Origin of the sequence: Xanthomonas sp. Leaf148 (genome assembly GCF_001423585.1) — a bacterium.
Taxonomy (GTDB): Bacteria; Pseudomonadota; Gammaproteobacteria; order Xanthomonadales; family Xanthomonadaceae; genus Xanthomonas.
In genome coordinates this window covers 747,068-804,216 of the sequence record NZ_LMOP01000008.1, presented here as the reverse complement: position 1 = coordinate 804,216, position 57,149 = coordinate 747,068, and the positions used below count along the sequence as shown (strand labels likewise).

General features: G+C 63.6%; 52 protein-coding genes and 1 other RNA gene (2 of these 53 running past the window's edge). 30 read left to right on the top strand and 23 right to left on the bottom strand.

The genetic code is table 11. From position 1 onward, the window contains the following. Together ASF90_RS08175 and ASF90_RS08170 are read left to right on the top strand one after the other, a co-directional pair. Positions 1-312 carry the 3' portion of a DegV family protein gene (locus ASF90_RS08175; protein ID WP_055848263.1) on the top strand. Its footprint begins 633 nt before the window's first position, so 312 of the gene's 945 nt are visible here — the last part of the coding sequence; its start codon lies off the left edge, out of view; the stop codon is at positions 310-312. An 86-nt stretch (positions 313-398) separates the two neighbouring features. Next, a complete protein-coding gene (locus ASF90_RS08170) occupies positions 399-737 on the top strand; it encodes a hypothetical protein (RefSeq protein ID WP_055848259.1) in 339 nt (112 codons plus the stop codon). Between the two features lie 348 nt (positions 738-1,085). Here the strand turns inward: ASF90_RS08170 and fghA are convergent, their stop codons facing one another. From fghA to ASF90_RS08145, 5 genes are all read right to left on the bottom strand, one after another. Beyond that, a complete protein-coding gene (gene fghA, locus ASF90_RS08165; protein WP_055848256.1) occupies positions 1,086-1,916 on the bottom strand; it encodes an S-formylglutathione hydrolase in 831 nt (276 codons plus the stop codon). 58 nt (positions 1,917-1,974) lie between these two features. Next, a complete protein-coding gene (gfa, locus tag ASF90_RS08160; protein WP_055850259.1) occupies positions 1,975-2,550 on the bottom strand; it encodes an S-(hydroxymethyl)glutathione synthase in 576 nt (191 codons plus the stop codon). Positions 2,551-2,617: 67 nt separating this feature from the next. Further along, entirely contained in the window at positions 2,618-3,727 is a 1,110-nt protein-coding gene (locus ASF90_RS08155; protein WP_055848253.1) for an S-(hydroxymethyl)glutathione dehydrogenase/class III alcohol dehydrogenase, read from the bottom strand. Positions 3,728-3,791: 64 nt separating this feature from the next. Continuing rightward, positions 3,792-4,067 carry a metal/formaldehyde-sensitive transcriptional repressor gene (locus tag ASF90_RS21810; RefSeq protein ID WP_046963271.1) on the bottom strand — a complete coding sequence of 92 codons (276 nt, stop codon included), beginning with the start codon at positions 4,065-4,067 and terminating at the stop codon, positions 3,792-3,794. A gap of 219 nt (positions 4,068-4,286) precedes the next feature. Then, positions 4,287-5,201 (bottom strand): LysR family transcriptional regulator, encoded by a 915-nt coding sequence (locus ASF90_RS08145; protein WP_055848248.1) that lies wholly within the window; start codon positions 5,199-5,201, stop codon positions 4,287-4,289. Positions 5,202-5,308: 107 nt separating this feature from the next. On the opposite strand from ASF90_RS08145, the gene ASF90_RS08140 reads away from it, so the two are divergent. Next, on the top strand, positions 5,309-6,481 hold the full coding sequence (locus ASF90_RS08140) for a TDT family transporter (RefSeq protein WP_055848245.1): 1,173 nt from the start codon (positions 5,309-5,311) through the stop codon (positions 6,479-6,481). 305 nt (positions 6,482-6,786) lie between these two features. On the opposite strand, the gene ASF90_RS08130 is transcribed toward ASF90_RS08140, so the two are convergent. Beyond that, positions 6,787-7,887: a glycosyltransferase gene (locus tag ASF90_RS08130; RefSeq protein ID WP_055850256.1), complete on the bottom strand. Its 1,101-nt coding sequence runs from the start codon at positions 7,885-7,887 to the stop codon at positions 6,787-6,789. Positions 7,888-8,024: 137 nt separating this feature from the next. Here ASF90_RS08130 and ASF90_RS08125 point away from each other — a divergent pair, with 137 nt between their 5' ends. Together ASF90_RS08125 and ASF90_RS08120 are read left to right on the top strand one after the other, a co-directional pair. Next, entirely contained in the window at positions 8,025-8,744 is a 720-nt protein-coding gene (locus ASF90_RS08125) for a response regulator transcription factor (RefSeq protein WP_115560191.1), read from the top strand. Next, entirely contained in the window at positions 8,741-10,213 is a 1,473-nt protein-coding gene (locus ASF90_RS08120; protein WP_055848237.1) for an ATP-binding protein, read from the top strand. The genes ASF90_RS08125 and ASF90_RS08120 overlap by 4 nt, the downstream gene beginning before the upstream one ends. A 294-nt stretch (positions 10,214-10,507) precedes the next feature. On the opposite strand, the gene ASF90_RS08115 is transcribed toward ASF90_RS08120, so the two are convergent. Then, a complete protein-coding gene (locus tag ASF90_RS08115; protein WP_055848234.1) occupies positions 10,508-11,872 on the bottom strand; it encodes a glutamate--cysteine ligase in 1,365 nt (454 codons plus the stop codon). Positions 11,873-12,198: 326 nt separating this feature from the next. Then, positions 12,199-12,822 (bottom strand): ribosome biogenesis GTP-binding protein YihA/YsxC, encoded by a 624-nt coding sequence (gene yihA / locus ASF90_RS08110; protein ID WP_055848231.1) that lies wholly within the window; start codon positions 12,820-12,822, stop codon positions 12,199-12,201. Between the two features lie 143 nt (positions 12,823-12,965). Here yihA and ASF90_RS08105 point away from each other — a divergent pair, with 143 nt between their 5' ends. The 9 genes from ASF90_RS08105 (at position 12,966) to ASF90_RS08065 (ending at position 23,550) form a co-directional block, all read left to right on the top strand. After that, entirely contained in the window at positions 12,966-13,763 is a 798-nt protein-coding gene (locus ASF90_RS08105; protein WP_055848228.1) for a c-type cytochrome, read from the top strand. 95 nt (positions 13,764-13,858) lie between these two features. Further along, positions 13,859-14,509 (top strand): thiol:disulfide interchange protein DsbA/DsbL, encoded by a 651-nt coding sequence (locus ASF90_RS08100; protein ID WP_055848225.1) that lies wholly within the window; start codon positions 13,859-13,861, stop codon positions 14,507-14,509. Between the two features lie 91 nt (positions 14,510-14,600). Then, on the top strand, positions 14,601-15,413 hold the full coding sequence (locus ASF90_RS08095; RefSeq protein ID WP_055848222.1) for a thiol:disulfide interchange protein DsbA/DsbL: 813 nt from the start codon (positions 14,601-14,603) through the stop codon (positions 15,411-15,413). Between the two features lie 49 nt (positions 15,414-15,462). Next, the gene (locus tag ASF90_RS08090; RefSeq protein ID WP_055848219.1) at positions 15,463-16,200 is read left to right on the top strand and encodes an endonuclease/exonuclease/phosphatase family protein; all 738 of its coding nucleotides are present in this window, start codon (positions 15,463-15,465) and stop codon (positions 16,198-16,200) included. Between the two features lie 134 nt (positions 16,201-16,334). Further along, positions 16,335-18,314, top strand: coding sequence for a choline BCCT transporter BetT (gene betT, locus ASF90_RS08085; RefSeq protein ID WP_055848216.1), 1,980 nt, complete (start codon positions 16,335-16,337; stop codon positions 18,312-18,314). Between the two features lie 38 nt (positions 18,315-18,352). Then, on the top strand, positions 18,353-19,825 hold the full coding sequence (gene betB / locus ASF90_RS08080; RefSeq protein WP_055848213.1) for a betaine-aldehyde dehydrogenase: 1,473 nt from the start codon (positions 18,353-18,355) through the stop codon (positions 19,823-19,825). Positions 19,826-19,973: 148 nt separating this feature from the next. Further along, on the top strand, positions 19,974-21,644 hold the full coding sequence (gene betA, locus ASF90_RS08075) for a choline dehydrogenase (protein WP_055850255.1): 1,671 nt from the start codon (positions 19,974-19,976) through the stop codon (positions 21,642-21,644). A gap of 192 nt (positions 21,645-21,836) precedes the next feature. After that, entirely contained in the window at positions 21,837-22,289 is a 453-nt protein-coding gene (locus ASF90_RS08070) for a MarR family winged helix-turn-helix transcriptional regulator (RefSeq protein ID WP_055848211.1), read from the top strand. A 58-nt stretch (positions 22,290-22,347) separates the two neighbouring features. After that, positions 22,348-23,550, top strand: coding sequence for an FAD-dependent monooxygenase (locus ASF90_RS08065; protein WP_055848208.1), 1,203 nt, complete (start codon positions 22,348-22,350; stop codon positions 23,548-23,550). Positions 23,551-23,754: 204 nt separating this feature from the next. Here ASF90_RS08065 and ASF90_RS08060 read toward each other — a convergent pair whose 3' ends face one another. Then, positions 23,755-26,634: a TonB-dependent receptor gene (locus tag ASF90_RS08060; RefSeq protein ID WP_055848204.1), complete on the bottom strand. Its 2,880-nt coding sequence runs from the start codon at positions 26,632-26,634 to the stop codon at positions 23,755-23,757. Positions 26,635-26,905: 271 nt separating this feature from the next. On the opposite strand from ASF90_RS08060, the gene ASF90_RS08055 reads away from it, so the two are divergent. Further along, on the top strand, positions 26,906-28,879 hold the full coding sequence (locus tag ASF90_RS08055; protein WP_055848200.1) for a transglycosylase SLT domain-containing protein: 1,974 nt from the start codon (positions 26,906-26,908) through the stop codon (positions 28,877-28,879). A gap of 301 nt (positions 28,880-29,180) precedes the next feature. On the opposite strand, the gene ASF90_RS08050 is transcribed toward ASF90_RS08055, so the two are convergent. The 5 genes from ASF90_RS08050 to pssA form a co-directional block, all read right to left on the bottom strand. Continuing rightward, positions 29,181-30,323, bottom strand: coding sequence for a pectate lyase (locus ASF90_RS08050; RefSeq protein ID WP_055848197.1), 1,143 nt, complete (start codon positions 30,321-30,323; stop codon positions 29,181-29,183). A 242-nt stretch (positions 30,324-30,565) separates the two neighbouring features. Next, positions 30,566-31,699 carry a pectate lyase gene (locus ASF90_RS08045; protein WP_055848193.1) on the bottom strand — a complete coding sequence of 378 codons (1,134 nt, stop codon included), beginning with the start codon at positions 31,697-31,699 and terminating at the stop codon, positions 30,566-30,568. A gap of 852 nt (positions 31,700-32,551) precedes the next feature. Continuing rightward, positions 32,552-33,034: a ribosomal protein S18-alanine N-acetyltransferase gene (gene rimI / locus ASF90_RS08040; RefSeq protein WP_055848190.1), complete on the bottom strand. Its 483-nt coding sequence runs from the start codon at positions 33,032-33,034 to the stop codon at positions 32,552-32,554. Next, complete coding sequence (locus tag ASF90_RS08035) at positions 33,031-33,495, bottom strand: hypothetical protein (protein ID WP_055848187.1); 465 nt, start codon at positions 33,493-33,495, stop codon at positions 33,031-33,033. Before ASF90_RS08035 ends, rimI begins: the two co-directional genes overlap by 4 nt. A 10-nt stretch (positions 33,496-33,505) precedes the next feature. Then, positions 33,506-34,279, bottom strand: coding sequence for a CDP-diacylglycerol--serine O-phosphatidyltransferase (gene pssA / locus ASF90_RS08030; RefSeq protein ID WP_055848184.1), 774 nt, complete (start codon positions 34,277-34,279; stop codon positions 33,506-33,508). A 122-nt stretch (positions 34,280-34,401) separates the two neighbouring features. Here pssA and ASF90_RS08025 point away from each other — a divergent pair, with 122 nt between their 5' ends. The 3 genes from ASF90_RS08025 to ASF90_RS08015 all read left to right on the top strand — a co-directional run bounded on the left by ASF90_RS08025 (position 34,402) and on the right by ASF90_RS08015 (position 37,370). Next, positions 34,402-34,803 carry a DUF4124 domain-containing protein gene (locus ASF90_RS08025; RefSeq protein ID WP_055848181.1) on the top strand — a complete coding sequence of 134 codons (402 nt, stop codon included), beginning with the start codon at positions 34,402-34,404 and terminating at the stop codon, positions 34,801-34,803. Positions 34,804-35,066: 263 nt separating this feature from the next. Beyond that, entirely contained in the window at positions 35,067-36,761 is a 1,695-nt protein-coding gene (locus ASF90_RS08020) for a proline--tRNA ligase (protein ID WP_055848178.1), read from the top strand. A 144-nt stretch (positions 36,762-36,905) separates the two neighbouring features. Then, positions 36,906-37,370: an H-NS family nucleoid-associated regulatory protein gene (locus ASF90_RS08015; RefSeq protein ID WP_055848175.1), complete on the top strand. Its 465-nt coding sequence runs from the start codon at positions 36,906-36,908 to the stop codon at positions 37,368-37,370. Positions 37,371-37,429: 59 nt separating this feature from the next. On the opposite strand, the gene ASF90_RS08010 is transcribed toward ASF90_RS08015, so the two are convergent. Beyond that, positions 37,430-38,689, bottom strand: a complete 1,260-nt coding sequence (locus tag ASF90_RS08010) for a threonine/serine exporter family protein (protein WP_055848172.1) — start codon at positions 38,687-38,689, stop codon at positions 37,430-37,432. A gap of 166 nt (positions 38,690-38,855) precedes the next feature. On the opposite strand from ASF90_RS08010, the gene ASF90_RS08005 reads away from it, so the two are divergent. The 4 genes from ASF90_RS08005 (at position 38,856) to ASF90_RS07990 (ending at position 42,463) form a co-directional block, all read left to right on the top strand. After that, positions 38,856-39,968: an ABC transporter permease gene (locus ASF90_RS08005; protein ID WP_055848169.1), complete on the top strand. Its 1,113-nt coding sequence runs from the start codon at positions 38,856-38,858 to the stop codon at positions 39,966-39,968. 85 nt (positions 39,969-40,053) lie between these two features. Continuing rightward, positions 40,054-40,893, top strand: coding sequence for an ABC transporter ATP-binding protein (locus ASF90_RS08000; RefSeq protein ID WP_055850252.1), 840 nt, complete (start codon positions 40,054-40,056; stop codon positions 40,891-40,893). A 2-nt stretch (positions 40,894-40,895) separates the two neighbouring features. Next, entirely contained in the window at positions 40,896-41,822 is a 927-nt protein-coding gene (locus tag ASF90_RS07995; protein ID WP_055848166.1) for an MlaD family protein, read from the top strand. After that, positions 41,819-42,463: an ABC-type transport auxiliary lipoprotein family protein gene (locus tag ASF90_RS07990; protein ID WP_055848162.1), complete on the top strand. Its 645-nt coding sequence runs from the start codon at positions 41,819-41,821 to the stop codon at positions 42,461-42,463. The genes ASF90_RS07995 and ASF90_RS07990 overlap by 4 nt, the downstream gene beginning before the upstream one ends. 22 nt (positions 42,464-42,485) lie before the next feature. On the opposite strand, the gene ASF90_RS21805 is transcribed toward ASF90_RS07990, so the two are convergent. Then, a non-coding RNA gene (locus tag ASF90_RS21805) (sX9 sRNA) lies at positions 42,486-42,560 on the bottom strand. 451 nt (positions 42,561-43,011) lie between these two features. After that, a complete protein-coding gene (locus ASF90_RS07985; RefSeq protein ID WP_055848161.1) occupies positions 43,012-43,611 on the bottom strand; it encodes an alpha-ketoglutarate-dependent dioxygenase AlkB in 600 nt (199 codons plus the stop codon). A 125-nt stretch (positions 43,612-43,736) separates the two neighbouring features. On the opposite strand from ASF90_RS07985, the gene ASF90_RS07980 reads away from it, so the two are divergent. Continuing rightward, the gene (locus ASF90_RS07980) at positions 43,737-45,386 is read left to right on the top strand and encodes an electron transfer flavoprotein-ubiquinone oxidoreductase (protein WP_055848157.1); all 1,650 of its coding nucleotides are present in this window, start codon (positions 43,737-43,739) and stop codon (positions 45,384-45,386) included. A gap of 30 nt (positions 45,387-45,416) precedes the next feature. Here the strand turns inward: ASF90_RS07980 and ASF90_RS07975 are convergent, their stop codons facing one another. Beyond that, positions 45,417-46,049, bottom strand: a complete 633-nt coding sequence (locus ASF90_RS07975; protein WP_055848154.1) for a CoA transferase subunit B — start codon at positions 46,047-46,049, stop codon at positions 45,417-45,419. Next, a complete protein-coding gene (locus ASF90_RS07970) occupies positions 46,049-46,780 on the bottom strand; it encodes a CoA transferase subunit A (protein WP_055848151.1) in 732 nt (243 codons plus the stop codon). Before ASF90_RS07970 ends, ASF90_RS07975 begins: the two co-directional genes overlap by 1 nt. A gap of 134 nt (positions 46,781-46,914) precedes the next feature. On the opposite strand from ASF90_RS07970, the gene ASF90_RS07965 reads away from it, so the two are divergent. Together ASF90_RS07965 and ASF90_RS07960 are read left to right on the top strand one after the other, a co-directional pair. Then, positions 46,915-48,261, top strand: coding sequence for a phosphomannomutase/phosphoglucomutase (locus tag ASF90_RS07965; RefSeq protein ID WP_055848149.1), 1,347 nt, complete (start codon positions 46,915-46,917; stop codon positions 48,259-48,261). 46 nt (positions 48,262-48,307) lie between these two features. Beyond that, positions 48,308-49,711 (top strand): mannose-1-phosphate guanylyltransferase/mannose-6-phosphate isomerase, encoded by a 1,404-nt coding sequence (locus ASF90_RS07960; protein WP_055848146.1) that lies wholly within the window; start codon positions 48,308-48,310, stop codon positions 49,709-49,711. 103 nt (positions 49,712-49,814) lie between these two features. Here the strand turns inward: ASF90_RS07960 and rfbD are convergent, their stop codons facing one another. From rfbD to rfbB, 4 genes are read right to left on the bottom strand one after another with little or no spacing between them, the layout of a single operon-like run. After that, a complete protein-coding gene (gene rfbD / locus ASF90_RS07955) occupies positions 49,815-50,723 on the bottom strand; it encodes a dTDP-4-dehydrorhamnose reductase (protein ID WP_055848144.1) in 909 nt (302 codons plus the stop codon). Next, complete coding sequence (gene rfbC / locus ASF90_RS07950; RefSeq protein ID WP_055848141.1) at positions 50,720-51,280, bottom strand: dTDP-4-dehydrorhamnose 3,5-epimerase; 561 nt, start codon at positions 51,278-51,280, stop codon at positions 50,720-50,722. Before rfbC ends, rfbD begins: the two co-directional genes overlap by 4 nt. Then, on the bottom strand, positions 51,277-52,164 hold the full coding sequence (gene rfbA / locus ASF90_RS07945; protein WP_055848139.1) for a glucose-1-phosphate thymidylyltransferase RfbA: 888 nt from the start codon (positions 52,162-52,164) through the stop codon (positions 51,277-51,279). The genes rfbC and rfbA overlap by 4 nt, the downstream gene beginning before the upstream one ends. Before the next feature lie 29 nt (positions 52,165-52,193). Next, on the bottom strand, positions 52,194-53,261 hold the full coding sequence (gene rfbB / locus ASF90_RS07940; protein ID WP_055848135.1) for a dTDP-glucose 4,6-dehydratase: 1,068 nt from the start codon (positions 53,259-53,261) through the stop codon (positions 52,194-52,196). Positions 53,262-53,488: 227 nt separating this feature from the next. On the opposite strand from rfbB, the gene ASF90_RS07935 reads away from it, so the two are divergent. The 5 genes in view from ASF90_RS07935 to ASF90_RS07925 are tightly spaced (at most 39 nt apart) and all read left to right on the top strand, a layout consistent with a single transcriptional unit that may run on beyond the window. After that, a complete protein-coding gene (locus tag ASF90_RS07935; protein WP_055848133.1) occupies positions 53,489-54,235 on the top strand; it encodes an electron transfer flavoprotein subunit beta/FixA family protein in 747 nt (248 codons plus the stop codon). Next, entirely contained in the window at positions 54,235-55,179 is a 945-nt protein-coding gene (locus tag ASF90_RS07930; protein ID WP_055848130.1) for an electron transfer flavoprotein subunit alpha/FixB family protein, read from the top strand. The genes ASF90_RS07935 and ASF90_RS07930 overlap by 1 nt, the downstream gene beginning before the upstream one ends. Before the next feature lie 39 nt (positions 55,180-55,218). Continuing rightward, positions 55,219-56,232, top strand: coding sequence for a glycosyltransferase family 2 protein (locus ASF90_RS21795; protein ID WP_153066579.1), 1,014 nt, complete (start codon positions 55,219-55,221; stop codon positions 56,230-56,232). Beyond that, positions 56,229-56,804 (top strand): hypothetical protein, encoded by a 576-nt coding sequence (locus ASF90_RS21790; RefSeq protein ID WP_153066580.1) that lies wholly within the window; start codon positions 56,229-56,231, stop codon positions 56,802-56,804. The genes ASF90_RS21795 and ASF90_RS21790 overlap by 4 nt, the downstream gene beginning before the upstream one ends. Next, positions 56,801-57,149, top strand: partial view of a WbqC family protein gene (locus tag ASF90_RS07925; RefSeq protein ID WP_055848127.1) — the beginning only. 359 nt of this gene lie beyond the right edge of the window; only the first 349 of its 708 coding nucleotides appear in the window; the start codon lies at positions 56,801-56,803; the stop codon falls past the right edge of the window. Before ASF90_RS21790 ends, ASF90_RS07925 begins: the two co-directional genes overlap by 4 nt.

Sequence of the window (57,149 nt, the reverse complement as noted above, 5' to 3'; positions counted from 1 at the left end):
CTGCGCGCGTATCGCGGCGTCACCGAACCGGTGGCCAAGCTTAAGGGCTTCGAGCCGTCGGCCGAGAAGCTGTTCGGCTTCACCGTGCGCAAGCTCCGCGAGGGCCTGATGACACCCACCGTGTGCGTGGGCTATGGCGGCGAGCTGGCCGAGCTGCATGCCCTGCCCGGCTATGCCGCGTTGCAAGCCGCCTGCCAGAGCCATGGCGTGGAATTGTTCGAAAGCGTGATGAGCCTGACCGGCATGGTCAACGTGGGCAAGGGCGCGCTAGCGGTGGCCTTCGCAGCCGAACCGCACAGTTTTTCTGCCTGAGGCAAGCGCGTCACGACGCATGGCCTTCGACGGCGTTCTCACCCGCCCTCGGCTAGTGTGCCGCCGTCATTCAACGGAGTGTGTCCATGCCTGTCAGCTACTCGATCAGCCTGCCCGACCCCAAGCTCGCCCGCGGCAGCGCGCCGTCGGTGAGCTTCACCGCCAACGGCGCCGAGGCCTTCGCCGAACAGTTGCAGGCCGCACTGCGCGACCCGGCCTGGTTCGATCGCTGGCGCCAGCTGCAGGCCGACCCGGACGAGGTGGACCCCAGCCTGGGCATCACCGATCCGTCGGCCACCGTCACCGGCAAGCAGGACGATTTGCGCATCGACCTGGTCGCCACCACCAGCATCCCCGGCGATCTGTTCAAGCAGCGCATGCAGGCCCTGGCCGGCCATCACTGGGAAATGCGCGACGTGCGTTGACGGCGTACATCGGATAGGCAGACACGCTGCGCAGCAACTGCGCTACTAGGTACAGTCAGAGGCATCGTGCCGCTTAAAGCCCCTCTCCCACAAGGAGAGGGGTTGGGGTGAGGGTACGGCGCGAAGCCACGCATGCAATCACTCTCTGCACCAAGCTGCGGCCCGTACCCTCATCCGCCCCTGCGGGGCACCTTCTCCCAGCGGGAGAATGGACATCGGGTCGCCGCTTGATGCGTGGCACCAGAACGCACAACACAGCAACGCCACGCCACGCGCACCACCGTGCGTCGCCCTATCGCACACGCACCACTACTCACTCAGCCAACTACTACTTACGCAACGAAACACTCACCCACGCAATGCCGCAGCATGATGCGCAATATGCTCGCCGATAAAGCTGGCGATGAAGTAATAGCTATGGTCGTACCCCGGCTGCATCCGCACGGTCACCGGATACGCCGCAGCCTTGGCAGCGTCTTCGAATAACCCGGTTTTCAGCTGGTTTTCCAGGAACTCGTCCGCCCCGCCCTGATCGATCAACAGCGGCAAACGCTCCTGCGCCTGTGCGATCAGCGCGGTGGCGTCATACGCCTTCCAGCTGTCGCGATCGTCGCCCAGATAGTGCCCAAACGCCTTCTCGCCCCACGGCACCTGGCTGGGTGCCACGATCGGCGAAAACGCCGACACGCTGCGATAGCGGCCCGGATTCTTCAACGCGATGGTCAATGCGCCATGGCCGCCCATCGAGTGGCCGCTGATCGCACGCGCACCGGTGGTGGCGAATGTCGCTTCGATCAACGCCAGCAATTCGTTCACCACATAGTCGTACATGCGGTAATGCGCTGCCCACGGCTGCTGCGTGGCATCGACATAGAAACCGGCGCCCTTGCCGATGTCGTAGCCCTCCGCGTCGGCCACATCGTCGCCACGCGGGCTGGTGTCCGGTGCCACGACGATCACGCCGTATTCGGCCGCATAGCGCTGCGCGCCGGCCTTGCCGATGAAGTTCTGTTCGGTGCAGGTCAGGCCACTGAGCCAGTACAGCACCGGCAACGGACCCTCGGCGGCCTGCGGCGGCAGATACACCCCTACCGTCATGCTGCAATCCAAGGCCTGCGATTGATGCCGGTACACGTCCTGCCAACCGCCAAAGCAGGCGCGATGTTCGATACGTTCCATGGAATTCCTTCGTAAAGAAGACCGCGCAGCCGGCATCACCGGCTGCGCGGCGGGTGGGTCAGTGCAGCAGACCCTTCTGACGCGCCACCTGGGCCGACAACGCGTCCATCAACCCCGGCGACAGGCAATCGTACGGCTGCAAGCCCAGCTCGGTCAGCCGCGCGCGCACGCCTTCCATCTGCTCCGGCGGCGTACCGGTTTCGATGATGGACGACACGAACGCCGCAAAGCCCGGCGGCGACCAGCCCGACTGCTGCGACAGTTCGGTGTGGATGAAATCCAGACCGTAGAACGCGTGATCCTTTTTCTCGATGCGGCCGATCATGTGCACACCGCAGCCGGTGCACGCATGCCGCTGGATCGTTGCACTTTCATCGACGATCTTGAGCTTCTCCGCATGTGCGGTCACCGTGATCTTGTCGCGCGGCGCCACCGCGATCACGGAAAAGGTCGCCCCTTCCGGCTTCCAGCATTTACTGCAGCCGCAAGCGTGGTTGTGCGCGGTCTGCGCCGCCACGTCCACGGTTACCTTGTCGCTGGCGCAATGGCATTGCAGGGTTCCGCCTGCAAAGCCGCCGGCCGCCCCACGCGCTACTCCACTGTCCACCGAAGGATGAATCGACACGGTAGTCATCATGCCCCTCCCGGGTATCGGGTACTGCGTGCGCGGAAGCGGCCGCGCGCCGATCCTGGCCGTACGGTCAGAAATGAATCACGGTGCGGATCGACTTGCCTTCGTGCATCAGATGGAAGGCCTCGTTGATCTCTTCCAGCGGCATGGTGTGGGTGATGAACGGGTCCAGATCGATCTCGCCCTTCATCGATTGCTCCACCATACCCGGCAATTGCGTACGTCCCTTGACACCACCGAAGGCCGAGCCGCGCCACACGCGGCCGGTCACCAGCTGGAACGGACGGGTACTGATTTCCTGGCCTGCACCGGCCACGCCGATGATGACGCTCTCGCCCCAGCCCTTGTGGCAGCACTCCAGCGCCGAACGCATCACGTTGACGTTGCCGATGCACTCGAAGCTGAAATCCACGCCGCCGTCGGTCAACTCGACGATGACTTCCTGGATCGGCTTGTCGTAGTCCTTCGGATTGATGCAATCGGTGGCGCCCATGCTGCGCGCCAGGTCGAACTTGCCCGGGTTGGTATCGATGGCCAGGATGCGCCCGGCCTTGGCCTGCACCGCGCCCTGGATCACCGCAAGACCAATGCCGCCCAGCCCGAACACCGCCACGCTTTCGCCCGGCTTGACCTTGGCGGTGTTGTGCACCGCGCCGATGCCGGTGGTGACGCCGCAGCCGAGCAGGCAGACCTTTTCCAGCGGCGCTTCGGGATTGACCACCGCCAGCGAGATTTCCGGCACCACGGTGTATTCGCTGAAGGTGCTGCAGCCCATGTAGTGGAAGATCGGCTCGCCGTTGTAGGAGAAGCGCGTGGTGCCGTCCGGCATCAAGCCCTTGCCCTGAGTGGCACGCACGGCCTGACACAGGTTGGTCTTGCCGGACAGACAGAATTTGCACTTGCGGCATTCGGCCGTGTACAGCGGGATCACGTGGTCGCCGACCTTGACGCTGGTCACGCCTTCGCCGATCTGCTCGACGATGCCGCCGCCTTCGTGGCCCAGCACCGACGGGAAGATACCTTCCGGGTCATCGCCGGACAGCGTGAAGGCATCGGTATGGCACACGCCGGTGTGGGTGATGCGGACCAGCACTTCGCCGGCCTTCGGCGGTGCGACGTCGATCTCGACGATTTCCAGCGGCTTGCCGGGTCCGAATGCGACTGCTGCACGGGATTTCATTGGGATAGCGCTCCTGACGAGGATGTTCGAGGACGGGCGCGGCATGCGCCGGCCCGGTGGGAGTTCATTTGAGGTAAGACCGGACCAGGCCGAGCAAGTCCTGTACCCGCTCGGCGCGTTGTGCATCGGACGCAGCGGCATGCCCGAAGTCTTCACGGATATGCGCTTCAAGCACCTGCGACATCAGCCCATTCACTGCCCCCCGGATCGCGGCGATCTGCTGTAGCACTGGGGCGCAGTCTGCGCCCGACTGCAACGCACGCTCAAGTGCATCGCACTGCCCACGCAATCGCCGTACTCGCGCCAACGCGCGTTTCTTTTCCAGCGGCGAATGCGGCATGCCGGCCCTCGACCCAAGATACTGGGGGGCAGTATAGGCATCTGTATGGAAAAAGCGATGCCGAGGGCTGTTGAGCAGTCGACACACACACTGCACGCAACAGAAGGTGACCGCGCTCACATCATCGCCGCGCTGCCTTCGCGTCACATCCAGGCGTTGCTGCGCGCATCACCCTGCTGCATTGCCGCACGCGATTGCGCAGCAGCGCATGGCCGATGCCTAACGGTGCGCAGGCTCGCCCCGCTCCAGCTTGAACTGCAGGCAGGCGTCGTGAAAGCGCTGCAGATTCGGCGAAAAAAACTTGTCGCGATGCGCGATCAGAAAGAACCGCCGGGTCAGTCGCGGCAGCCCGCCACTCAGCGGCTTCAACTTCTTCGTTGCGATCAGCTCATCCACCACCCAGCGCGACAGGCAACTGACGCCCAAGCCCTGCACCACCATGTTCTTGATCGCTTCGGAGCTGCCGATCTGGCGGGTATCGGACAACGCATGCAGATGCCGCAGTAGCAACTGCTCGACCTCTTCACGCGTGCCCGAGCCTGGCTCGCGCAACAGCCAGTCGGCGTCGCGCAGGTCGGCCAGCGCGACCTTGGGCTGCTTGGCCAACGCATGTCGGCGACCGACCACGACCAGCAGTTCGTCCAGCAACCAGGGCTCCGCACGCAGCTCCGGCAAATGACAGGGCCCTTCGATCAACCCCATGTCCAACTCGAAGTTGGCCACCTTGCGCGCGATCGCGCTGCTATTGGCACTTTCCATATCCACGCGCAGCGCTGGCGCCTGCTTGCCTAGCGCATGCAGCACCAGCGGCAACACATGATTGCCGATCGTCGTACTGCAACCGATTTTCAAGCGACCTGTAGCGGCAGCGGTGCCTGGTTCGAAGCCCGCTTCGATCTCGTGTGCGCCATCGAGCAGCTTGCGCGCCTGCGGCAGCAGCGCGGTGCCGACATCGTTGAGCACCAGGCGTTTGCCGACGCGATCGAATAACTGCGTGCCCAATGCATGCTCCAGCTCATTGAGCGCCGCGCTGGTGGCCGACTGCGACAACGCCACCACCAGTCCGGCACTGGTGGTGCTGCCATGCTGGGCAATGGCGCAAAAGATCTGAAGTTGCCGCAGCGTCAGACGCACAATCTACCTGCCTTACAAGTATTGATTAGCGATATTACCCGTTTTACAGCTATAGACTGGCGCTCGACACTGTCGCCACTGCCTTCCCCATTGCGTCACATGCCGCCATGTCTACCGTCACTGCACTCCCAGTCACCCAGTGGCTGCGCCCCTTCAAGGCACTGTCCGGCCCGCGTGAGGTCATCCGTCAATTCACCCCGAGCTGGTTCGCGGTCACCATGGGCACCGGCATTTTTGCCCTGGCGCTCGGGCAACTGCCATGGCCTGTTCCAGGCTTGGCGGCGATCGGCGCGCGCCTGTGGATGTGCAACGTTGCGCTGTTTGTCGTCTTCGCACTGCTGTATGCCGCGCGTTGGGTGCTGTTCTTCGATGAAGCCAGACGGATCTTCGGGCACGCCAGCGCGTCGATGTTCCTGGGCACCATCCCGATGGGCCTGGCGACCATCGTCAACGGCCTGTTGCTATACGGCATGCCACGTTGGGGCAGCGCCGTGCTGCCGCTAGCCGAGGCCCTGTGGTGGGCGGATGTGGCGATGGCCGTGGCTTGCGGAGTGGGCGTGCCGTATCTGATGTTCACCCGGCAGCAGCACCGCATCGAGCAGATGACCGCGGTGTGGCTATTGCCGGTGGTGGCGGCCGAAGTGGCGGCGGCCAGCGGCGGGCTGCTGGCTCCGCACCTTGCCGATGCAGGCAGCCGGTTCGCGGTGTTGATTGCCAGCTATGCGTTGTGGGCGTATTCGGTGCCGGTGGCGATGAGCATCCTGGTCATCCTGCTGCTGCGCATGGCCTTGCATCAGCTGCCGCCGGCCAGCATGGCGGCATCGAGCTGGTTGTCGCTTGGCCCAATCGCGACCGGTGCGCTGGGCATGCTGGTGATGGGCGCCGACGCCCCGGCGATCTTCGCTGCACACGGGCTGGCCGAGCTCGGGCAGATCGCGGCGGGCATCGGCGTGATCGGCGGCGTGCTGTTCTGGGGCCTCGGCGCCTGGTGGCTGCTGCTGTCGGTGCTGATCACCGCACGCTATTTCCGTGCCGAGGTGCCGTTCAATCTGGGCTGGTGGGGTTTCACCTTTCCACTTGGCGTCTACGCCGTGGCCACCTTGAAACTTGGCGCGCTAGTGCAGCTGATGTTCTTCAATCTGCTCGGCGTCGCCCTGGTGGCCGTGCTTGGTGTGGTCTGGGCAGTCGTCGCGGCCAGGACGCTGGCAGGCGCATATCGCGGCAATCTATTTGTGTCGCCCTGCATTGCGGAGCTGCACAGCGAAACGACCGCGCCGTGAGTGGTGCAATAGGAGTGATTGATCGATTCGTTGCCATTGGATTTCGGCATCGCTGCGCTGTATTTAGCCAGCGACTAATCGGTCGTACATTGCATCCATTCGACATCGTGACTGTGAGTACCAAGCAAGCCTGGCAGCGTGCAGGCGCGATCGAATAGCGGGGTCAACTGCGCAGCATCAGTAACGCTGCAACCTTCCGATGGCAGCGTCCGCTTGAACCCACGCACGAGGAAGATGCGCATGCCGTTGATGAGCAACGGCATGCAGTCGTAACGACCACAAGCGCTGACAAGCGCGCCAATCCCTCAACGATCGACCACTACCGGCGCAATGCCGACAGCATGTTGCGGCGCATGCTCCGGCAGCGACGCCAGTACCGCGCTGCGGAAGCGCGCTGCAAAGGCGGCATCGTTGGCCTGATAAAACGCACGCGCATTGGCCGACAGCGTGTCCAGCGCGGCCTGCGGCATGGCGAGCGCGGTTTCCACCGCCTGCGCGATGCCCGCTGCGTCCACGTAGTAATACGACGCCAGGCGTCGCTGGCGCACGTCGCCCACCGGAATCAATACGCCATGTTCCGGTTTGACCAGCTCGTTCATCGGCTCGCCATCGGTGGCCAAGGTCACCGCCCCCACGCTCAGCGCTTCCATCAGGTAGTGGCCGAAGCCTTCGGCCTCGGAGGGACAGATGTGGAAGAGATGCGCGTTCTGCAGCCGACGTAACTCGGCATCGTCGAGATAACCGACCCTGTGATCGATGTTCGGCGCCACCACTGGTTTACCGGCGGTCCGCGGGTTTTGCACCACTGTCAGCAGCGGCCACTCCGGATGCTGCTTCCAGGTCTCCAGCAGCACGCGGGTGCCCTTGGCGGTGCTGCGCCCGGCCAGATGGAAAAACGCACGCTGGCGCGGCACCTGCGCATCGTGGCGATCCGGGCTGGTAAAGCCGATGAAACGCGTGGTGCAGCCCAGGCTCTGGAAAATCCGCTCGGCATGGTGGGTCTTGCACAGCACCGCGTCGAATTTCGGCAGCAACGGCAGCCACTTGGGCAGCAGCCATTCCGGATTGGGCACCAGCAGGTTGATCTGCCCCAGCGGCAGGCAGCGCGCATACACACGCTCGGAAAAGATCTGCAGCGGCACCCGCCCGAACAGCGCGCGACTGGCCCATAGCCGCACTTCGCGCCCGGTGTCCTGCAACCGCTGGCTGGTGAACCCCAGCTCCTGCACGGGCACGCCGCCGGCGCGCAAGGTCTGCGCCATCAGTACCATGTCGCGGGTCAGGCCCACGCCGTTGTCGCGGCTGATCACCCGCATCATCGGAAACGCCTTGTCATGCACGCACCCGCCATCGGGATGGCGCAGTGTCGAAGCGATGGTGTCCTGCGTGATGTCCCGTCCCGTCATGTTGCCTTGCACGTGTGCCAATAGTTGACAAATTTGATGTTTATGATGTGAGTTCCAGCCTTGCACCTGCGAGCACCATGTATCCGGTAGCCACCACCCTGCGCGGGCCGACCTCCGCGCCACCGACGATGATTCCCATGGACATGCAACAACCCCGCGTTCTTGTGGTCGACGACGACCCGGACCTGCGCAAGCTGATCGGCGAGTTCCTCGGCGCGCATGGCTACCAGGTGGACGTTGCCGAAAACGTGGCGGACATGCGCACGCGCATGGCGCAACGCCGCCCGGACCTCATCGTACTCGACGTGATGATGCCGGGAGAAGATGGGCTGAGCGCAGCCCGAGCCCTGGCCAGCGAACGCGGTTCGCCGGCGGTCATCATGCTCAGTGCGCTGGGCAACGACACCGACCGCATCATCGGCCTGGAAGTGGGCGCCGACGACTATCTGGCCAAACCCTGCAACCCGCGCGAACTGCTGGCGCGGGTGCGCGCCTTGCTGCGCCGCAGCCAAGCCAGCAACGAGCAGGCCGACCAGCGCGGAAATGTCTACGAATTCGCCGGCTGGCGCCTGGACGTGGTGCGCCGCGACTTGCGCGACCCCACCGGCATCTTCATCAATCTCTCCGACGGCGAATTCGCGCTGTTGCGCACCTTCGTCGAGCACCCGCAGCGCGTGCTCAGCCGCGACCAGTTGCTGGACTATGCGCGCGGCCGCGATACCGACGTCTACGACCGTGCCATCGACAGCCAGATCAGCCGCCTGCGCCGCAAGATCAACGAGCGCGTCCATACCGAACTGATTCGTACCGTACGCAATGAAGGCTACATGCTGCTGCCGGGCGTCTCGCGTCTGTGAGTAAACCGGCACGTCGCGGGCTGTCGATCTTTGCCCGCACGTTCGTCCTGCTGGCGGTGGCGCTGCTCACCGCCCAGGCCATCGGCATCGCCCTGCTGGTGATGCGCACCCCCGTCTACGAGCCGCCGGTGCACCCGCCGGAAGTGGTGGCGCTGCTGTCCACGCGCATGCCCGCCGGCACCCAGACCCTCAAGGTGCACGACAGCGTGCAGGTGCCAACGGCGCCGCCTGGCCAGGTGCGCGACGCCTTCGCAGAAATGCTGCTGGCCCACTGGCTGGATGTCGACGCGCAACGCGTGCGGTTCTATCGCAGTGCCGACGACCGCGAAAGCCCGCAGCTTGCCGCGGACCGACCGCGACGGCAGCACGCGGCCAGTGCCGCGGACAGCGACGGTATCCGACGGATGTCGCCGGAATGGGCGTCCGGCCGCCCAGCTGGCGACCCGCCGTTCGGCAATGGGCTGCGCATGGACCAGGCGCCGGACGATTGGGAAAGCGAACGCCTCACCCCCGGCGTGCCGCTGCTGGATGGCTTCACCGCCGCCCTGCAGCAGCCCGATGGCCGCTGGCGCACGGTGGAGTCACCGCGACGGCGGCTGTCGGCTGAGTTCAAGACCCATATCGTGCTGCTGTTCCTGGCCGGCCTGCTCGCCAATGTGCCGCTGGCATGGTGGTTCTCGCGCGCACTGTCGGCGCCGATCAAGCGCTTTGCCGAAGCCGCCGACCGGCTGGGCCGCAATCCCCACGCCGCCGCCTTGCAACGCAGCGGCCCGCCGGAGATCGTCCGCGCCGCCGATTCGTTCAATGCGATGCAGGGGCGTCTGAACCGGCTGATCAACGAACGTACCCACATGGTGGCGGCCATCGCGCACGACCTGCGCACACCGCTGGCGCGGCTGTCGTTTCGACTGGACGGCCTGCAACCGCCACTGCGCGAAAAGGCGCTGGCCGATATCGACGAAATGAAGGCGATGATTTCCGCGGCGCTGGATTTCATCCAGAACGATCGCCATCGCGGCGAACGCGCGCCGCTGGATCTGCGCCTGCTGGTAGAGAGCGTGGTCGACAACGCCACCGATATCGGCGCCGACGCGGTGCTGCTGCCCGGCCCGACCATCACCCTGGACGGCGACCCGCTGGCATTGCGCCGCGCGCTGATGAATCTTCTCGAAAACGCCCTGAAATACGGCAAGTGCGCGCGCCTGCAGCTCACCCGCGATGGCGAAGATGGTGTGTTGTGGATCGACGACGACGGCCCCGGCATCGACCCCACCCAGCGCGAACAACTGTTGCTGCCGTTCGTGCGTGGCGAGTCTTCGCGTAACCGTGGTACCGGCGGCATCGGCCTGGGCTTGTCGGTGGCGCATAGCATCGTGCTGGCGCATGGCGGCGACCTGCGCCTGGACAATCGCGCCCATGGCGGGCTGCGCGTAACGGTGCGCCTGCCGTGCATGCCGGAGCGGCGCTGAGCGCAGACCGGAACCGACGGGGACAAGGGATCAGCGCGCACGACCAGCAGTGGCCTCATCGCGCGCATCACGGGGCAACGTATTCCGCTGGCGACCAGGCTGTCGCGCCGAGCCAGGGGCGGTAACGCGCTCGTCGGTCACCCACGCGGAGAATGCGCGCGACCGTGCGCATCAGGGCCCCAAGGTGCAATCAGCACGCAACCAGGGCTTCACTGCTGACAGCTAACCGCTCACGCACTGACCCACAGCAACACGCGCCGCATCACGGCGCGTAGTCGACCGCACATCACTCAATCAGTACGCAAACTCACGGAATACACGGTCGATATCGCCGTTCCATGCGCCGTGATACAGCGCCAGCTTGCGCTCGGCGGCAGTGACGCCGCTTTCGGCAATCTCGGCGATCACGTCGACAAAGCCGGTTTCGTCCTGGCCATCGCCATTCAAGCGCGCGCGTCGGCGCAGGCCTTCGCGGGCGATGTTGACTGCCTCCACCGCCAGGTCGCGCACGGTACCGTTGCGGAACGGCAGGCCCAGCGCGTGCTTGGGCACGCCGTCGCGCAAGGCGTGGCGTTCGGTCGGGCTGAAATCCTTGACCAGGTCCCAGGCCGCATCGAGCGCGGTCTGGTCGTACAACAGGCCCACCCAGAACGCCGACAACGCGCACAGGCGATTCCACGGGCCGGCATCGGCGCCACGCATTTCCAGATATTTCTTCAGGCGCACTTCCGGAAACGCGGTGGTCATGTGGTCCGACCAATCGCGCAGCGTCGGCAACGCACCCGGCAACGCCGGCAGCTTGCCTTGCATGAAATCGCGGAAGCTCTGCCCGCTGGCATCGACATAGACGCCGTTGCGATACGAAAAATACATCGGCACATCGAGCAGATAATCGACGTACCGCTCGTAGCTAAAGCCGTCTTCGAACACGAAATCCAGCATACCGGTGCGATCGGCGTCGGTATCGGTCCAGATGTGCGAGCGATAGCTCAGGTAGCCGTTGGGCTTGCCCTCGGTGAACGGCGAATCGGCGAACAAGGCGGTGGCGATCGGCTGCAATGCCAGCGACACGCGGAACTTCTGCACCATGTCCGCTTCGGTGGCGTAATCCAGATTGACCTGCACCGTGCAGGTGCGCGTCATCATGTCCAGGCCGAGCGAGCCGACCTTGGGCATGTAGTTCTTCATGATCTGGTAGCGGCCCTTGGGCATCCACGGCATCTGGTCGCGACGCCACTTGGGCTGGAAGCCCATGCCCAGGAACCCAAGCTGCAACTCGCCGGCCACCTGTGCCACTTCGTCCAGATGGGTGCCGGTTTCCACGCAGGTGTCGTGCAGGGTTTCCACCGCCGCGCCGGACAGTTCCAGCTGTCCGGCCGGCTCCAGCGTCACCGAGGCGCCGTCGCGCAGCAGCGCGATGGTGTGGCCGTTTTCCTGCACCGGCTCCCAGCCGAAACGGGTCAACCCGGTCAGCAGGGCTTGGATGCCACGCGCGCCTTCGAAGGTGGGCGCGCGCAGGTCATCGAGCTGGAAGCCGAACTTCTCGTGCTCGGTCCCGATCCGCCAGTCCACACTGGGCTTCTCGCCGGAGGCCAGCACCTGGACCAGTTCCGCGCGTTCGGTAATCGGCGTTTCGGCAACGTGGCTGGGACTCGACAAGGGCAGGCTCGCAAACGTGAAGGGGTGGGACGATGTGGGGATACTTCCCAGCCACCGCAAGGCCCGCACTATACCCGCAGGGCATGCAAGTATTGCCGCCATCGGCCGGGCCTGAGATTTCCATCCATGCGCATGCCGCAGGATGAGCCGCAGTGCGCATCACCGCAGTCCACCGCTCCGCCTATGCGCCAGCCGGCCGCAACCGGTACACCGGTCGACCCTGGCTGCCGACAGGCCCGTGCCGACCGGCGCACACGAAGACGGCGAGCACTGGCTCGCCGTCTTGCATTGCATCAAAGGGCCGCGGCCGTGGCGGCCGCCAGGCATCACTCGGCCGCGGGCGTTTCCACACCCAGGCCCAGCCAACCGCCGACGATGCCGCGCAGTTCGTCCACACCCTGGCGCGATTCGCCGGAGTAGGTCTGGACGGTCACGCTGTCGCCGAAGCGCGAGGTCACTTCCTTCTTCACCTTCTGCAGGGTCTGCATCTGCTGGCCACGGCCGAGCTTGTCGGCCTTGGTCAGCAAGCCGTGCGCAGGCAGGCCGCGTTCGGCGGCGTAGCCCAGCATCTGCAGGTCGTAATCCTTGAGCGGATGGCGGATGTCCATCACCACCACCAGGCCGCGCAGCGCCTCGCGGGTGCGGAAATAGCGGTCGATGAAGGCCTGCCAGTGCGCCTGCAGGTCCTGCGGCACCTTGGCGTAGCCGTAACCGGGCAGATCCACCAGATAGCGCTCAGGCTGGATTTGGAAGAACACCAGCTGCTGGGTGCGACCGGGGGTCTTGGACACGCGGGCGAGCGCGTTCTGGCGGGTCAGCGCATTGAGTGCGCTGGATTTTCCGGCGTTGGAGCGGCCGGCGAAGGCCACCTCGTAACCGCCATCGTCGGGCAATTGCCGGGCGTTATGGGCGGACAGGTGGTAGCGGGCTTGTTCGATAAGGAGCGACATCTCACTAGGATCGCACGTTCGGGCCCGGCGGTTTTGCTGCACTGTTCGTTGACCCTGGCGCAAAGGCGTGTCGATAATCCAAGCATGCCTGCCACTGCCAGCACCCAACGCGCGCGGGCCGGGTCCATACGGAGCTTTAGCTGATGCGCCATGCTCGTGTGCTAGTCCTCACCGCCCTCGCCGTGCCGGTCATTGCCGCCGTGGCGTTTGCGCAATCGGCGGTCACGCCGATCCCCGATCCACCGCCCGTGCGCGTTGCGCCGCTGGAGGTGGATCTGGCCAAGACCACCTGGGGCGATGCCAAGGCCGGGCAGACAAAGGCGGCCGCCTGCGCCGCCTGCCACGGCCCCGACGGCAATCCGGCGGTAGCCATGTACCCGCGCATCGCCGGGCAAACCGAGCGCTACGTTGCGCATCAGGTGGCCCTGATCGCCAGCGGCGAGCGCAATAGCGGGATGTCGGCGGTGATGGTGCCGTTCGTCAAGGACCTCACCGCGCAGGACATGCGCGACCTGGGCGCCTACTTCGCGACCCAGAAGGCGTCCGCCGGGGTCGCCGACGACGCAGTGATCGCCGAGGGCCCGTATCAGGGCATGAAGTTCTACGAGGTCGGCGAAAAGCTCTACCGCGGTGGCGACATCGCGCGCGGCGTGCCGGCCTGCATGGCGTGCCACGGCCCGTCCGGTGGCGGCAATCCGGGCCCGGCGTACCCGCGCCTGGGTGGCCAGCATGCCGACTACGTGGCGCGGCGCCTGAAGGACTACCAGGCCGGCACCACCCAGGAGCGTAATCCGGCGCTGTTCAATATCATGGCGCAGGTGGCACGCCCGCTGAGCGAGCAGGAGATCCAGGCGCTGTCCAGCTATCTGCAAGGTCTGCACGACCGCGCCGACGATGCCGCCGCTGCACAGACGCCTGCCGGGACACCGGCGCGCTCATGAGCTGAGGCGCCCACCTGCTCCACCGTGTCACGACGCCGGTCCCGCGACCGGCGTCGTCGTTTCCCGCCCCCTCTTGAGATCCCCACGGAGCCTGCATGAATCTGCTTTCCCGCCTGTCCCTGCTGTTGTTGATCCTGGTGCCACTGGCGGCCTGCGCCGCCGACAAGACGGCGCCGCCGGTCGAAGGCGAGGACTACACCCTGATCGACGGCGGCCAGCCGTATGCGCCGCTGGCCGGCAAGGTCGAAGTGGTGGAAGTGTTCGGCTACACCTGCCCGCATTGCGCGCACTTTGAGCCGACGCTGGAAGCCTGGGCGGCCAAGCAACCGTCCTACGTGCGCTTCACCCCGGTGCCGGCAGCCTTTGGCGGGTTCTGGGACGCGTTTGCGCGTGCCTACTTCGCCGCCGACATCCTCGGCGTAGCCAAGCGCAGCCACCGCGCCATGTTCGACGCCATCCACGAAAAGCAGAGCGTGCCTTCCCAGAATGTGGCACCGGAAGAACTGGCGGCGTTCTACGCCGACTACGGCGTGCCGCAGCAGCGCTTCGTCGAGACCTACAAGAGCCAGGCGGTGGACGCCAAGCTGGATGCCGCGCGCGACTTCGCCAAGCGCAGCAAGCTGCCCGGTACCCCGGCCATCATCGTCAACGGGCGCTATCTGATCGGCGCGCGCAATTACCCGGACATGCTGCGCGTGGCCGACTACCTCATCGCCCGCGAGCACGCCGCAGCTGCCAAGCGCTGAACCGCGTAACCGCCACCGACGGCGGCCCGTGGCATCATGCGCCCCGCGGCCGTCCGGCCCTTTCCTCGCCCCACGCTGGAGATCCAATCCGATGAAGACCCGCTTCGCCCTGACGCTGATGGCGCTGCTGCCGATCCTGGTCGCCTGCAAGGCCCAGGACGGCTCGTCCGACACCGCACCTGCCGCCGCAACGCCGGCTGCCGAGACGGCGTCTGCACCTGCCGCTGCCCCGGCTGCCGATCCGGCCGCCCCGCCTGCGGTTGGCGAAAGCGCCACCACGCCGCCCGCCGCCGCGCCCAGCGCCGCTCCGCGCGCACCGAACGGCCCCGAGCCGGTCGCCGGCACCGACTATGTGGACATCCAGGCAGCCCAGCCGTACCAGCAGGCTGCCGGCAAGATCGAAGTGGCCGAGGTGTTCGGCTATGTCTGCCCGGCCTGCAACGCGTTCCAGCCGCTGATCGGGCCGTGGAAGGCCGGCCTGCCGTCGGACGTGCATTTCGTCTACGTCCCGGCGATGTTCGGTGGCCCGTGGGATGACTATGCGCGCGCGTTCTACGCCGCCGAGACGCTGGGCGTGCAGGAAAAGACCCACGAAGCGCTGTACAAGGCCATCCACGTCGACCAGACCCTCAAGGGCGAGCGCGGCAAGGATTCGGTGCAGGACATCGCCGCGTTCTACGCCAAGTACGGCGTGGACCAGAAGACCTTCATCGACACCATGAGCAGCTTCGGCGTCTCGGCCAAGACCAACCGCGCCAAGCAGTTCGCTACCCGTAGCCAGATCACCGGCACGCCGTCGCTGATCGTCAACGGCAAGTACCTGGTCAAGGGCAAGAGCTTCCCGGACATGCTGCGCATCGCCGATCACCTGATCGCGCGCGAACGCGCCACGCTGGCCAAGTGATCGGGGCGACCGCCGCATCGTGAACGCTTCGGACTCGCGCACCCTGCGGGTGCTGACCGCCAATATCCAGGCCGGTTCCAGCACCCGCCGTTACAGCGACTACGTCACCCGCAGCTGGTCGCACGCGTTACCGCTGGGGGCCAAACGCACCAGCCTGGACAGCATCGCCAAGCTGGCCGGCGACCGCGACATCGTCGGCCTGCAGGAGGCCGACCCAGGCAGCCTGCGCTCGGGCTTCACCAACCAGACCCACTATCTGGCCGAGCGTGCCGGCTTCCACTACTGGAGCCACCAGCCCAACCGCCGCATGGGTGGGGTGGCGTCCAGTGCCAACGGCTTGCTGAGCAAGCTGGAACCGCTGGAAGTCCAGGACCACGCCCTGCCCGGCCGCATCGGCGGGCGCGGCATCCTGCTGGCCAAGTTCGGGCAAGGCCGCGATGGATTGGCCGTGGCAGTGGCGCATCTGTCGCTGGGCGCCAATTCGCGCATGGCCCAGTTGGCCTTCATCGCCGAGCTGCTGTCCGAGCATCCCAACGCGATGCTGATGGGCGACTTCAACTGCGTGGCCGACCGGCCGGAGATGCAGGCGTTGTATCGGCATACGCGATTGCAGCCGCCGAGCTGCGTGGTGCACACCTTCCCAAGCTGGCGCCCGGACCGGGCAATCGACCATATCCTGGTCAGCGACAGTCTGGTGATCGAGCACACCGAAGCGATTCCTGCCGCGTTCTCCGATCATCTGGCAGTGGGCATGGACATCCGCGTTCCGCTGCAGTTGCTGCGCTAGCGCACGCAAAGTGCCGACGGGTTCGCACTGGCGAACTCGACCGACGACACCCCCTAGACACCGCCTGTGCGATAACGCAGGCGGTTTTTCGTTGGGAGCACGTCACGTGATACGCATCCTATGAGTGCGTTGGTATGAGTGCAGTCGAACCGCAGCCGTTGCCGGTGCGCACCTTGCGGCCGGTGTTTTTGTTGGCGGCGACGGTGGTGTGCACATTCGCCTTGCTGGTTGCGCTGTTTCCGCTGGACGCAGGGCGCGTGCTGCTGGATGCGCAGACCTGGGCCTCGCGCAATGTCGGTTGGTACTACCTGCTGGCGATGACGCTGTATCTGGTGTTCGTGCTGGGCACTGCGCTCTCCAGTTACGGCAACATCAAGCTCGGCGCCGATCACGATGAACCGGAATTCAGCTATCTCTCCTGGGCCGGCATGTTGTTCGCGGCCGGTATCAGCATCACGCTGTTCTTTTTCTGCGTCTCCGAACCGCTGACCCATTATCTGCAGCCGCCCCAAGGCGGCACCGGCAGCGGTGAAGCGTCCGCACGTCAGGCCATGCAATTGCTGTTTCTGCATTGGGGCCTGCACGGCTGGGGCGTGTTCGCGCTGGCGGCCATGGCGCTGGCGTATTTCGCCTTTCGCCACAACCTGCCGCTCGCATTGCGCTCGGCGCTGTATCCACTGATCGGCAAGCGCATCAACGGGCCGATCGGCTACACCGTGGATGCGCTGGGCATCGTCGCGACGGTGTTCGGCATTGGCGCAGACATGGGCTTTGGCGTGCTGCATCTCAATGCCGGGCTGAGCACCTTGTTCGATGTGCCGCACACGCATTGGGTGCAGGTCGCGCTGATCGTGGCGATGATGGGCGCGGCGATTGTGGTGGCAGTGTCCGGCGTCGAAAAAGGCGTGCGCTGGATGTCGGACATCAACATGCTGCTGGCAATCGCGCTGCTGTTGTTCATGCTGTTTGCCGGCCCCACGCAATACCTGCTCAATGCCTTGATGCAGAACCTGGGCGACTACCTGGGCAGCGTGGTCGGCAAGAGTTTCGACGTCTATGCCTATGGCGGCCGTGCCGACTGGTTGGGCAACTGGACGGTGTTCTACTGGGCGTGGTGGATCGGCTGGGCACCCTTCGTCGGCTTGTTCATCGCGCGCATCTCGCGCGGCCGCACCATTCGTGAATTCGTGCTGGGCGTGTTGCTGATCCCGCTGGGATTCACCCTGGCGTGGTTGTCGATCTTCGGCAATAGCGCGCTGGATCAGTTGCTGCACCATGGCCAGGGCGCATTGGCGCAACAGGCCATCGATGCGCCGCAGACGGTGCTGTACTCGCTGCTGCAAAACTACCCGTGGAGCCGTACCGTAATCACGGTGACGGTGGCGATCAGCTTTGTGTTCTTTGTCACCTCTGCCGACTCCGGCACCGTGGTGCTGTCCACGCTGTCCTCGCACGGCGGCGAGCCGCACGACGACGGCCCGCGCTGGCTGCGCGTGTTCTGGGGCGTGCTCACCGCCGTGGTCACTGCAGGTTTATTGCTGGCCGGTAGCATGGACGCGCTGAAATCGGCAGTGGTATTGGCATCGCTGCCGTTTTCTGCGGTGTTGCTGCTGATGGCCTGGGGTCTGTCGCGCGCGCTGAGCGAAGAATCGCAGCGCAAACGTGCGCAGCTCTACAGCCCCAGCCCGCTCATCGGGCAATCGCGTCATCACGGTGGCTGGCGGCAGCGCCTGGGCCAGGCGATGCACTTCCCGGCGCGCGATGAGGTCTACCGCTTCATGCACGACCAGGTGCGCCCGGCGATCGAAGCGGTGGCCGCACAGTTGCAGGAAGAAGGCTGGAAGGTCAGCAGCCGCGTCGACGACGGCGACATGGAAATCAGCGTCGATCACGGAGAACAACAAGGCTTCCGCTACCAGGTGGTGATGCGCGGATATCTCACTCCGTCGTTTGTGGCGCAGCGTTTCCGCAACCAGCGCTATTACCGCGCCGAAGTCTATCTGTACGAAGGCAGTCAGGACTACGACCTGGTCGGCTACAGCCGCGAACAAATCATCAACGACATCATCGATCAATACGAGCGTCACCTGCAGTTTTTGCACCTCACACGCTGAGTTGCGTCGCTGCGGCGACCGTCCCAAGGAGGTTTGTCATGCCACGTTTCCCCGACCAGCTGCTGTACATCGGCGGCCGATATGTTCCCGCCCGCGGCGGCCACACGTTCGAAGTGATCAACCCTGCCACCGGCGAAGTGCTGGCCAATGTGCACAACGCTGGCGCCGACGATCTGGACGCCGCGGTCGATAGCGCCAAGGCCGGCCAACGCGTGTGGGCGGCGCTGACGACAGTGGAGCGCTCGCGCATCCTGCTGCGCGCGGTGGCATTGCTGCGCGAGCGCAACGACGCGCTGGCCGAGCTGGAGACGCTCAACACCGGCAAGCCGCTGAGCGAAACGCGCAGCGTGGACGTCGTCACCGGCGCCGACGTGCTGGAATACTACGCCGGCGTATCGCAGGCGCTGCAAGGCGTGCAGGTGCCGTTGCGCGAAGGCAGCTTCTTCTACACGCGGCATGAGCCGCTGGGCGTGGTCGGCGCGATCGGTGCGTGGAATTACCCGATCCAGATCGCACTGTGGAAGGCCGCGCCCGCGCTGGCGGCTGGCAATGCAATGATCTTCAAACCCAGCGAGGTAACGCCGCTTACCGCACTCAAGCTGGCCGAAATCTTCACTGAAGCCGGCCTGCCCGATGGCGTGTTCAATGTGCTGCCCGGCGACGGCGCCAACGTGGGCACCGCACTCACCGAACACCCGCAGATCGAAAAGATCAGCTTCACCGGCGGCACCGCCACCGGGCGCAAGGTAATGGCCAGCGCATCGAGTTCGTCACTGAAAGACGTGACCATGGAGTTGGGCGGCAAATCGCCGTTGATCGTGTGCGCCGATGCCGATCTGGATCTGGCCGCCGACATCGCGATGATGGCCAACTTCTACAGCTCCGGGCAGGTGTGTACCAACGGCACCCGCGTATTCGTGCCGCGTGCGCTGCGTACCGCCTTCGAAGCGCGGCTATTGGCACGCGTGCAACGCATCCATATCGGCGACCCGCTCGATACGAACACGACGTTTGGTCCGATGGTCAGCGCCGCGCACATGCAGCGCGTGCTGGACTACATCGACCAGGGCAAGGCCGAAGGTGCGCGCCTGCTCTGCGGCGGCGAGCGGCTACGCGACGGTGCACTGGCGCAAGGCTACTACGTGGCACCGACGATCTTCAGCGATTGCACCGACGTGATGGCGATCGTGCGCGAGGAAATCTTCGGGCCGGTACTGAGCCTGCTCACCTACGACGACGAAGACGAAGCGGTGACCCGTGCCAATGCCACCACGTACGGGTTGGCCGCCGGTGTGGTCACGCCCGATCTGGCGCGTGCGCACCGGCTGATCCATCGTCTAGAAGCGGGCATCTGCTGGATCAATACCTGGGGCGAGTCGCCTGCACCCATGCCGGTGGGCGGTTACAAGCAGTCCGGCGTGGGGCGCGAAAATGGACTGGCGACCCTGCAGGCGTATACGCGCACCAAGTCGATACAGGTCGAGCTGGAACGCTACGCATCGGTGTTTTAAGCGGCCCACGCCGCAACGCACGCAATCGATGGATGCATGCGTTGCGCCCAACACACGCGCTGCGTGCACCGGCACGTTGCCGCGCACAGAACAACGACTGCGCAGTGCCTTGACTGCCGCTGCACCGCACACGCATCAGGAGACCACCATGCAACGCGAATACGACTACATCATCATCGGCGCCGGCTCGGCAGGCAACGTGCTGGCTGCCCGTCTGACCGAAGACCCCGGCGTGACGGTGCTCTTGCTCGAAGCGGGCGGGCCGGATTATCGGCTGGATTTCCGCACCCAGATGCCGGCCGCACTCGCGTTTCCGCTGCAGGGCCGCCGCTACAACTGGGCCTATGAAACCGAGCCGGAGTCGCACATGGACAACCGGCGCATGGAATGCGGGCGCGGCAAAGGCCTGGGCGGTTCGTCGCTGATCAATGGCATGTGCTACATCCGCGGCAACGCGCTCGACTTCGACCACTGGGCCAAACGCCCGGGTCTGGAAGACTGGAGCTACCGCGACGTGTTGCCCTACTTCCGCAAGGCCGAGACGCGCGACATCGGCGCCAACGATTATCACGGCGGCGAAGGCCCGGTCAGCGTGGCCACGCCGAAGAACGACAACAACGTGCTGTTCCACGCGATGGTCGATGCCGGCGTGCAGGCAGGCTATCCGCGTACCGACGATCTCAATGGCTACCAGCAGGAAGGCTTCGGTCCGATGGATCGCACCGTGACGCCACAGGGCCGTCGTGCGAGCACGGCGCGCGGGTATCTGGACATGGCAAAGCCGCGCGATGGCCTGCACATCGTCACCCACGCCACCACCGATCGCATCCTGTTTGCCGGCAAGCGCGCGATCGGCGTGCATTACCTGGTCGGCAACAGCAGCGAGGGCATCGATGCGCATGCACGCCGCGAAGTGCTGGTCTGTGCCGGCGCCATCGCCTCACCGCAGCTGTTGCAGCGCTCCGGCGTCGGCGCACCGGATCTGCTGCGCGCACTCGACGTCCAGCTGGTCCACGACCTGCCCGGCGTCGGCCAGAATCTGCAGGATCATCTGGAGGTCTATATCCAGTACGCCTGCACCAAACCGGTGTCGTTGTATCCGGCGCTGCAATGGTGGAACCAACCCGCGATTGGCGCCGAGTGGCTGTTTGCCGGCACCGGCACCGGCGCCAGCAATCAGTTCGAAGCCGGCGGCTTTATCCGCACGCGCGATGAGTTCGACTGGCCCAACATCCAGTACCACTTCCTGCCGGTGGCGATCAATTACAACGGCAGCAATGCGGTGAAGGAACATGGGTTTCAGGCGCATGTCGGCTCGATGCGCACGCCCAGCCGCGGGCATGTGCACGCCAAGTCGCGCGACCCGCGCCAGCATCCGTCCATCCTCTTCAACTACCAGTCCACCGATCAGGACTGGCAGGAATTTCGCGATGCGATCCGCATCACCCGCGAGATCATCGCGCAGCCCGCGCTGGACCCTTACCGCGGACGCGAGATCAGCCCCAGCGCCGATTGCAAGACCGACGCCGAGCTGGACGCGTTCGTGCGCTCACGTGCAGAGACCGCGTATCACCCGTCGTGCTCGTGTGCGATGGGCACCGATGACATGGCCGTGGTGGATGGACAAGGCCGCGTGCATGGCATGGAAGGCCTGCGCGTCATCGATGCCTCGATCATGCCGCGCATCATCACCGGCAACCTCAACGCGACCACGATCATGATCGCCGAGAAGATCGCCGACCGCATGCGGGGACGTGCGCCATTGGCGCGCAGCACGGCCGATTACTACATCGCCGGCGACGCGCCGGTGCGTCGATAACGATCGGCCACGAGTGAAGGCTGCGGATGCACAGGTGCGTTCTGACGCATCGCGCATCCGCAGCCCATCGCAAGCATTGCGCCATCGTCGAAACAGGCGCCTTGCCATGACGGACAAGCCACGCTGCCCCACCCCGCGACAGCCCCAGTCACGCGGTGCCATCGCCCCACACGCGTGGGATATGCTTCGAGCATGAACTCGGACATCCACCCGGAAGCCGCCATCGCGCCCGGCTATCTGGCCAACCATGCCGCGCGCGTCTTCAATCGCAGTGTCGACGCGCGCCTGCGCGAACACGGGCTGACGCTTGCGTTGATTGCGCCGTTGCTGCTGCTGTCGTGGAAAGGCCCGATGCTGCAGCGGGACCTGGTGCGCCACTCCGCAGTGAAGCAGCCTGCGATGGTGGCGCTGCTGGACAAGCTTGAAGCGATGGCGCTGATTGCGCGCGAGGCGTTGTCCAGCGACAAACGCGCCGCCACTGTTCGGCTGACCGATGCCGGTCAAGACGCCGCTGCCACCGGGCGCACCGCGCTGCTTCACTTCAATGCCGTCGGCGTCTCGGGCTTTTCCAGCGAGGAAGCCGCGCTGCTGACCGTTCTGCTTGGCCGACTGATCGGCAATCTGGAAACCGCCGCAAGCGAATAGCATCACGCATGATATTTAAGTATCATGCGTGATATACATTCACTGCAGGAGCGGCACCATGTCCCGTCGGATTCTCATCAGTGGCGCAAGCGTCGCCGGGACCACTGCGGCATGGTGGCTCGATGCTTACGGAGTCGAGGTCGACGTCGTCGAACGCGCGCCGGCGTTTCGTAATGGCGGCCAGAACGTCGACGTGCGCGGCAATGCGCGCGAGGTGCTGCGCCGCATGGGACTGGAGGCGTGTGCATTCGAACGTAGCACCAAGGAACTCGGCACCGATTGGGTGAGCGAAAACAATCGCGTCATTGCGCGCTTCAAGGCAGACGAGTCCGACACCGACGGCGGGCCCACTGCCGATCTGGAAATCCGTCGCGGCGACCTCGCGCGCATCCTGTATGACGCCACCCGCGAGCGCGTGCCCTATCGCTTCGGCGACAGCATTTGCGACCTCGCCCAGGACCCAAACGGCGTCGACGTCACCTTCCACAGCGGCCACTCCGCACGTTACGACGCTGTCATCGTCGCCGAAGGCGTTGGTGCGCACACGCGTGAGCTGGTGTTTCCCGGCGAGAACGTGCCGTACTGGATGGACATGACAATTGCGTACTTCAGCATCCCCCGACTCCCGCACGACAGTGCCTATGCCAGGCAATACAACACGGTGGGTGGGCGCGGCGCGACGTTGAAGCCTGCCCTGGACGGCAAGCTGGGCGCCTATCTCGGCCTGCAGAAGCGGCCCGAGGGCGAGAACGCATGGAGCCCGGAGCGGCAACGGCACTACATGCAAGCGCAATTTGCCAACGACGGCTGGGAATTCCCGCGCATTCTCGAGGCGATGAAGGATGTCGACGATTTCTACTTCGAGGTGCTGCGACAGGTGCGCATGCCGCGCTGGTCCGCTGGCCGGGTAGTGTTGACCGGCGATGCCGCGTGGTGCCCCACATCGCTATCGGGCATCGGCACGACGCTGGCGATGGTGGGCAGCTATGTACTGGCGGGCGAACTTGCCCAGGCCAGCGCACCGACGCAAGCGTTTACGCACTACGAACGGATCATGCGCCCGTTCGTCAAAGAGGGGCAGAACGTTCCCAAGATCGTCCCTCGCCTGCTCTGGCCGCACTCCACTGTCGGGCTGACGCTGTTGCGCGGCGCGATGCGCTTGGCAGGCACCCCGCTTGTCCGACGCGTCATCAACAACAGTTTTGCGCGCGATTCCAACAGCATCGCCTTGCCAGACTATCGGCAGCTAGAGCCGCGCTGAAACAGTCGTTGTCGCCAATCGACGACAACGACTGCACGATAACCCGCCCGCGCTGCAGTGCCCCGCTGCGATACGCCGGCAACCGGCACCTGCGCATCACCTGCCATAACCACGCGCGGTGCGACGACCACTCATCTGCGTCGCCGCGATCACCCAATCAGCCTGCGTGGTTCTCACTGAAGAACCACGCAGCGTCCGGCCGCCCTAGAACTTCAAATCCACACGCGCATACCAGAAGCGCCCACCGGGAATGTCGTAAGTGGACGCGTCATAGCCGTTGAGTGAGCACGACAGGCAGAGCGGAGGATCCTTGTCGAACACGTTGTTCAAGCCAGCCGTGAGTTGCAGCCCCTTGAGCCAATCGACGCGATACCCCACCTGCGCATCGTGATAGGTGATCGCGTCCAGACGATTGGTGCCCACGGCAGGATTGGAGCACACCGCAAATTCCACCGCATCGCCGCACTGCTCGGTGAGCTTGGAGATGTGGCGCGCCGTCCACGATGCGGTCCAGTGACCCAGCGACCAATCCAGCACGGCATTGCTGGTCCACTCGGGAATCGCACTGTCGACGACTTCGATGCCCGGCCCCTGCGGCTGCCGCTGTCCAGCCGCACCCAGCGCTTCGTAACGACCCACGAAGGTGTTTTGCCACGACAACTTGAAGCGGCCAAGCGCGCTTTCCGGCAGCGTCCAGAACAGATCCACATCCCAACCATCGGTCTTGATCGAACCCAGATTGGTCAGCCGGTTGTTGAAGGCATTGATGCCGCCGGTGGACGCGCGGCCGATGCCGTCGCAGTACAGCGCATCCAGCGTGTCCACACACAGATCCAGCTGCGTCTGCGCATTGATGGCCTGGATCGCGCCGTCGACATGATGGCGATAGAACGTCACTTCCATGTCCAGCCGGTCGGACCAGCTGGCGTTGCTGGCAAAGCCCGGGCTGAAGACAAAGCCGGCACTGAAGCTGCGCGAGCGCTCCGGGTCCAGCTGCTCGTTGCCGCCGGTGGTGACCGAGATCTGCTGGTTGGCCTGCTGGTAACCACCCGGCACGCCGAGTGCGGCGCAGTTGGCCGCACTGCCGCGCGGGGCGGTGCCGCCCAGGCCGATCGAGCACGGATCGGATAACTGCAAATCGGCGCGCGCGGCCGAACCGAACAGCTCGCCGATGGTCGGTGCACGGAAGCCTTCGGCGTAGCTGGTCCGCAACACCAACTCGTCGGTGACCTGCCAACGCAGGCCGTACTTGGGCGTGAATTCGCCGCCGAAGGTGGAGTAATCCGAATAGCGCCCGGCGATATTCAGATCGAGTTTGTCGCCCAACGACGAGTTGGCGAAGATCGGGATATTGAGTTCGAGATACGCCTCGTTGACGTCGTAGCTACCGGAAGTCGGCAACGACGGCACGCCGTTGTAGCGGCCGGCCACGGTGAGCGGATCGGGCTGATATGAGCCCTCGTACTTGCGGTATTCGTAGCCGCTGGCAAACGACACCGCGCCGCCCGGCAGCTGGAACAATTCGCTGCTGAGGTTGGCGGTGAACAGGCTCAACTCGTTCTGGCTGCGGTCGCGCACCACCGGCTGGATCCAGCGCAACATGTCCGGCGTGATGCTGCCCGCACCGCTAAAGATATCCAGCGGCACGCAGCCAGCCACCGCCGCGCATGCGGCCGGATCGCCCAACGCCAGATTGATGTTGAACAGGTTGTAGCTGCCGTAGTTGGTCTGCTCGGCCTTGTTCTTGCTGTACATGCCGTTGACGTCCCAATACCAGGTGCGCGCGGCCGCTTCGAAGGTGCCCACCAACCCGGTGCCGAAGTACTGCGTATCCACCTGCTGCTCGTAGCGACGCGGCCCGCCTTCCACCGGACGTCGGCCGATCTGGATCAGGTTAGTGGCCGAATTCAGATCGAAGCCGAACGGATTGAACGGATTCAAGCCAGAAATCACGATGTTGTCGGCGAGCGGATTGCCGGTGCCGGCATCGGGGCCGAGAAAGATCGGCTCCGGCGCGGCCTGGTTGGTCGACTCGCGCCGATTGCCCAACGCCTTGACGTACCACTGCACGTCGTCGTTGAAGTAATAGCGGAATTGCGCAAACACGCCCTTGCGCTCGGACGGTGTCAGCAGCAGGTTCTGTTCGGCGAAGTTGTAGCGGTCTGCGGTGCCGAAGCAGTGGTAGTCGTCGCTGCGCGTGCAGCCCGCGCTGCCGTCGTATTGCGGCGTGCCGACGCCGGCATTGGGGGTGAGGTTCTGGCGCGCGCCGGTCGTGGGGTCGACGAATTGAAAGCGCCCATCCGGTGTGGCCGAGCTGCCGAAGGTCAGGCCGGTGCCCGGGATCGGGAAGCGCGCCTGTGCACGGTCGCGCGCATAGATCGGGTCCTGCTTGACGTAGCTGGCGCCTAAAAACAGGCTGAAATCCTCACCGCTGGTGCCCCAGGCCAGATCCACGCCCTGGTTGGCGCCATCGCCCTTGCCGTACTGGCCGTAGTTGAGCGTGACCTGTGCACCGTCGAAGCTGCGCCGGGTGATGATGTTGACCACGCCGGCAATCGCATCGGAACCGTATAACGACGAGGCGCCATCTTCGAGCACTTCGATGCGTTCGACGATCGCCAGCGGAATGGTATTGAGGTCGGTCGACGAGCCCACACCCGAGGCGGACGACTCATTGACCCAGCGGATGCCATCGACCAGCACCAGCACGCGCTTGGAGCCGAGGTGGCGCAGATCCACCTGCGCCGAACCCGCGCCCACGCCGCCGCCGTCGGGCGGAAAGCCGAAATTGCCGGACGAATTGAACTTGGCGTTGAGCGCCGAACCGGACGCGGTGAGTTCCTGCAGCACTTCGCCGATCGAGGTCAGGCCGGTGCGCTCGATGTCGGCGCGGTTGAGCGTCTGGATCGGCACCTGGCCTTGCAGCTCGGCAGTCCTGATGCGGGTGCCGGTGACTTGCACGCTATCGAGCGTGCGCGTACCGGGGGTCGCCTCGGGCTGTTGCGCCCAGGCCAGCGTGGGAATCAGACACAACGACAACTGCACGGCCAGGCATGACCGAGACGGGCCAATCAGACGCTTCATCCTTTCTCTCTCCAGAAGGATCTTTAAGTGTCCGCACGCCCCCGTGCCCTGCGGTCCGGCCCAAGTTGTAAACGAAACCTTAACGCACCGCAATCTGGCGGTGCAGCACTGCGATGCGCGTCGCAGTGCATGGTGTGAGCGCAGATACCGATAGAGACGCGCAAGCGCATCGTCCAGACGACGAACGCACAGCGGCATCGATAGGGCATGCGCTGTCAGGCGCGATGCGTATTCACTCAAGCGCTCAGGCGTGCTTCGGTATAGTCGCGCGATGACTTATTTCCCGCGTCTTGCCACTGTTTTCGTCGGCCTGTTGTGCCTTGGCAGCACTGCGCTGCATGCGCAAAGCCTGGATCCGCAATTGACTGCCATGCGCGATGCAATCGCCGCCGCAGAGCGCGGCCAATCCGATCCCGCCCAGCTCTCGGCATTGAGCCGCCATCCGCTGTACGGCTGGCTGGAGTACGCCACGCTCAAGCGCAACATCGACAACGTCTCCAACGCGCAGGCGCAGGGATTCTTGCAGCGCTACGCAGGCCAGCCAGTGGCCGAGAGCTTCCGTAGCACCTGGTTGCCGGCGGTCGCGCGCCGCCAGGACTGGACCACGTTGCTGGCCAACTGGAAGAGCACCGAGAACGTAGGACTGCGCTGCGCGCAGCTGACCGCGCGCCAGGCCACCGGCAAGCTGGACGCACAGTGGAGCCGCGATGCGCTCACCCTGTGGCGCAACGGCAAGGCGTTGCCGGATGCGTGCGAGCCGGTGGTGGCGGGGCTGGAGTCGCGCGGCGAACTCACCCCGGCACTGCGCTGGGAGCGTGTGGAAGCCGCTGCCGATGCGCAGCTGCCTGCAGTGATGCGTGCGGCGGCGCGTGGCTTGCCGGCGGCTGATCTGGCACTGGCCACCGATTACGCTGCCTTTCTCGACAAGGTCCACCCGCGTGCACTGGGTTGGCCAAAGACCGAGCGCAGCCGCAACATCGCCGTCGATGGCCTGGCCAAGCTGGCCAAGACCGACCCGGATGCCGCCGAGCAACAGTTGCCGCAGCTCGCCAGCGCGTTGGGTTTCAGCGACGCGCAGCGCGGGCAGGTGCTGTATCAGATTGCGTTGTGGACGGTGGCGTCCTACCTGCCGGATTCAGCGCGCAGGCTCAACGCGGTGCCCGATGCGGCCTACGACGAGCGCCTGCACGAATGGCGCGCGCGCGAGGCAATGTCGCGTGGCGATTGGCCTGCGGCATTGGCCGCCATCCGCAAGATGCCGGCCAGCCAGCGCGCCGATTCGCGCTGGCAGTATTTCGAAGCGCGCCTCACCGAGAAGACCGGTTCGGCGGCGGCAGCACAGCCGTTGTATCGCGCGGCGGCACAGTCGCCCACCTTCCACGGCTTCCTGGCCGCCGACCGCCTGCAGCAGCCGTATCGGCTATGCCCATGGGAGCCCAAGGACAGCCCGCAGGCCAAGGCCGCGGTGGCGCGCGACCCGGCATTGACCCGTGCAATTGCGTTGTTCCAGATCGATCGCCCCGGCTGGGCGGTGGCGGAGTGGAACGATGCCGCCAGCCGCTTCGACGACACCCAGCGCCGCCTGGCGGTGGAGGTGGCCAGCGACAACGGCTGGTTCGACCGCGCGGTGTTTGCGCTCGGCAAACAACCGGACGAGCAACGGCTGTATGCGCTGCGTTTCCCGTTGCATCACGATGAGAGCATTCGCCGCGAGGCCGCCAAGAACGCCATCGATCCGGCCTGGGTCGCTGCAGAGATCCGCGCCGAAAGCATCTTCAATCCACGTGCACGTTCGCCGGCCAATGCGATGGGCCTGATGCAGGTATTGCCCGGCACCGGCGCGGCAGTGGCCAAGGGCATCGCCCTGCCCGGCTACGCGGGTGCCGCCAGTCTGTACGAGCCCGACACCAACATCGCCATCGGCACCGCGTACCTGCGCCAGTTGCTCAATACCTATGGCCTGCCGTATCTCACCATCGCCGCGTACAACGCCGGACCCGGCCCGACCGGCCGCTGGCAATCGCAACGGCCGGGCTTCGAACCGGACTTCTGGATCGAGACCATCAGCTACAAGGAAACCCGCGAGTACGTTGCGCGTATCCTGGCTTTTAGCGTGATCTACGACTGGCGCCTCAACGGCGACATGCTGCCGCTGAGCGACCGACTGATGGGCAAGCTGGTGGACAAGCGTCAAAAGCCGGTGTGCACGCCGGGCCAGAGCGCGAACAACGCAGCGCAGGACTGAATGCACCTTGCCGACGCGTCCCGCCGCTTGCTGCGGCGGGCGCGGCTGCGCCGTTGCGTCTGTTCTCGGCCATGGATTAGTTGAAGTGCGATGCGCTGGCCGCTTGCGGGCCGCATCGCAAGTCCGTCTTTGGACGCGTGGCGGCAGCGTGCTATCGGGTCTTGGCTTCGCTGACGATCCCTAAGGAGGGCATCCAGACCTCGATCGGCACATCGTGCAAACGTACAACGCCCGCATCGCTGCGGGCGTTGTGTGATGACGGACAGCGCTGCAACCCTTGCAGCGCTGCATGCAGCGGCAGTTACAGCTTGCCTGCGCCGGCCTTGGCCTTGACGTCCGCAGCCACCTTGTTGGCAGACAGCAGATTGTAGGTGTACGGCGGCTTCCAGCCGATGTTGCTGTTCCAGGAGCAGCTCAACGCCTTGCCGTTGAGCAACGACCCCTGGTCGCGGTACACGCTGCCCTTGTAATCGCCGGCAATCTTGTCGCAACTACTCACACCGCTGATGTCGAAGGCATTGTTCTCGGAGAAGATCTTCGATTCCTTACCCACGCCATGCGCGTGCGAGAACGGGTAGACCTTATTGCTGGTGCTGCCCACGTGGTAGTTGTTGTACAGATGCACCTGGCCGAAACGTACCCGCGGTGCACGCGCGGAGATGTTCTCGAACAAGGTGTTGTGGATGGTCACCTTGAGCTTGCCGCTATCGGTGCTGGAGGCGCTGTCGCTGGAGCCGATCAGGCTGTTCTTCTCGTGCGACTTGAAGGCCGAGTACGAGATGGTCACGAAGTTCGCGCCCTTCTTGACGTCCATCGCGCCGTCATGATGCTGCTTGGGGCGACCATTGGCGGTGCCGTTCTGATCATCGGTGCGGCGACCATCGGTGAAGGTCACGTGGTCCACCCATACATTGGTGGCGCCTTCCACGGTCAAACCGTCGTACTCGGCATTCCAGTTGCCGTTGTCGCCATCGTCGGCATCCCACTTCGGTTCCGGATCCCACGGATTTTCGATGGTGAGGTTGCGCACGATGACGTCGTTGGCCTTGATGTAGAAATAGCCTTCGCGGATTTCCGCGTTGGTGCCGACGCCGATCAAGGTGGTCTTGGTCGGAACATCCAGGCGCGCACGCGTCTTCATGTCCGAGGTCTTGGTGTAGGCCTTGCCTTCGCTGATGTCGATGACACCCTTGACCTTGATGATGCGCCCGTTGCTGCCAGCGCTGGCCTTCAGTGCGGCCTTCAATTGTGCTGCGTTGCTGACGGTATAGATATTCGCTGCCGCCGCCTTGGAACCGCCTTTTGTGCCGCCGTTCTGGGTGGCCCAGCCGGTGGTGGCAACCTCCAGCGCAGGGTCGGCTGCGTAAGCGGTGGTCGACAACAACGCGGCGCTCAATACAACGCCCACAACGGTACGTCCCACAACAGTCGATGCGTTCGACATGGTGATGAAATCTCTTAAATGAGTGATGCATGACACGCCGCTACGCGACGTGTTCCCCGTGCGTTCGCCCAGGCCAACAGGCCAGTCCCCTAGCGAACCCGACCGATGCTAATGCTTATGTACATTATTTAAAAGTACATTTTCATCATGTTGCACCTGCGTTTTTGGAATGACCGCGAGCCACGCGCAGCGCACGTTTTCGTGCACTGCGCGTGGCAACGCTTTGCAGCAGGTGCTGTCGCTTACAGCTTGCCGGCGCCGGCTTTTGCCTTGACGTCCGCAGCCACCTTGTCGGCCGACAGCAGGCTGTAGGTGTATGGCGGAGTCCAACCGATATTGCTGTTCCAGGAGCAGCTCAAGGCCTTGCCATTGAGTAGCGAGCCCTGGTCGCGATACACGCTGCCGCCGTAGTCGGCAGCGATCTTGTCGCAGCTGCTCACACCACTGATGTCGAACACGTTGCGCTCGGAAAAGATCTTCGATTCCTTGCCCACGCCATGCGCATGCGAGAACGGGTAGACCTTATTGCTGGTGCTGCCCACGTGGTAGTTGTTGTACAGATGCACCTGGCCAAAACGCACCCGCGGTGCACGAGCGGCAATGTCCTGGAACAGGGTGTTGTGGATGGTGACTTTGAGCTTGCCGCTGTCCAAGCTTGAATGACTGTCACTGGAACCGATCAGACCATTCTTCTCGTGCGACTTGAACGCCGAGTAGGAAACGGTGACGAAGTTGGCACCGCGCTTGATGTCCAACGCGCCGTCGTGATGCTGCTTGGGGCGGCCGTTGCCGGTGCCGTTCTGATCATCGGTGCGGCGACCATCGGTGAAGGTCACGTGGTCCACCCATACGTTGGTAGCGCCTTCCACGGTCAGGCCGTCGTACTCGGCATTCCAGTTGCCGGCGCTGCCGTCATCCGGATCCCAGACCGGCTCCGGGTCCCATGGATTTTCGATGGTGAGGTTGCGGATGATGACGTCGTTGGCCTTGACGTACATGTAGCCTTCGCGGATTTCGGCATTGCTGGTGATGCCGATCAGCGTGGTCTTGGTCGGGATATCCAGACGCGCGCGCGCCTTCATGTCCGAGGTCTTGGTGTAAGGCTTGCCTTCGCTGATATCGATGATGCCGCTGATCTTGATGATGCGTCCGTTGCTGCCCACGCTGGCCTTCAACGCATTCTTCAACTCCGCAGCATTCTTGACGGTGTAGATATTGGCGGCGGCAGCTTTCGAGCCGCCCTTGGTACCGCCGTTCTGCGTCGCCCACCCGGTGGTCGCTGCTTCCAGCGCAGGATCGGCGCTTGCAACGCCGGTGAGCAGCAACGACCCGACAAACAGCGACGCGGCGGCCGCCGTCGAAAATTTCGGCTTCATCTTGATGTCTCCCTCGAATGGGTTCGATGCGCCGCGCGGCGGCACATTCCTCGTCTATCGACTGCGGAACGTACTTTTCATCTCTGTAATTTTCAGCTCCGCGACACGGATACTAGGAGCATCGCAATCGCTTGTATCTAAGCAATGCCTCGATGTGCACGCGCAGTCACGCAAACGGTTGCGGGACACCAAAGAGAAGACAAAACGCTGTAATCAAGACACGCAGAGACAGCGCCAGGGACACTGCAGCGCAGCATTCTGCAAGTCGCATTGCAGTTGGACATGCCTTCAACACACCATGCTGTTGCGATCACATGGGCGTTTTTTTTTCGCAGCGAAAGCATCCATTGCAACGTGCTGACTGGATAGCGCGTGCAAGACGTACATGCGCTTGATGCGTCGGCACGCACGCAATCCAGCAAGCGGGAACCGACACGAACGTGCGAGGTGCGGTGCACAATCGCCGAGCGCACGTAGAACAGGCATGACGCAGGCGATCAACTGAGCGATACACCTGCATACATGCACTGCGTGACGCGAGCCGTGCGCAAGACATCGTGATCCAAGACCAAGCGTCAATCGATGGCGCTATTGGCGTTACTGTGTGTCCAAGAGCACACGCCACGTGGCGCTGGTTGCGCACACAGTCAACCCGTACGCGTGCAGCGTGCAGCGTGCAGACGTTACCGGCTATCCACAGCAGCCTGCGCGCACGCGCAAGCAAGCAAGCAACCTCATGTTTTTTGTACGCGCGCACCCATCCACGCACTCACGCACAACGCCATGCGCGCGATCGTTACCTGCAATCGATTCGATGATGGGCAGCCCGCGAAGGCGAGGCTGCCGCAGCGCTCAGGAAAACCCTTCGAAGAACAACTCGATCGCCATCACCAACGCATCTTCGCGTCCGGTATTGGAGGGGTAGTAGCGCGGGCGCCGCCCGATCTCGTTGAAGCCTTCGGAGTGATACAGCGCAATTGCCGAAGGATTGGACGGGCGCACTTCCAGAAATGCGCGTCGCGCGCCGCGGTCGCAGGCGCCCTTGATCAAAGCGCGCAACAACACGCGCCCGTGTCCTTGCGATTGCGCTTCCGGCGCGATGCAGACGTTGAGGACATGCGCCTCGTCGGCGGCGATGCTGATGATGCCGTAACCGATGACCTGGCCGCCCTGCTCCATCACCCAACCCGGGTAGCCCGCCTGCAAACAATCGCGAAAGATGCTGCGCGTCCACGGGAACGGATAGGCACGTTGCTCGATCTCCATCACCGCGTCCAGATCGCTTTCGCGCATGGCACGCAGTGGCGCGGGCAGCGGCGCGTTCATTGCGCTCACGCCGGGCCCTGACGGCGACGCAACGCGCGCAGCTGCGGCCACAGCGCGCGCTTGGCGGCCGGATTGCCACGCAAGTCAGCCAGCGGCCAGGAGGCCATCAAGGCTTGCGTCGAAGGGTCGCCCGGGTTGCAACCGGACGCGCGCAGCAACGCCATCTGCAAACGGTCGGGCAGACCAACGCGGCCACGCCGTTGCGGCGCAGCTGCCGAACGTACATCAGACGCACGCGACTCGGCCGGCGCAGTCGGCGCCGAGCGACGCGCCGCCGGTACAGCAGCCGGAGCCGCTTGCGCGACACGCGGCGCACGCACTGGCGCAGACACCGGTGCGTGGTCGACCACCTCAACCGGCGCAGGCAAGGCATCGGGTGTGTCGCGATCCAGATACACGGTGTGCCCCATCGCCTGCAGGCACGACACCTGCAGGTCCGACCACACCGGTTCGTACGCTGGCTCGCTCATGGATGCCGGCTCATGGAAGCTCGGGGACACGCCGCCAACGCCGCCACAGCCACATCATCGGGCCGGACAACGCATACAGCACGCCGATCACCAGCAGCGACCGCGCCAGGTCGATCACCAACAGCGCAATCACCACCGTGGCAACCGCCAGTGCCAGAAACGGCACGCGGTCGGCACGCGGGCCACGCGCGCCGCCCTTGAAGCTCCAGAAGCGGATCCGGCTGACCATCAACAGCGCCGACACCACCGTGACTGCCAGCGCCACGTAGCGCAGCTGCTCGCCGTCGAAGCCCAGGCTGTCGTCAGCGAACGCCCATACGAAGGACATCATCAGCCCGGCCGCTGCCGGGCTGGCCAGACCAATGAACCAGCGCTTGTCGACCACGCCGACCTGGGTGTTGAAGCGCGCCAGCCGCAGCGCCGCGCAAGCCGCATACAGGAAGGCGGCCGACCAGCCGACCCGTCCCATCACGTTGCTGTCGTATTTCAGCGCCGACAGCGACCAGTGATACATCACCAGTGCCGGGGCCATGCCGAAGCTGACCAGATCGGCCAGCGAGTCGTACTGCACGCCGAATTCGCTGCTGGTATTGGTCAGGCGCGCAACCCGGCCGTCCAACCCGTCCATCACCGCCGCCACGAACACCGCCATCGCCGCCTGGACGAACTGACCATTGGCGGCGGCGATGATGGCGTAGAAACCGGAAAACAACCCGGCGGTGGTGAACAGGTTCGGCAGCAGGTAAATCGTGCGCGAGCGCGGGGGCGGTCTCATTTCATCCATCCGACAAGTGTAGGGCCTGAGGTCCGTCCGGCGGTAGCGCGCCCGCATCCCGCAGCGCGCTCACTTGCCAGCGCGGGCCGTGGATGCTGCAATCGCGGCGGGAATCATCCAGGGGAAGCCACATGCACCTGTCGTCCGGGCTTTGCGCCCTGTTGCTGCTGGTCAGCGCCACTGCAGGCGCTACCGATCTGTATAAGTGGAAGGACGCCAAGGGCGTGACCCACTACACCGAAACCCCGCCGCCGACCGGCCAGCGCTACGAATCGCGCCGGATCGACGCGCGCAGCGGCACTGCGGCCATCGCCGCGCCAGAGACCGCCACCCCGGAATCGGCCGACTGCCTCACCGCACGCCGCAACCTGGAGCTGCTCAGCGGCAAGGGCGAGGTCACCATGGGCGCCGGCACCGACGGCAAGCCCGGCACCCCGCTGGACCCGGACGCCCGCGCCGCGCAGCGCAATCTGGCCGAAGCCGCCGCCAAGGCCTATTGCAAGCCGGCAGCGACTGGCGGCCCGACCACCTGAGTTCGAGCTGGACAGCGTGAGCGGCCGTCACGCCGCTGGGCAGTGACAAAACGCGCCGCGGCGGTGGCGCAGTGCGTTTCGAAGGCGGCGTGACCTCGCTTCCAGGACTGTGGTCGGGCTCACACCGCAGGCCGACGATCCGGCGTTACGACCGCCTGACCAGGCAAGCCGAACGCATCCATCCCCCGCCGCGCGGGTATGCGGCCATGACCGGCAGGGCGCGACACTGGCAAACTATGGGCTTTCCGCCCAAGCGAAGCCCGATGCGTCTTTCCCAGTTCCACCTGCACACCACCAAGGAAACCCCGGCCGACGCCGAGCTGGTCAGCCACCGTCTGATGCTGCGCGCGGGCATGATCCGCAAGCTGGCCTCCGGGCTGTACACCTGGTCGCCGCTGGGCCTACGCGTGCTGCGCAAGGTCGAGGCGATCGTGCGCGAGGAAATGAACCGCGCCGGCGCCGTGGAGGTGCTGTTCCCCACCATCCAGCCGCGTGAGCTGTGGGACGCCACCGGGCGTTGGGAAAAGTTCGGCGGGCAGTTGCTCAAGATCAGCGACCGCAAGCAGCAGGAGTTCTGCTACAGCCCCACCGCCGAAGAAGCCGCGGCCGACTTCGCGCGCCAGGAGATCAACAGCTACAAGCAGCTGCCGCTCAATTTCTATCAGATCCAGACCAAATTCCGCGATGAAATCCGCCCGCGCTTTGGCGTGATGCGCGCGCGCGAATTCCTGATGAAGGACGCGTACTCGTTCCATCTCACCGATGCGGACATGGCGCGCGAATACGACAACATGCGTGCGGCCTACGCCCGCATCTTCACCCGTCTGGGGCTTGAGTTCCGCGCGGTGCAGGCCGACTCCGGCGCGATCGGTGGCGATGCCTCGCAGGAATTCCACGTCATCGCCGACTCCGGCGAAGACTCGCTGGCGTTCTCCACGGCCTCCGATTACGCCGCCAACGTGGAAACCGCCAGCGCTGCGCTGCCGGGTCCGCGTCCGGAAGCGACCGAGAGCATGCGCCAGGTCGAAACGCCCACCCAGAAGACCTGCGAAGACGTCGCTCAACTGCTGGGCATCGCGTTGCAGCGCACGGTCAAGTCGGTGGCGGTGATGACCACCGCCGGCTTCGTGCTGGTGCTGGTGCGCGGCGACCACGCGGTCAACGAGATCAAGCTGGGCAAGGTGGCCGGCCTGGCCAACTACCGTCTGGCCAACGAAGCCGAAATCCGCGACCACCTCGGCTGCGAGCCGGGCTTCCTGGGACCGCTGAAGACCGCCCGCCCGGTGCGCGTGGTGGCCGATCGCGATGTCGCGGCCATGGCCGATTTCGTGGTCGGCGCCAATGTACCCGGCGCCCACCTTGCCGGCGTCAACTGGGGCCGTGATCTGCCCGAGCCGGAGACCGTGGCCGATGTGCGCAACGTCATCGACGGCGAACGCGCTGCCGATGGCGGCGAGCTGCGTCTGGCCCGCGGTATCGAAGTGGGACACGTGTTCCAGCTTGGCAGCCAGTACGCACAGGCGCTGCAGGCCACCGTCATCGACGAAAACGGCAAGGCCGCGGTGATGAAGATGGGCTGTTACGGCATCGGCATTTCGCGCATCGTGGCTGCGGCAATCGAACAGAACCATGACGAGGCCGGTATTGTCTGGCCGGCGCCGATGGCGCCGTGGCAGGCGGTGGTGTGCGTGATCAACCCCAAGCAGGACGCCCAGGTGGTCGCTGCTGCCCAGGCGTTGCTGGACGAATTGATCGCCGCCGGTCTCGATGCCGCACTGGATGACCGTGGTCTGCGTCCGGGCGCCATGTTTGCCGATATGGAACTATTGGGCATTCCGCATCGGGTGGTCGTCTCGGAACGTGGATTGGCAGCCGGCACATTTGAATATCGCGCCCGCACCGCCGAATCGGCAGAAAACCTGGATAAGGCCGGATTATTCTCCCGTCTGGGGTGCTGATCAAACAGGGCAATTCCGCTCCAATCGGATGAACACAAGGCGCCGAATTATTTCGGCGCATTTGTCATGCGGGTTTTCTGACATTATGATGGCCGCCGCTGCCAAGGATCGGCATTCTTTCTCTCTCAATCTTCCGGAGTCGCGATGTCGATCGATCTTTCTGGCCTGTCGGCCAAGCAGTTGGGCGCACTGATCAAAAATGCAAAGAAGCAGCAGACCGTGGTTGCCAAGCGCGCCCCGATCGCCAAGGTCCGCACGCAGCTGACCCGCGCGGCGAAAGCGCAGGGTTATTCCATCGAAGAATTGTTTGGTACCGCCGCCAGCGCCGGCCCGGGTCGTCCGGCCGCTGCCAGCAAGCCGGGTCCGCGCGCCGGCCGCAAGCTGGGCAAGGTTGCACCGAAGTACCGCAATCCGTCCAATACCCAGGAAACCTGGACCGGTCGCGGCAAGCAGCCGCGCTGGCTGGCCGAACTGACCGCTGCTGGCAAGAAGGTGGAAGACTTCCTGATCAGCAAGATCGGTGGCGGTGCAAAGAAGGCATCGGCAAAGAAGGCCGCGCCACGTAAAACGGTCACCAAGCGCGCCACCAAGAAGTCCAAGGCCGCTTGATCCAGACCAATAAAAACGCCGGCATTGCCGGCGTTTTTATTGGGTGATTTTCTGGCCGCTCATAAATTCTTGCGCGCCGGAATCAGCAAATTGCCAAACAGCAAACCGGCCATCAATGCCATCACAATATTGGTGACCGCCAACAATGCGGCTTGTCCGACACTGACATCCTGCTGTTGCACCAGGGTCAAAAAACCCCGCAGGCTGACACTACCGGGAACCAGCATGATGATGCCCGGCAATCGAATCAGCGCACCGGGTTTGTGCACCACCCGCCCAAACAGATTACCGGCGGCGGTCAATGCCATGGCCGAGGCAAATACTCCGGCCGGGCCACCCCAGGCATGCCCGGCATAACGCGCAATGACATAACCGGACATCGCTGCGGCCATGATCCATAAATAATCGCGCCGATTGGCCTTGAACAACACCGCAAACGCATAAGCGGCCACCAGCAACGACGCCCATTCCACCCAGCCGGCCTGCGGACGCAAGGCAGCCACCTGTGGGTGCAAGCCCACCAATTGGGTCAGCGTCACCGCGATCACGGCGCCTACCGTGAGCTTGAGCACCGTGGTCACCGCACCGGCCAGACGCGCCGTGCCGGAGACCCAGTGCTGACTGGCCAGCTCGTTGAATGCATTGGTCAGCGACATGCCTGGCAGCAGCACCACCAGCGAGGCAATGATCACCGTATTGAGATTCAACGGCCCGACCAGCGATGCCACCAGCGCGGCGACCACGCCAGCCAGCAGGCCGGCCAGCGCTTCGCCGGCTTCCTTGGTGGCGGCGCGCTTGTCGGTGTATTGGGTCAGCAGGCCGATCGACATGCCGATCGCGCCAGCGGTGGCGATATCCAGCCAGGGCAGCTTCCACAACCCGGCCACGCCGGCCGCGGCCAGACCGAAGGCCAGCACCTGCAAGGTCTTGCCGCGCCGATCGACTTCACGGTCCAGGCGGCGCAGCGCGGTGTGGCCCTGCGCAATGCTCATGCGCCCGTTGGCCACGCTGTCGGCCACGTAGTCGGCCACACTGAGCTTGTAGAGATCGTTCTCGCCCGGTGCCAGCCGGATCACGCGGGTGATGTCGCTGGAACCGATCGCCTTGGTCGGGTCGCTGAAGCTCAAGATGATGCCGGTGGGATTGGACCAGGGCTCGCAATCCAGCCCCAGCTTTTGCGATAGCCCGATCACCGCGGCCTCCAGGCGCTGCGCTGTTGTGCCATAGGAATGCAGACGCCCGGCGATTTCCGACACAAAGGCGACGCGCTGGGCGTAGGTGGCACTGGCGGACGGGAGGACGACGGTGGCAGCGGACATGCGTGGCGGGTCGGATCGGAAAAACGCCGTACGGCGAGGACGTCAGTGTATGCCGCAGCGCGCGTGGCCGGCGCGCCCTCCGTCCATCCGAGGCCGTCGCAGCGAAGGCGCCCCCATCATTCGCTCACACCGGCCCTGTATGCTGGCGCCACGGACAGGCCACCCAATGATCAAACCGCAACCTCCACGTATCGAACAAGACTCGCAGGATCAGGCACAGGTCCGACTCGCCGGCAGTTGGGTCCTGGCGACCGCCCTGCCCCAGGCCGAACTGCTGCAAGCGGTGCCCGACGGGGTGCGTCGCATCGACGCGCGCGGCATCCAGCAACTGGATTCGGCCGGCGTGCTGCAACTGTTGCGCTTTGCCGGCCGCATGGGGCTGAAAGAAGACGCCATCGATTTCCGCGATGAACACCAGGCGCTGGTGTGCACCATCGAAGAACTCAACGACGAGCGCCCCAAGCCCAAGCGCGATTACGGCTTTGTCGCCGCACTCGACCGCCTGGGCCGTACCACCCACGGCGTCGGCCAGGGCATTCTGGAACTCAACAGTTTTCTGGGCGAAAACCTGGTCAAGATCATGCGGCTGATCCACGAGCCGCGCCGCTTCCGCCTCACCTCCACCGTGCATCACATGGAGCAGGTCGGGCTGGATGCGGTGCCGCTGGTGGTGCTGCTGTCGTATCTGGTTGGCGCGGTGATCGCGTTTTTAGGCTCGACCATCCTGCGCGACTTCGGCGCGGAAATTTACGTGGTCGAGTTGGTGTCCATCGCCTTCCTGCGCGAATTTGCGGTACTGCTGACCGCAATTGTGTTGGCCGGGCGCACCGCCAGCGCGTTCACAGCGCAGATCGGCGCGATGAAATCACGCGAAGAGGTCGATGCCATCCGCACGCTGGGGCTGGACCCGATCGACCTGCTGGTGATCCCGCGTCTGCTGGCGCTGATTTTCACCCTGCCGCTGCTGACCTTCATCGCGATGATCGCCGGCCTGGCCGGTGGCGTCACCGTAGGCGCATTCGATCTGGATATCCCGCCGCAGATGTATCTGGCGCGCATGCACGACACCATCCAGTTGCGACACTTCCTGGTCGGCTTGTCGAAGGCGCCGCTGTTTGCGCTGGTGATCGGCCTGATCGGTTGCCTGGAAGGGTTGAAGGTCAGTGGCACCGCGCAGTCGGTGGGCGAACGCACCACCTCGTCGGTGGTGCAGACGATTTCCTTGGTCATCATCCTCGACGCGATTGCGGCGTTGTGGTTCATGAAGATGGGGTGGTGATGGAGCCGAGATTCGATCGTCGGGGTTTGGGAGTCGCGCAAGGCAGCAGCGCTGTTGGCGCCCTGAGATGTGGGAGTGCGGTGCTGTGACCAATCTCGAATCCCCAGTCACCAATCCCGGCACAGAGACGGACGACGACGACCAGCTGGCGATCTCCGTGCGCGGGCTGACCAACCGGTTCGGTAGCCAGGTCGTGCACGAAGAGCTCGACCTGGACGTGCGCCGTGGTGAGATTCTGGGCGTGGTCGGCGGCTCGGGCACCGGTAAATCGGTGCTGATGCGCAGCATCCTGGGCCTGCGCGAGCCGGATGCTGGCAGCATCCAGGTGCTGGGTGCGGATGCGCGCTCCGGGCGTTTTGTCGACCGCCAGCACATCACCCGCAACACCGGGGTGCTGTTCCAGGACGGCGCACTGTTTTCGTCGATGACCGTCGGCGAAAACGTGCAGGTGCCGCTGAAGGAACACCACGGCGAGTTTCCGGAGCGCTGGTATTTCGAACTGGCGCTGCTGAAGATCAAGCTGGCCGGCTTGCCAGCCGATGCGCTGGACAAGCTGCCCTCGCAATTGTCCGGCGGCATGCGCAAGCGCGCTGGCCTGGCGCGCGCGCTGGCACTGGATCCGCCGCTGCTGTTTCTGGATGAACCCACCGCCGGGCTGGACCCGATCGGCGCGGCGGCCTTCGACCGCTTGATCCGAACGCTGCAGCAGGCGCTGGGCCTGACCGTGTTCCTGATCACCCATGACCTGGATACGCTGTACGCCATCTGCGACCGCATCGCGGTGCTGGCCGATCGCAAGGTGATCGCCAACGCGCCGCTGGCCGAGGTCGAGCAGATCGATCACCCCTGGATCCAGGAATATTTCCACGGTCCGCGCGCACGCGCCGCGCGCGCGGCCAAGACCGACTCCACCGAGACCGCCTGAGCATGGAAACAAAAGCCAATTACGTCCTGATCGGCGCCTTCACCATCGTGGCAGGCCTGGCCTTGCTGCTGTTCGGTCTGTGGGCCGCCAAGTACTCCTCCGATCGCACCTGGCAGCAGTACCGCGTGGTGTTCCGCGAGGCGGTCACCGGCCTGTCGGTCGGCAGCCCGGTGCAATACAACGGCATCGCGGTAGGCTCGATCACCGAACTGACGCTGGCCCCGAACGACCCGCGCCAAGTGGTCGCACACGTGCGCGTCAACTCCACCACACCGATCAAGAGCGATACCCGCGCCAAGCTGGCCATCACCAGCCTGACCGGCCCGTCGATCATCCAGCTCTCCGGCGGCACGCCCGAGGCGCCGACGCTGACCACCATCGACAAGAGCGATGCGCCGATCATCCAGACCACGCCCTCGGCGCTGCAGAACATCACCGACACCGCCAACCGCATCGTAGAGCGCATGGACGAAATGCTCTCCGACAAAAACGTGGCCAGCATTTCGGCCACGCTGCAGAACCTGGAAAAGATCAGCGGCGGCATCGCCGACCGCGACGAAGGCATGCAGGCGCTGATCGTCAGCGCGCGCGATGCCGCGCGCAATCTGGACACCACCCTGACCACCACCAACGGCACCATCAAGCGGCTGGATCAGAACCTTGTGCAGCAGCTGCCGGGCATCTTGAACAAGCTGGACGCAACGCTGGTCAAGCTGGATTCGGCCGCAGGTAACGCCGACAACATCCTTGGCGAAAACCGCGCAGCCATCAACAGTTTTGCCAACGATGGCCTGGGCCAGCTCGGACCGACACTGACCGAATTGCGCGGCCTGATCCGCGACCTGCGCCGGGTCAGCGACAAACTGGACAACAACCCTGCGCGCTACCTGCTTGGCCGCGACGCACCCAAGGAGTTCGAACCGAAATGACTGCCATGCGCCTGCTGCGTCCCCTGCTGTGCGTCTCGTTGCTGGCGCTGGGCGGCTGCTCGGTCCTGACCGGTGGCGACCAGAAGCCGGCCACGATCTACGCACCCACCGTGCGCGTCACGCCCAATCCCACCTGGCCGCAGGTGACCTGGCAGCTGTCGGTCGCCAAACCGAGCGCTGCCCGCATCATCGACAGCCCGCGCATCAACGTGCGCCCGACCCCGGGCGAGTTGCAGGTCTACCACGGTGCCGGCTGGGCGCAACCGGCCACCGACATGCTAGAAGACAGCGTGGTGCGTGCGTTCGAAGACTCCGGCAAGATCGCGGGGGTTGCGCGCATCGGTGCCGGGATCCGCTCGGACTACAAGCTGGCGATCGACGTGCGCCGCTTCGAAGCCGATTACGCCGGCCAGTCGGTGCCCTCGGCCACTATCGAACTCAACGCCAAGCTGCTGCATTCGTCAGATCAACGCGTGGCCGCTTCGCGCACCTTCCTGGTCGCACGCCCGTCCGCCAGCACCGACACCGCTGCGGTGGCCGTCGCCTTCGAGCAGGCGCTGACCCAGGTCACCACCGAGCTGGTCGGCTGGACGCTGACCACCGGACAACAGGACAGCCAGAACTTGCCGCGTTCCTTGTAAGTGCAAACGACGGACTTGGAGCTGCTGACAACACTTAGTGAGCAGTCGTTAGGTGGGTGCGGACAATGCGTGGAACCGGAATTTACGAGTGGGACATACCGACTCCTAGCACCGGCCGCGCCCGCCTGTTGGCTGCCGCAAAGCGGCTGATCTGCGGGCTGGCTGCAAGGCCCTTGCCCGCCCACCATCGCGGGACACGCTGCAAGTACGTCCTTGTCAGCGCTTACGCGGCATCCATGCCGTGTAAGGTCCTACGAGGGTGAGCGGGCAAGGGCCAGTCGAGATCGTCGGTGTGCAGGGTTTTAAGGAACTACCGATCAACCCTCTGGTGCGGTGTCCTCACCGCTTGCGGGACCGTGTGGCGGCATGGATGCCGCCACCGAGCCTCCTGGGACGGGTTCACGGCGTGTCCCGCGAGCGGTGAGGGCACCGCCACTCAACCCACTCAGCGTTTGACCAGGGCTTCTGACTGCATCCACCAAGATGCAGACGACACAACCACCGCACTCACCACCAGGCGAGCGCTCGCTACGTTATGTGAGCCGCTCTTATCGCTGGAACACGCGCACCGCAATCTGCCGAAAGGTCAAATTGATGCGCTCCCCCACCGGGCGCGCGGTGCGCGGCAGCGCATGCTTGTAATGCTGCTGGGTCTCGCCGGCCATCAACAACAGATCGCCGTGGCCGAGTTCCAGCGTCTGCTTCAATGCCGCATCGTCGCGATGCTTGAAGGCGAACCGTCGCGCCGCCCCCAGGCTGAGCGATGCGATCACCGGTTGCGCGCCCAGCTCCGGCTCGTCGTCGCTATGCCAGCCCATTGCATCGGCTCCGCTGCGATAGCGATTGACCAGCACGCTGTTGAACGGGCAACCGGTTTCATGCTGCAGACGGGCGCGCACGGGCTGCAGCGCCTCCAGCCACGGCTGCGGCGCAAACTCTGTCCCCGAGTAGCGATAACTGGCATCGGCATCGCCGATCCAGCTGCTCAGACGTGGCGAATCCACCACCCGCCCGAACATGCGGATGCGATGCACCTCCCACTGCACCTGTGCCAGCAACACCCGCATCAGCGCATCGGCCTGCGCGGCCTGCAACCAGCCACGACACCAATGGATCTGAGCTCCCGGCAATGCAACGCGCAGTTTCATGCGCAAACGCTAGCATGCGCGCGCCGGAGCACGCCGGCAGAGGCTGATGAATCAACGCGATTTGCCGCCATCACATGCAATCCCGGAAAATACGCCCCAGCCATCGAGCCAACGGGAGCGGAGCAATGTCGGAAGCGGGAATCGGCGCGCAAGCGTCAGAGACGGTCGAGCGCGACGTCATGGAATACGACGTCGTCACCGTCGGTGCCGGTCCGGCCGGGCTATCGTTCGCGATCCGGCTCAAGCAGCTCAACCCCGAGTTGAGTGTGTGCGTGATCGAAAAGTCCAGCACCATCGGCGCGCATATCCTCTCCGGCGCGGTGATCGAACCCGGCCCGCTGGACGCGTTGCTCCCCGGCTGGCGCGATAACCCGCCGCCGATCTGCGTGGCCGCCACCGACGACGAATTCTGGTTCCTCGGCAAGGACAGCGCGCTCAAGTTCCCGGTGGTACCGCCGGGCATGCGCAACCACGGCAACTTCATCGTCAGCCTGGGCGCGATGTGCGCCTGGCTCGCTCCGCAGGCCGAAGCGCTGGGCGTGGAAATCTACCCCGGCTTTGCCGCCGCCGAAACGCTGCACGACGACAGCGGCCAGGTGGTGGGCGTGCGCATCGGCGATATGGGCGTGGCCAAGGACGGCTCGCACAAGCCCGGCTACACCGCCGGCATCGATATCCGCGCCAAGGTCACCGTGCTGGCCGAAGGCGCGCGCGGGCATCTGACCAAGCGCCTGCTCAAGCGCTTCGACCTCACCGCAGAAAGCGACCCGCAGGGCTATTCCATCGGCATCAAGGAGTTGTGGCAGGTGCCCGAAGGCCGCGTCACGCCCGGCAAGATCGTGCACACCATCGGCTGGCCCGCGGACAACCGCACCTACGGCGGCAGCTTTCTGTATCACCTGGACAACAACCAGATCGCGCTTGGCTACGTCAGCGGACTGGACTACAGCGACCCGAAGTACCAGCCGTGGGAAGCCTTCCAGCAATGGAAAAACCACACGCTGATCAAGTCGTTACTGGAAGGCGGCAGCGTCCTGTCGGCCGGCGCGCGCGCCATCGTCACCGGCGGTTGGCAGTCGCTACCCAAAGTCGAGATGCCCGGTGCGCTGCTGATCGGCGACACCGCCGGCTTGCTCAATGTGCCCAAGATCAAGGGCACCCATCAGGCGATTCGCAGCGGCATGCTCGCCGCCGAACACCTGGTGCAATCGCAGCTAGCCCCGCAGGGCTTCGATGCAAAACTGCGCGCCTCGGACGCGATGGCCGAGCTGAAGGAGGTCCGCAACATCAAACCCGGCTTCAAGAAAGGGCTGTGGTTCGGCCTGCTCAATGCCGCTTGGGAAACCGCACTCAAGGGCGCCTCGCCCTGGACCCTGAAGAACAAGGCGGACTGGTCGGCGCTGCACAAGCTCGGCGAGTACGAGCAACCCAAGCGCGACTACGGCACCCGCGAACTGGCCCCGCGCGACCGCCTGCAGGCGGTCTACTTCGCCGCCACCGAGCACGACGAAGATCAACCGGTGCATCTGAAAGTCCTGGACACCGATGTCTGCGCCACCCGCTGCGTGGAGGAGTACGACAACCCCTGCACCCGCTTCTGCCCGGCCAACGTCTACGAAATGGTCGCAGACACCGCCAGCCCCACCGGCAAGCGCCTGCAGATCAACGCCGCCAATTGCGTGCACTGCAAGACCTGCGACATCAAGGACCCCTACGAGATCATCACCTGGGTCACCCCGGAGGGTGGTTCGGGGCCGAACTACCAGAACCTGTAGAAATCAGGGGCCATATCGGCCCCTGATTGTTTATGCGGCTTTGAACTCCACGCCAGTCTTGGCGCGCAACTCTTCCAGTTCCACCCCATCGGCAGCCTCCACCAAGACCAATCCGTCGGCGGTGACATCGAACACGGCCAGGTCGGTGATGATGCGGTCGACCACGCCCACGCCGGTCAATGGTAGATCGCATTCACGCAGGATCTTGTGGCTGCCATCCTTGGCCACGTGCTCCATCAACACCACCACGCGCTTGACGCCGGCCACCAGATCCATCGCGCCGCCCATGCCCTTGACCATCTTGCCGGGCACCATCCAGTTGGCCAGATCGCCGCGGTCGGTGACCTGCATCGCGCCAAGAATCGCCAGATCGATATGGCCGCCGCGGATCATCGCGAACGAGTCATGGCTGCCGAAGTAACTGGCACCGGCACGCGCAGTCACCGTCTGTTTGCCGGCATTGATCAGGTCTGCGTCCACTTCATCCTCGGTGGGGAACGGGCCGATGCCGAGCAGGCCGTTTTCCGATTGCAACCACACGTCCACGCCGTCGGGGATGTGATTGGCCACCAGCGTCGGCAGGCCGATCCCCAAGTTGACGTAGGCGCCGTCGGTCAATTCGCGCGCCGCGCGTGCTGCCATCTGATCTCTGGTCCAGGCCATTACTGCTGTCCTTCGCGCACGGTGCGCTGTTCGATGCGTTTTTCCGGCGCCGTGTTGAGCACCAGTCGGTCGACGTAGATCCCCGGCAGATGCACGTGGTCCGGATCGATGCTGCCAAGCGCCACGATCTCTTCGACCTCGGCAATGCAGATGCGACCGGCCATGGCGCAGGCCGGGTTGAAATTGCGCGCGGTCTTACGAAACACCAGGTTGCCGGCGGTGTCGGCGCGCCATGCCTTGACCAGCGCAACATCGGCATGCAGCGCTGTTTCCATCACGTAGTGCTTGCCGTCGAATTCGCGGGTCTCCTTGCCCTCGGCCACGATGGTGCCGTAGCCGGTGGCGGTGTAGAACGCGGGAATTCCCGCACCGCCTGCACGCAGGCGCTCTGCCAGGGTGCCTTGCGGATTGAACTCAAGCTCGAGCTCGCCAGCCAGATATTGGCGCTCGAATTCCTTGTTTTCGCCCACGTAGGACGAAATCATCTTGCGGATCTGCCGGGTGGCCAATAGTTGACCAAGCCCGAATCCATCGACGCCGGCGTTGTTGGAAACCACCGTCAATCCGCTGACCCCGCTGTCGCGTACGGCAGCGATCAGGGCTTCGGGAATCCCGCACAAACCAAAGCCGCCCACCGCCAGCGTCTGGCCATCGGCCAACACGCCATCCAGCGCCGTCGTTGCATCGGCATAGCGTTTACCGCCTGCCTTACCCTCTTCATTGCTGCGCATCACCGCCCTCACCTCGCTGATGTGAAACGGCCATTCTATCCGCTGACTGTTCCCTGTCCCCGGTCGCAATTCCGCCACACCCAAGACACGGCGCACCCGCTAAACTCGGGTGTCCCCCACTTCAGGAATTGCCCATGACGCTACCCGCCTTCAAGGCCTACGATATTCGCGGCCGCGTGCCGGATGAACTCAACGAGGACTTGGCCCGTCGGATCGGCGTGGCACTGGCGGCGCAGCTGGATCAAGGGCCTGTGGTCCTGGGCCACGATGTGCGTCTGGCCAGCCCGGCCTTGCAGGAAGCGCTGTCGGCAGGCCTGCGCGCCAGCGGCCGCGAGGTGATCGACATCGGCCTATGCGGCACCGAGGAGGTCTATTTCCAGACCGATTACCTCAAGGCCGCCGGCGGCGTGATGGTCACTGCCAGCCACAATCCGATGGACTACAACGGCATGAAGCTGGTGCGCGAGCAAGCGCGGCCGATCAGCTCCGATACCGGCCTGTTCGCGATCCGCGACACGGTCGCTGCCGATACCGCTGCAGCCGGCGAGCCTACCGCAAGCGAGCAGAGCCGCACCGATAAGACTGCCTACCTGGAGCACCTGCTCAGCTACGTCGACCGCAGCACGCTCAAGCCGCTCAAGCTGGTGGTCAACGCAGGCAACGGCGGTGCGGGTCTGATCGTGGATCTGCTTGCACCGCACCTGCCCTTCGAATTCGTGCGCGTGTTCCATGAGCCGGATGGCAATTTCCCCAACGGCATTCCCAACCCGCTGCTGCCGGAAAACCGTGCCGCCACCGCCAAGGCGGTCAAGGAACACGGCGCTGACTTCGGCATCGCATGGGATGGCGATTTCGACCGCTGCTTCTTCTTCGATCACACCGGCCGCTTCATCGAAGGTTATTACCTGGTCGGTTTGCTGGCGCAGGCCATTTTGGCCAAGCAGCCGGGCGGCAAAGTCGTGCACGACCCGCGTCTGACCTGGAACACGGTCGAGCAGGTCGAAGAAGCCGGCGGCATTCCGGTGCTGTGCAAGAGCGGCCATGCCTTCATCAAGGAAAAAATGCGCAGCGAAAACGCCGTGTATGGCGGCGAGATGAGCGCGCACCATTACTTCCGCGAGTTTGCCTACGCCGATTCCGGAATGATTCCGTGGCTGTTGATCGCCGAGCTGGTGTCGCAGTCCGGTCGTTCGCTGGCCGATCTGGTCGAATCACGCATGCAGAAGTTCCCGTGCAGCGGCGAAATCAACTTCAAGGTCGCCGATGCCAAGGCATCGGTCGCCCGCGTGATGGAACACTACGCCGACCTGTCGCCCGAACTGGACTACACCGACGGCATCAGTGCGGATTTCGGCCAGTGGCGCTTCAACCTGCGCAGCTCCAATACCGAGCCGCTGCTGCGGCTGAACGTGGAAACGCGCGGCGACGCCGCACTGCTGGAAAGCCGCACGCAAGAGATTTCAGACTTGCTGCGCGACTGATCTACCATTCTCCCCCACCTTTGACGCACTGGAGTTTCCCCCGCTCATGAGCGACGTCCTTCCGATTATTCTGTCCGGCGGTTCCGGCACGCGCCTATGGCCGTTGTCCCGCGAGTCGTATCCCAAGCAATTCCTGCCGCTGGTTGGCGACAAGAGCATGTTGCAGGCCACCTGGTTGCGTTCGGCGCCTGTGGCCGGACATTCACCTATTGTGGTTGCCAACGAAGAACATCGCTTCATGGCCGCCGAGCAGTTGCAGCAACTCGGCGTAAAGCCGTCCGCGATTCTGCTTGAGCCCAAGGGGCGGAACACCGCACCGGCGATTGCTGTTGCCGCGCTTGAAGCCACGCGTGACGGCGCTGATCCGCTGCTGCTGGTGCTGCCCTCCGATCATGTGATCCGCGACGAAGCCGCCTTCCAGGCTGCTGTGACCGTTGCTGCCGCCGCCGCAGAGCAAGGTAAGCTGGTGACCTTCGGCATCAAGCCGACAGCGCCCGAGACCGGCTACGGCTATATCAAGGCCGGTAGCGGTACCGGCGCCAGTGCCGTTGAGCGTTTCGTCGAGAAGCCCGACCTGGCCACCGCGCAGGGTTACCTCGCCAGCGGCGAGTACTACTGGAACAGCGGCATGTTCCTGTTCCGTGCCTCGCGTTACCTGGAAGAACTGCGCAAGTTCCACCCGGCTATTGCCGATGCCTGCCAGAAAGCCTGGGAAAACGGCAAGCGCGATGCCGACTTCACACGCCTGGACAAGGACGCATTCGCGGCCAGCCCGTCGGATTCGATCGACTACGCGGTGATGGAAAAGACCGCCGATGCGGTCGTGGTCCCGCTGGATGCCGGCTGGAACGATGTCGGTTCGTGGTCGTCGCTGCTGGACGTGTCCGAGCAGGACGCCCACGGCAATGCGCATCATGGCGACGTGATCCAGGTGGACTGCCGCAATACCTATGCCTATGGCTCGCGTCTGATCGCCATGGTCGGCCTGGAAGACGTGGTCGTCGTCGAGACGCCGGACGCCGTGCTGGTCGGTCACCGCGATCGTATTCAGGAGGTCAAGGACGTGGTTGGCCGCATCAAGGCCGACGGCCGGTCCGAAGCCACCTGGCACCGCAAGGTCTATCGTCCGTGGGGCGCCTACGATTCGATTGACATGGGCCAACGTCATCAGGTCAAGCGCATTACCGTCAAACCCGGTGCAGTGCTGAGCCTGCAGATGCACCACCATCGCGCCGAACACTGGATCGTGGTGAGCGGTACCGCTGAAGTCACCCGTGGCGACGAGGTCCTGCTGCTGACCGAAAACCAGAGTACCTACATCCCGCTGGGCGTGACTCACCGTTTGCGCAATCCGGGCAAGTTGCCGCTGGAGTTGATCGAAGTACAGTCCGGCAGCTATCTGGGCGAAGACGACATCGTGCGTTTTGAAGATACCTACGGGCGCGCCTGATCGGTCGCCTGCAGGATCTGTTTTAGAAAAACAGCCGGGATTCCCGGCTGTTTTTCATTGCGGGTCGGTTGCGCAGTATCACACCGCCACCTGATCGCTGCGGTTAGCGTTTGGCCACAGCCAACTCGGCAATCACCTGCTGCAAACCGACCTGCCACTGCGGCAGCACGATGCCGAAATCGTTCTGCAGCTTGTCGATCGATAACCGCGAGTATGCCGGCCGCTTTGCTGGAGTCGGGTAGTCCGCCGTGGTGATGGGCACGACACGCGGCGCGCGCGCCAGCAAACCCGCCGCGACGGCTTCCTCGAAGATGGCCTCCGCAAACCCGTGCCAGTTGGTCTGGCCGGCAGCAGTCAGGTGCCAGGTGCCCGATGTGCCGGGGCTGCGTTGACGCAGCAGCTGCGCGGTGACATCGGCAATCAATGCCGCCGGCGTTGGTGTACCGACTTGGTCGGCAACCACGCGTAGCTCATCGCGCTCTGCACCCACGCGCAACATCGTGCGCAGGAAGTTGGCGCCATGCGAGGCGTACACCCAGGCAGTACGCAGGATCAGATGCTGAGCGCCTGACGCGCGGATCGCCTGCTCACCAGCGAGCTTGGTTTCGCCATACACACCCAGCGGCGAAGTTCTCGCGTCTTCCAGATAGGGCTCGCTGCCCCGCCCGTCGAAGACATAGTCGGTGGAGTAATGCACTAGTGCCGCGCTATTGGATGCACACCACGCTGCGATCGCGCCGACGGCATCCGCATTCACTCGCCTGGCCACGATGGGATTTGATTCCGCACCATCCACCGCAGTGTAGGCAGCAGCATTCACGACACAGGACGGGGCCAGACGGCCGAGCACTTCCTGCAAACGCTCCGGATGATCCAGATCGGCAACCACGCATGGTCGTCCGTCGGCGAGCATGCCGTCACGCGTTGCAAACTGCAGCTCGGCAACTCCATGGAGTGCACGCTGAAGCTCGCGACCGAGCTGCCCGTTCGCGCCCAACAGCAATATGCTCATACCGAGTGGTAGCGAGGAAGCTGCTCAACGGCCACCTGATCCAAAAACGGAGCAACTGCATCTTTCTTCGAAAGAATTGGATCACTAATCGGCCAATCGATTGCAAAGCGCGCATCATCCCAGCGCAGCCCGGCATCAGCCTCTTTTACGTAGACATCGGTACACAGATAATTGAAAACAGCAGTCTCCGAAAGCACTGCGAAGCCGTGAGCGAAACCCTCAGGAATCCAGAATTGCCGACGGTTCTCGCGACTCAGCACCACCGCCTCCCATTGACCGAAGGTAGGCGAGCCAACGCGGATATCGACCGCAACGTCATAAACCTCACCTTCCAGGACGCTGATCAGCTTTCCCTGCGGCCGAGGCCACTGATAGTGCAGTCCGCGGATTACCCCCCTCCCAGAGCAGGACACATTGCTCTGGACGAACTGCATGTTGAGCCCATGCTGTTTGAACCGCTCGTAATTCCAAGCCTCGAAAAAAAAACCGCGATCATCCGAGTGGACTACGGGTTCGATGACGTAACAGTCTGCTAGTGCGGTGGAAATCACATTCACAACTTGGCTCCTCGTAGAGCCAGTTCTTTGAGATAACGTCCATACCCATTCTTGAGCAGTGGCGCGGCCAGTGCCTCAAGCTCGGCAAGATCGATCCACCCTTGACCGAAAGCGATTTCCTCCGGACAGCAGACCTGCAACCCTTGCCGCGCCTGGATCGTTTCAATGAAGTTGGATGCTTCGTGCAGTGACTGGTGTGTCCCTGTATCCAACCATGCATAACCACGTCCCAACGCCTCGAGATGCAAATCACCCTCATCGAGATAACGCCGATTGAGATCGGTGATCTCCAGCTCGCCACGCGGCGACGGCTTCAACTCTGCCGCATAGTCTGCAGCTCTGCCGTCATAAAAATACAAGCCGGTAACAGCGTAGTTTGAACGCGGCACAGCGGGCTTCTCTTCAATGCCCACAACCTTTCCGTTCGTGTCGAACTCAGCTACTCCGTACCGCTCTGGATCATTGACCCAATATCCAAAGACAGTGGCACCTTCGTTACGCGTGTCTGCTCGGCGCAACATATCCGTCAAGCCATGACCATGAAAGATGTTATCGCCCAACACGAGACAGCTCGGCTTGTTGTCAACGAAGTCGCGGCCAATCAGATAGGCCTGCGCGAGCCCATCCGGACTTTGCTGCACGGCATATGAAATAGACATTCCCCACTGAGACCCATCACCAAGCAATGCTTTAAATAGCGACTGCTCATGAGGGGTATTAATAATCAACACCTCACGAATGCCTGCAAGCATCAGCACGCTAAGCGGATAATAAATCATCGGCTTGTCGTACACCGGCAGCAGCTGTTTGCTGACGCCTTTGGTGATGGGATAAAGACGAGTGCCGGAGCCACCGGCCAGGATGATGCCTCGACGTTGCGTCATATGGTTCTCATAGGTTGTAGAGGACGTGCTCATTCATGAGTGTCGGCCATGGCACCAAGACGTTGCATACGGTAGCTACCATTCAGCACCCCGTTCACCCAGTCCTGGTGACCCAGATACCACTCCACGGTTTCGCGGACTCCTTGTTCAAAGGTGTATCTGGGCTGCCAACCCAATTGTGTCTTGAGCTTTGATGCGTCAATTGCATAGCGACGATCATGACCAGGCCGATCAGCCACGTAGGCAATTTGGCTTTCGCGTGGCTGGCCGTCTTCGCGAGGACGTAGTTCGTCGAGTAATGCGCAGATGGCGCGCACAACTTCGATGTTCTCCCGCTCAGCATTGCCGCCCACGTTGTAGGTTTCACCGACCTCGCCCTTCGCCAGAACGGTCCGAATGGCCTCGCAATGGTCGCTGACGAACAGCCAGTCGCGTACCTGTTTGCCATCGCCGTAAACCGGCAGCGGCTCGCCAGCCAGTGCCTTCGCGATCACCAGCGGAATGAGCTTTTCAGGGAAGTGATACGGGCCGTAATTGTTCGAGCAATTGGTCGTCAGCACCGGCAAGCCATAGGTGTGATGGAACGCACGCACCAAGTGATCCGATGCTGCTTTGGATGCCGAATACGGCGAATTCGGCGCATAAGGCGTGGTCTCGGTGAACTTGCCGGTCTCGCCCAATGTGCCGTAGACCTCGTCAGTGGACACGTGCAGGAAGCGAAAGCGCTGCTGCGGTCCATCAGGCAATCCCTTCCAATAATCGCGAACGGCTTCGAGAAGCGCTAGGGTGCCGACAACATTGGTTTGGACGAACGCGCCAGGTCCGTCGATCGAGCGATCTACGTGGCTTTCTGCTGCAAAGTTCAGTACCGCGTCAGGCTCGTACTCAGACAGCAGTCTGGCGACCAACGCGCTATCGCCAATGTCGCCTTTGACGAACACATGGTTTGGGTCTCCATAGAGCGACGCCAGCGTATTGAGATTCCCCGCATACGTAAGCGCGTCGAGATTGACCACCCGCACACCGCGAGAGACGGCTTCCAGAACGAAGTTGCCGCCAATGAAGCCGGCGCCGCCGGTTACAAGCCAAGTTGCCACTGCCCTCTCCTAATCGCGCGGTCTGCCGCGCTCCGCTTTTTTAAGCCACACAGGATATACGCTGCGCGCAATTCCGGCCCGCGTGACTGGCCCTTGAGCTTCACCAGTGCTGCGCTGCACCACCATACGCCATCGCATGGTGGATGCTCCCCGGTTAGAATGGGCGCACTCCCGAGCCTGCCGCCGCGGCCGGGCCTTCCCGCAATAGCTGAAGGATCTCGTACACGATGAAAATCCTCGTCGCCTACAAGCGCGTGGTGGACTACAACGTCCGCATTCAGGTCAAGCCGGATGGCTCCGGCGTGGTGACCGACGGCGTCAAGCTCTCGCCCAACCCGTTCGACGAAATCGCCCTGGAAGAAGCATTGCGCCTGCGCGATGCCGGCATCGCCACCGAGGTGGTGGTCGCCACCCTTGCACCGGCCGATGCTGCCGCACATCTGCGCAACGGCCTGGCGATGGGTGCCAACCGCGCTATCCATGTGGTAACCGATGCTGCCATCCAGCCACTGACTGCAGCACGCGCGCTGCTGAAGCTGGTCGAAAAAGAGCAGCCCGATCTGGTCATCCTGGGCAAGCAGGCCATCGACGACGACGCCAACCAGACCGGCCAGATGCTGGCCACCTTGTGGGGCCGCCCGCAGGCGACCTTCGCGGGCAAGCTGGTGGTCGCCGATGGCAAGGCCACGGTGACGCGCGAGGTCGATGCTGGCCTGGAAACGCTGGAGGTCGACCTGCCAGCGGTGATCACGACCGATCTGCGCCTGAACGAGCCGCGCTTCATCAAGCTGCCGGACATCATGAAGGCCAAGAGCAAGCCGATGGAAACCCTGGCATTCGCTGATCTAAGCGTGGACGCGCACGACAGTCTCACCACCACCCACTATGCGGCGCCGGCCAAGCGCAGCCGCGGCGTGATGGTCAAGGACGCCGCCGAACTGGTGGCCGCACTCAAGCAGAAGGGGTTGTTGTAATGGCCAAGATTCTTGTCGTCGCCGAACACCTCAACGGCCAGCTCAATGCGGCCACCGCCAAGACCCTGAGCGCTGCCCTGGCGGTATCGGCCGAGTCGATCGACGTGGTCGTACTGGCGGCCGACCCGGCCGCCGTTGCAGCCCAGGCCGCACAGCTGGCCGGTGTCGCCCGGGTGCTGACCGTGGCCAACGCCGCCAACGAACACGCGCTTGCTCAGGTGCTTGGGCCCCAGATCGCGCAGCTGGCCGGCCAGGGTTACACCCATGTCTTCGGTCCCTCCACCACCTTCGGCAAGGACCTGATGCCGGTCGTGGCCGCGCTGCTGGGCGTGAACCAGATTTCCGACCTGATGACCGTCGAAGGCGCCTACACTTTCAAGCGCCCGATCTACGCAGGCAACGCCATCATTACGGTGAAGGCTCCGGCCGACCAGATCGTCGTGGCGACAGTGCGTAGTGCCTCGTGGCCGGAAGCGGCTAGGGGCGGAAGCGCAGCAGTCGAGCCCGTTAGCATCGAGGTCGCACTGCCGACCCATACTCGCTTCATCGACCTGGCAGCAGGCAATTCCGACCGCCCCGACCTGCAGAGCGCCAAGCGTGTGGTGTCCGGTGGCCGCGGCGTGGGCTCGGCAGAGAACTTCAAGCACATCTACAGCCTGGCCGACAAACTCGGCGCCGCCGTTGGTGCCTCGCGTGCGGCAGTCGATGCCGGCTACGTCCCCAACGAGCTGCAGGTCGGCCAGACCGGCAAGATCATCGCGCCGGAACTGTACGTGGCAATCGGCATCAGCGGCGCCATCCAGCATCTGACCGGCATCAAGGACGCTGGCACCATCGTGGCGATCAACAAGGATCCGGAGTCGCCGATTTTTGAGATTGCGGATATTGGGTTGGTGGGAGATTTGTTTACGTTGCTGCCTGAGTTGGAGGCTGCGCTGAGCTAGCTCCTGCCGGAAGCTCCCCACGGCACTGAAATTTTGCCGTTGGCCGATATTGCCGCCACCCTCTACAATCCTACGCAAGTATTATTACAGACAAGCGCAACGATGCAGAGCCTTTCCGACGCCATATCACTACCACCACGGGTTTCCGTGGTGGTGCCTGTGTACCGCGGTGCACTGTCAATTGGCAATTTACAACAACGACTGGACTTGGCATTGAGCGGGATGCAGGGCGGCCATGAGATCATATTCGTGGACGACCGTGGCGGTGATAACTCTTGGGAAGTGATTCAGGCCCTGAGTAATTCATACCCTCATGTCAGTGGCATCCGGCTCAGCCGAAATTTTGGCCAACATGCCGCAACACTATGCGGCATTTCCAAAGCTCGCGGAGAATGGATTGCGACAATCGACGAAGATTTGGAGCAACCGCCCGAGTCATTACCGGCAATGCTGGCCAAAGCCGAAGAAGGGTATTCGGTCATCTACGGCGTTACCGAACAGCGTAGTCACGCAAAATGGCGCAACTTTACTTCCGAAGTTGGGCGCAGCCTTTTTAAATTCGCCATTCCTACACTTAATCGAGAATACACATCCTTCCGCGTGATTCACCGTTCAGTGGCAGCAGGACTTGATCGATTTCAGTCACCCTTTACCTTCATCGACGGTTATATCTCATGGATAACACATGATTACGCCACAGTAATCGTGCCACATGACGAAAGAACACACGGCACCAGCAGTTACAATCTGCGAAAACTGATCGCACATATGATTAATATATTTGTGACGTTTTCAGATTTACCCTTGCGTGTTGCAACATGGCTAGGGGTAGGAGCCTCCGTTGGTGGAGCCATCTGGGGCCTCACCATCCTGATTGCAAAGCTGACGGGCGCGCTGGGGGTAAGTGGCTATGCTTCAATCATGGCGGGAATGATGTTTCTTGGCGGCATCCAGCTGCTTATTCTAGGAATATTTGGCGAATACCTCGCTCGTATCAATTTTAAAACTGCTTCGATGCCCCTGTTCTTGGTCGAGCAGGAGACTAAGAGTTGAAGCCTCTATTGATCATTGGTGCATCCTCATTTGGCAGGTTGCTTCTTGTACTCGCGGAGGATGCGGGCCGTCGAGTGAAGGGTTTCGTCGACGATTTCACCACAGGCAATGAGGTGCATGGCTGTATTGACGATTTAGGACAAACTCTATCGCCAGCAGACTATGAACTTGTGATGGCGATCGGCTACAACCATCTTGAGCGTCGATATTCACTTTTCAATCAGTTATCAGCTGCAGGTTTCTTTTTCCCAGTGCTCCAACATCCTGCTGCCCACGTCAATCGCACCGCAATCGTTGACGCTGGCACGATGATTATGGCCGGGGCGAACGTCGACGCTTTCGCAGAAATTGGTCCCGCTTGCGTTTTATGGCCTGAGTCGACAATCAGTCATGATTGCCGTATCGGCGCCAACACATTCGTCAGTCCGGCGGCCACACTCTGTGGATTCGTCGAGGTAGGGAACTCAAGTTTCATTGGTGCAAACAGCGTCGTTATCGATAGCTCAATCCTGCCATCCGCGTCATTCGTAAAAGCCGGCAGTCGCCACAACAGCAGACCCCAAAAGAAATGAACTCCATCAAGCGAGTTGCGGTATTACAGTCAAGCTACATTCCATGGAAAGGTTACTTCGACATCATTCATGATGTTGATACCTTTATTTTCTACGACGACGTGCAATTTACGTATCAAGACTGGCGGTCGCGCAACCGCATAATCGCTAACGGTGCGCCATTGTGGCTGACCGTACCAACTGGTAGTGACATTAAGCGTCTGATCAATGAGGTGAAGCTACCGAACGCGGCCTGGCAGCGCAAGCATTGGTCGACGCTGCGCCATGCTTACACTAAGGCTCCGCACTTCAAGCAGTTCGCCGAACTCTTCGAAGAGCTCTATCTGGGCCGCGAATGGATGTCAC

What these genes read in the sequence shown, in the direction of transcription:
- ASF90_RS08170 (WP_055848259.1), top strand. Translation starts at nt 399, where the DNA reads ATGCCTGTCAGCTACTCGATCAGCCTGCCCGACCCCAAGCTCGCCCGC.
- fghA (WP_055848256.1), bottom strand. Translation starts at nt 1,916, where the DNA reads ATGGAACGTATCGAACATCGCGCCTGCTTTGGCGGTTGGCAGGACGTG.
- gfa (WP_055850259.1), bottom strand. Translation starts at nt 2,550, where the DNA reads ATGACTACCGTGTCGATTCATCCTTCGGTGGACAGTGGAGTAGCGCGT.
- ASF90_RS08155 (WP_055848253.1), bottom strand. Translation starts at nt 3,727, where the DNA reads ATGAAATCCCGTGCAGCAGTCGCATTCGGACCCGGCAAGCCGCTGGAA.
- ASF90_RS21810 (WP_046963271.1), bottom strand. Translation starts at nt 4,067, where the DNA reads ATGCCGCATTCGCCGCTGGAAAAGAAACGCGCGTTGGCGCGAGTACGG.
- ASF90_RS08140 (WP_055848245.1), top strand. Translation starts at nt 5,309, where the DNA reads ATGTCTACCGTCACTGCACTCCCAGTCACCCAGTGGCTGCGCCCCTTC.
- ASF90_RS08130 (WP_055850256.1), bottom strand. Translation starts at nt 7,887, where the DNA reads ATGACGGGACGGGACATCACGCAGGACACCATCGCTTCGACACTGCGC.
- ASF90_RS08125 (WP_115560191.1), top strand. Translation starts at nt 8,025, where the DNA reads ATGGACATGCAACAACCCCGCGTTCTTGTGGTCGACGACGACCCGGAC.
- yihA (WP_055848231.1), bottom strand. Translation starts at nt 12,822, where the DNA reads ATGTCGCTCCTTATCGAACAAGCCCGCTACCACCTGTCCGCCCATAAC.
- ASF90_RS08105 (WP_055848228.1), top strand. Translation starts at nt 12,966, where the DNA reads ATGCGCCATGCTCGTGTGCTAGTCCTCACCGCCCTCGCCGTGCCGGTC.
- ASF90_RS08100 (WP_055848225.1), top strand. Translation starts at nt 13,859, where the DNA reads ATGAATCTGCTTTCCCGCCTGTCCCTGCTGTTGTTGATCCTGGTGCCA.
- ASF90_RS08095 (WP_055848222.1), top strand. Translation starts at nt 14,601, where the DNA reads ATGAAGACCCGCTTCGCCCTGACGCTGATGGCGCTGCTGCCGATCCTG.
- betT (WP_055848216.1), top strand. Translation starts at nt 16,335, where the DNA reads ATGAGTGCAGTCGAACCGCAGCCGTTGCCGGTGCGCACCTTGCGGCCG.
- betB (WP_055848213.1), top strand. Translation starts at nt 18,353, where the DNA reads ATGCCACGTTTCCCCGACCAGCTGCTGTACATCGGCGGCCGATATGTT.
- betA (WP_055850255.1), top strand. Translation starts at nt 19,974, where the DNA reads ATGCAACGCGAATACGACTACATCATCATCGGCGCCGGCTCGGCAGGC.
- ASF90_RS08070 (WP_055848211.1), top strand. Translation starts at nt 21,837, where the DNA reads ATGAACTCGGACATCCACCCGGAAGCCGCCATCGCGCCCGGCTATCTG.
- ASF90_RS08065 (WP_055848208.1), top strand. Translation starts at nt 22,348, where the DNA reads ATGTCCCGTCGGATTCTCATCAGTGGCGCAAGCGTCGCCGGGACCACT.
- ASF90_RS08060 (WP_055848204.1), bottom strand. Translation starts at nt 26,634, where the DNA reads ATGAAGCGTCTGATTGGCCCGTCTCGGTCATGCCTGGCCGTGCAGTTG.
- ASF90_RS08055 (WP_055848200.1), top strand. Translation starts at nt 26,906, where the DNA reads ATGACTTATTTCCCGCGTCTTGCCACTGTTTTCGTCGGCCTGTTGTGC.
- ASF90_RS08050 (WP_055848197.1), bottom strand. Translation starts at nt 30,323, where the DNA reads ATGTCGAACGCATCGACTGTTGTGGGACGTACCGTTGTGGGCGTTGTA.
- ASF90_RS08045 (WP_055848193.1), bottom strand. Translation starts at nt 31,699, where the DNA reads ATGAAGCCGAAATTTTCGACGGCGGCCGCCGCGTCGCTGTTTGTCGGG.
- ASF90_RS08035 (WP_055848187.1), bottom strand. Translation starts at nt 33,495, where the DNA reads ATGAGCGAGCCAGCGTACGAACCGGTGTGGTCGGACCTGCAGGTGTCG.
- pssA (WP_055848184.1), bottom strand. Translation starts at nt 34,279, where the DNA reads ATGGATGAAATGAGACCGCCCCCGCGCTCGCGCACGATTTACCTGCTG.
- ASF90_RS08025 (WP_055848181.1), top strand. Translation starts at nt 34,402, where the DNA reads ATGCACCTGTCGTCCGGGCTTTGCGCCCTGTTGCTGCTGGTCAGCGCC.
- ASF90_RS08020 (WP_055848178.1), top strand. Translation starts at nt 35,067, where the DNA reads ATGCGTCTTTCCCAGTTCCACCTGCACACCACCAAGGAAACCCCGGCC.
- ASF90_RS08015 (WP_055848175.1), top strand. Translation starts at nt 36,906, where the DNA reads ATGTCGATCGATCTTTCTGGCCTGTCGGCCAAGCAGTTGGGCGCACTG.
- ASF90_RS08010 (WP_055848172.1), bottom strand. Translation starts at nt 38,689, where the DNA reads ATGTCCGCTGCCACCGTCGTCCTCCCGTCCGCCAGTGCCACCTACGCC.
- ASF90_RS08005 (WP_055848169.1), top strand. Translation starts at nt 38,856, where the DNA reads ATGATCAAACCGCAACCTCCACGTATCGAACAAGACTCGCAGGATCAG.
- ASF90_RS07995 (WP_055848166.1), top strand. Translation starts at nt 40,896, where the DNA reads ATGGAAACAAAAGCCAATTACGTCCTGATCGGCGCCTTCACCATCGTG.
- ASF90_RS07990 (WP_055848162.1), top strand. Translation starts at nt 41,819, where the DNA reads ATGACTGCCATGCGCCTGCTGCGTCCCCTGCTGTGCGTCTCGTTGCTG.
- ASF90_RS07985 (WP_055848161.1), bottom strand. Translation starts at nt 43,611, where the DNA reads ATGAAACTGCGCGTTGCATTGCCGGGAGCTCAGATCCATTGGTGTCGT.
- ASF90_RS07980 (WP_055848157.1), top strand. Translation starts at nt 43,737, where the DNA reads ATGTCGGAAGCGGGAATCGGCGCGCAAGCGTCAGAGACGGTCGAGCGC.
- ASF90_RS07975 (WP_055848154.1), bottom strand. Translation starts at nt 46,049, where the DNA reads ATGGCCTGGACCAGAGATCAGATGGCAGCACGCGCGGCGCGCGAATTG.
- ASF90_RS07970 (WP_055848151.1), bottom strand. Translation starts at nt 46,780, where the DNA reads ATGCGCAGCAATGAAGAGGGTAAGGCAGGCGGTAAACGCTATGCCGAT.
- ASF90_RS07965 (WP_055848149.1), top strand. Translation starts at nt 46,915, where the DNA reads ATGACGCTACCCGCCTTCAAGGCCTACGATATTCGCGGCCGCGTGCCG.
- ASF90_RS07960 (WP_055848146.1), top strand. Translation starts at nt 48,308, where the DNA reads ATGAGCGACGTCCTTCCGATTATTCTGTCCGGCGGTTCCGGCACGCGC.
- rfbD (WP_055848144.1), bottom strand. Translation starts at nt 50,723, where the DNA reads ATGAGCATATTGCTGTTGGGCGCGAACGGGCAGCTCGGTCGCGAGCTT.
- rfbA (WP_055848139.1), bottom strand. Translation starts at nt 52,164, where the DNA reads ATGACGCAACGTCGAGGCATCATCCTGGCCGGTGGCTCCGGCACTCGT.
- ASF90_RS07935 (WP_055848133.1), top strand. Translation starts at nt 53,489, where the DNA reads ATGAAAATCCTCGTCGCCTACAAGCGCGTGGTGGACTACAACGTCCGC.
- ASF90_RS07930 (WP_055848130.1), top strand. Translation starts at nt 54,235, where the DNA reads ATGGCCAAGATTCTTGTCGTCGCCGAACACCTCAACGGCCAGCTCAAT.